Genomic DNA, 57,201 nt, shown 5'->3' with positions numbered 1-57,201 from the left:
TTTGAAGATCGCAATGGCGATAACTTAACTTTGCGCCCTGAAGGTACAGCTGTTTGTGTAAGAGCTGGTATCCAAGAAGGCTTGCTTTACAATCAAGAACAACGCCTTTGGTACATGGGGCCTATGTTCCGTCGTGAACGCCCACAAAAAGGTCGGTACCGCCAATTCCACCAGTTTGGTGCAGAGACGTTTGGTATTGCAACGCCGGATATAGACGCTGAACTGATTATTATGACAGCGCGTTTATGGAAGGCATTTGGCATCAGCGAGCACGTGCGCTTGGAGCTTAACTCGCTTGGCTCTAATGAAGCTCGTGCAGCGTATAAAGATATCTTGATCGCTTACTTAGAACAGCACCAAGATAAGCTAGATGACGATGCTAAACGCCGCATGTATTCAAACCCATTGCGTGTGTTAGACAGTAAAAACCCTGATGTACAAGCGGTAGTAGCTGACGCGCCAAAGCTCTCTAATCACCTTGATGAAGAGTCTCAACAACATTTTTCAAATTTATGTGAACGTTTAGACGCTGCTGGCGTCGAATACCAAGTTAATGAGAATCTTGTTCGTGGTTTAGATTATTATAATCGAACTGTATTTGAATGGGTGACAGATAGTTTGGGTGCACAAGGTACGGTTTGTGCCGGTGGTCGCTATGATGGCCTAGTTGAGCAATTGGGTGGTAAAGGTACACCAGCCGTTGGTTTTGCTATGGGCATGGAAAGATTGGTTTTATTACTTGAAGAGTTAAACAGTGTTGGTGAAATTCGCCGTAATGTAGATGTATACGTCGCTGCAATGGGTGAAGCTGCGAGCATTAAAGCGCCAGCAATTGCTGATCAACTTCGAGACGACATCAAGGGATTACGAGTACAGGTTCACGCCGGTGGTGGTAATTTCAAAAAACAATTGAAACGCGCAGATAACAGTGGTGCCGTGGTTGCATTGATTTTTGGTGAAGATGAAATTGCGAATGGCATGGTAACGATTAAATATTTACGTGAACAAAAAGAACAAATAACTCTGCCAATGGCTGAGGCACAGGCACTATTAGCCGAATTGGCTGGTTAAGAGGTTAGAATGGAAATTTATTCAACAGAAGAACAACAAGCAGAAGCAATAAAACGCTTTTTCAAAGAAAATGGTACACCTCTTATCGCTAGTGCGGTTTTGGGGTTAGGTGGTTTATATGGCTGGAAAGTATACAACCAAAACCAGATTACATCAGCAGAAGCAAGTTCAGAAGCTTACAATCAATTAATTGAAGGCGGCGAAATATTATTAAAAAGCGATGCTTTCTTAACTGAAAATGCAGGTTCTAATTACACTGTGTTAGCAGCCTTCGTCGCAGCTAAAGAGGCTGTAGATGCTGGAGAGTTAGAGCAAGCAGCTAGCAAGCTGACTTTCATTGCTGACAATGTGAAGAGCCCAGAACTAAAAGCGACAGCGCTATTGCGTTTAGCACGTGTTCAGTTAGCTCAATCTAAGCATGATGATGCATTGGCGACATTAGGTAAGTCTATTCCTGCTAGTTTTGCTGCACAAGTTGCTGAAATTAAAGGTGACGTTTACTTGTCTAAAGGTGATCAAGTTAAAGCGCGAGAGCAATATCAAAAAGCGATTGATGCTGATGGTGCAAACAACAACGCACTGTTGCAGATTAAGTTGGATGATTTAGCCGCAGCGTCAAACTAAGGAGTCGCCATGAAGAAGTTGACTATGGCCTCATTGGCGCTTTGTATGGCGTCACTTCTGGGTTGTTCTTCAAGTGATGATGAAGAAGAGCTTGTATTACCTGAAATCGTGAATCAGTTTGATCCACAAACTGTTTGGCAGGAGTCTTTGGGAGATGGAGTTGAACATTACTTCTCTCGTTTGACGCCTACAACACACAACCAGCGACTTTTTGTAGCAGAACGTAAAGGGCGTGTTGCCGCATTTGATGTAGAAAGTGGTGAATTGTTGTGGGAAGTTGATACGCGTGACGAGACATCGTTTTGGCCATGGGCCGATGATGACTCTGCTAAGCTATCAGGCGGAATTTTACAGGCTTTTGGTAAAATCTATATCGGTTCAGAGCATGGTGAAGTGATTGCACTTGATCGTGAAACAGGTGAAACCGTTTGGCGTAAAGCTGTACCTGGTGAAGCTTTATCCACACCTAGCGCAGGTGATGGGTTAATATATGTCAACTTAGGCTCTGGTAAATTATTAGCGCTTCACCCTGACACAGGTGAGCAGCGTTGGAGTTACGACCAAGAAGTTCCAGCATTAACGCTACGTGGTCTTAGTTCACCTACATCTGCCAATGGCGGTGTGCTCGTAGGCGAAGAGAGCGGTAAGTTAACTGTACTCATCGCTGAAAGTGGATTTTCTGCTTGGAGTACCGATATCGCTTTGGCTGAAGGCTCATCTGAATTCGAACGTTTGGTTGATGTAGACACAAAACCGGTTGTATCCGGTGCTTATGTTTACACGATAGCGTATAATGGCAAGCTTGCAGCGCTTGACGTACGTTCAGGCAACGTGGTTTGGGACCGTGAATACAGTAGCTATCGAGATTTGACGATTGAGTTGAATACCATTTACTTGGTAGATAGTGAAGGTGTGCTCTATGCTCTAGATAAAGACTCGGGCACAGAGCGTTGGAGCCAATCGGGTTTACGTGGTTGGTATCTAACTGCGCCTGCAATCGCTGGTGATTATGTTGTGGTTGGTGATCAGGAAGGTAATCTGCACTGGCTAGACAAGAAAACTGGTGCATTGGTCTCACGACAAGAGTTTGATGATTCAGGCTTTTTTGTAGAGCCAATCGTGGTTGATGACAAGCTATTTGTCTACACTCGAGATGGTGAGATAAGTGCGATAAAAGTTCCTTAGTAGTTACTAGGTCAAAAATTTTGTAAGGCTTCGCACTGCGAAGCCTTTTGTTGTTTAAAAAAGAGGTAGTCTATGCTTCCTGTGATCGCTCTGGTAGGGCGGCCGAATGTGGGTAAGTCCACATTATTTAATCGATTAACGCGTACTCGTGACGCACTAGTCGCCGACTTTCCTGGTCTGACACGTGATCGTAAATACGGTCAGGCAGATTACGATGGCTATGAATTCATTGTTGTTGATACTGGTGGTATTGATGGCAGTGAAGAAGGTATTGAAACTGAGATGGCAGAACAATCGCTTCTTGCAATTGAAGAAGCCGATATCGTTTTGTTTTTAGTAGATGCGCGTGCTGGTATGACCGCCGCTGATCAAGCCATTGCTCAGCACTTGCGAAAACAGGAAAAGAAAAGCTTTATTGTTGCCAATAAAACGGATGGCATAGACGCGGATTCTAGCTGTGCAGAATTTTATCAATTGGCACTGGGTGACATTCACCAAATTGCAGCGGCTCATGGGCGTGGTGTTACTCAACTTCTGGAAGCTACATTGGGCCCGATAGTTGCGGAACTCGCTCAGCAAGAAGATGACATTGAACAAAGTGATGAGAGCATTTCGGAGCTTTACCTAGAGGGTGAAGAAGCACCTGAAGAAGGTAAATCAGGTTTTGAAGATAAACCCGTGAAGTTAGCGATAATTGGCCGACCGAATGTAGGTAAATCAACACTTACAAACCGAATTTTAGGTGAGGAGAGGGTGATCGTTTACGATATGCCTGGCACCACCCGAGATTCTATTTACATTCCAATGACGCGCAATGAACGTGAGTATGTCTTGATCGATACTGCCGGTGTACGCAAGCGCAAGAAAGTCAGCGATGTCGTTGAGAAATTCTCAGTCATTAAAACGCTTAAAGCCATTGAAGACGCAAATGTTATATTACTGGTAGTTGATGCCCGTGAAGGTATTTCTGATCAGGACCTTAGCCTGTTAGGCTTTGCGCTTAACTCAGGTCGTTCACTCGTTATTGCAGTGAACAAGTGGGATGGTTTGGACAACTACGTAAAAGAGCGTATTAAATCTGAGTTAGATAGAAGGCTTGGCTTTATCGACTTTGCGCGTTTACATTTTATTTCGGCATTGCATGGAACAGGGGTTGGACACTTATTTGAGTCAGTAGACGAAGCTTATGAGTCTGCAACTAAGCGTGTTAGTACAGCAATGTTAAGACGTATTATGGACATGGCTCAAGCTGATCACCAGCCGCCATTGGTTCGTGGTCGTCGCGTTAAATTGAAATACGCGCACGCAGGTGGTTATAACCCGCCTAGGATTGTTATCCATGGGAATCAGGTTCATGATTTACCCGATAGTTATAAACGTTATTTAATGAACTACTATCGTAAAGCCTTAAACATTATGGGTACACCGATAAAAATTGAGTTCAGAGAAGGCGATAACCCTTATTCAGGGCGAACAAACAAGATGACGTTGTCTCAAAAACGTAAGCTTAGAGCGTTTACCAAAGAGCAAAGAAATAAATCTTCATAATAAAATGGCGCATAATGCGCCATTTTTTATGCCACTTTCATCTCGCCTTTTTTAATTCACCCATGACACTCAATTGACTGAGCTTGAGCTTAATTCTTTACGCTGCTCATTAATTATGCTTTATTAGTATTATTTGCTTAACTTATTGTTGTGATGCATTTTCTTAAAACGGTCATTTATGTAGATGACGTAGAAGAAGTCTTAGATTTTTATTTTCAAGCTTTTGGGCTAAGCGCTCACTCGGTGACAGAAAATGGTGATTATGGAGAGCTCGAAACGGGTACCGTTTTGTTGGCATTTGCAACTCATCCGGTGGCTCAATCGCAGTTTAAACAAACCTATATTCGCTCTCAACCAAAGCAGCCCGCTTTAGGGTTTGAGTTGACTTTAGGTTGTGAGAATGTTTCTAGCAGTTATGATAAAGCTGTAGCGGCTGGGGCAGAGCCATTGTCTGCACCAAGCCAGAAGGGAATACATACACAAGCGTATGTACGCGCCATTGAAGGGACATTAATCGCTTTAGTCAGCGAGTGCGCGAGCTAAACTCACTGGTTCAATTTCAACGCACACATTGTCGTCATTCCAGTTTATTCCGATAAGCGCGTTATCGTCTCTTAGGTCTTCAACCCATTCATCTAGGAAAGAATCTAGATTGATTGAGATCGGTTTGAATTCATCCCATTCGTCTTTGCATTGCTCCAATGCAGCAGACTCGTCAGCCCATAATAATAACACGTCAGATTCTTCGAATTGATTTGATTCAACAATTACAAAGCCGCCGTCTTCTGCTCCAAGGGCCCATACCTGCTCACTTTGCTTTACGATAGTTACAAAGTTGACCACTTCTGATTCTAACTCAAGATCATTCATATTATTTACCAGTTAAAAAATTAGCTGCGAGGATCCGTTTCTTGTGCACTTACTTGCGTCTGCCATTTTTCTATGTGACTTAATAGACCATTAAAGCCAGATAGGTCAGCCAGATTTCTGAATTGGATCCAGTCTAACAGGCAGTATAAACTGATTTGCAAATACTCGCAGTTCAAAAATACATCTGTCGTACATTGCTTATCTAAATAGGACAATGTTTCAGTTATTCTTTCACGCTGCAAATTAAAGAATAATACATCTGCCTGAGTATCTAGCTCTGAACGTTGACCAAGTAATATTTCAACTAATGAATCGTTGCATGCATTGATGGAAGTTAGCAAATTCTCTTGCGCCCAATTTAAATGTGGTAAAGAAAATTTATCTTGTAGATATCGAGCGATAACATTGGAGTCATTTATCACTTGTTCTCCACACACCAAAAATGGAATTTTTCTTGCGGGGTTGTGCTCAATCAACACTTTACGTTCTTCTGGGTCGAATATGTTCAATGTTTTATATTCATAAGACAATTCGTGCAGTGTGCAGTACATACGCAACCTTCTCACGTAAGGAGAGGTATTAGAGCCGTATAAAATCATTGTTATTCCCTTATTCATCAATTGCTAAAAAAGGTAGCATGACAAATAGAATGGTCAAAGTATACGTGAATATAATAAAAGGTTTTGTTAGAGAGGTTTGGAAGCAATGAAAAGGTGCTTGTATATTGGGGCAATGTTAGCGTGCTGCTAGATTGCCCACTGTGAAATTAGTCTCGTCTAGTTGTTACTTCGAGTAAGTGAAAACCAAACTGTGTTTGAACAGGTCCTTGAACTTCGTTTAATGGTGCTGAAAACACCACTTTATCGAATTCAGGTACCATCATACCTGGTCCAAATTCACCAAGTGCGCCACCATCTTGACCAGAAGGACAGTTAGAAAACTCTTTTGCTAGTGCCGTAAAATCTTCTCCGTCATCTATTCTCTTTTTGAGTTCTAAACATTGCGCTTCACTATCCACTAAAATATGTCTTGCACTTGCTAATGTCATGTTCTCTCCATGCTTGCCTCAATTTAGTTCATACCTTATTCTAATGCAAAAGTGCGAAAAACGCATGCTTTTACCTTATTTCGTTTTCAATCGCAGTGGTTAGCTCTTCCGATAATGGTTTTGTTCTGCTACCAAAGCGTTGAATTTCTTTTCTATCCGCAGAAACGAGGTATTTGTAAAAATTCCACTTTGGAGAGCCTGATTTGTCACCTAAATGCTTGAATATGGCGTTGGCATCATCGCCTCTAACATCACTAGTTGAGATCATTGTGAAAGTCACACCGTAGTTCACGAAGCACACTTTAGCGGTGTCTGCTTCATCATTTTCCTCTTGGAAAAAGTCATCAGACGGAAATCCAATAATGACAAGGCCTTTGTCCTTGTACTTTTGATGGAGCTTTTCTAAATCTTCAAATTGCCCAGTGAAACCGCAGTTACTAGCGGTGTTGACTAGTAATAGCGGCTTGTCTTTGAATTGGCACAAATTGATGGTGTCTTTTGAGCGCAGTTTTCTCATTTCTACATTAGTAAAATCGTCGCATTTTGCGAGTGATAAGGGGCTGACCAACGCGATTGCGGCTGCCAAAATTGTTTGTTTTATCATGATGTATTCCATATTTTTAATGTTTATACGTAGATCAAGAAAAATAGTTCAGCCGGAGCCTTTGGTGCGTGTTATACGCTCCTTTATGTTTAGCATTGTGCCGTAATATGAATAGCTTGGTCGACCTTTTTTAGTGCAATAAATTTTTATTAGCTTTGATTTATTTCTACTACACTGGATCTTACTATGGATACAGGACGTTGCTATGTCGAATAAGGTTTTGATCATAGATAGTAATAGTGTTTTAGCGATGCGTATTAAGGTACTATTTGAACTGTTAGGCAGTGAAGTTGAACATATTCACTATGAGTCGTTAGATGCTGATATCGCGTTTTCTAATTTTGATGTAATTGCCATTGCACATGGCATCCCTCAAGAGTATTTCGAGACGCTTGAGCTACTCAGTCAGCACGAAAAGATAATACTCTTAGCCCCTAAACCCGAAAACTCAGAGCACCTGAGTGCATTCAGTCAATTAAACCGTGTGTTATCTAATGCCATAGTTATCTACCCTTTTTTTGGTAACAAAGAAATAACCGGATTGCTGGAAAGGGTGTTAGAGATTGGCGAACAAGCGCAGCTATTACTGCCTAAAGTATTACTGGTTGATCATTTACCCAGTCGATTAAAACAGCTCTCAGTCAGCCTACGAGGCGCTCAGTTGGATGTGAAGACCGCAAGTAGTGGCAAAGAGGTTGGGCAACTGATAAACCACAGCCAATTTGACTTACTTATTTGTGATTTCAATCTAGAGCGGGAAACCGGCTTGGACATATTTGAATTGGTTCGCCAAGTTCAAGTCAATTGTCGCTGCTTACTAATGACGTCACGAGAAAGTCAAGTAGACATGCTCAAGGCTATTCGAGAAGGTGTTGAAGATGTGCTTACCAAGCCTGTTGATGAAAACTCGTTGTTACAGTCTTTGCATAAGCTGTGGCAGACCGAACTATTGAGGCGGCACAATCAAGAGCTTGTCGAAAGGCTACAAGATACCGTTGATGCACTGATAGAACGAGATAGTTTGTTACGGGTGATTTATAAGCATACACCAGATCCAATTATGCTCTTTAACTTAAAGGGGTATGTCATTGAAGCAAATGATGCTTGCCTTAACTTATTTGGCTTGAATGCCGAAGAGTTAGAAGCGCATTCTATTTTTAATCTTTTTGAAAAGCAGTCTGTTGAAGCGTTGCAAAATTGCATTGAAACGAGTTTAATTGCGCGCCACTTTGATTGTGAATTGGTACTGCCGAGAAATAATGGGTTATCTATTCCTTTAATGGGCACGTTTATTGAAATCGATCATCATGGAGAAATAGCCCTCGCCGCTATCTTCAAAAACGTTGCTCACCTAAAACGCAAGCAACAGCTACTAGAAGAAGCTAAGGAAGTATTAGAGGCTGAAGTGCAAGCGAGAACTTATCAGTTACAGTCTGCAAAGGACGCAGCTGAGAGGGCGAACATCAGTAAATCTGAGTTTTTAGCTAATATGTCTCATGAATTACGAACGCCGATGCACTCTATTTTGAGTTTTGCGCGGTTTGGATTAGATAAACTTCAAGCAAAAGAAGCCCCGAAAGAAAAGTTAAATAAGTACCTTTCAAGAATTGAGACTAGTGGTGAGCGTTTGTTAATGCTGCTGAACAATTTACTCGATCTTTCTAAGCTGGACGCAGGCAGATTTCCGTTTAATCCCAGTGATAATAACTTTGTTTTGTTGCTGAAAGAGGGGATAGAGGATGTTTCTGGTTCGGCAATGGAAAAATGTATCACCATTAATTTACACGCGGATGATAAAAGTCTGGCGATATACTGCGACCGAGATCAGATGGTACAGGTTGTACGTAATTTACTTGGTAATGCCTTGAAGTTCAGCCCTGATAATAGTCAAGTACAAGTTTATCTATCTGCGGATGATAGCAAGTTGTACCTAACAATCTGTGATCAAGGAGTCGGAATTCCAAGCGATGAGCTTGAGCATATTTTTGATAAATTTGCCCAAAGTAGTAAAACAAATAGTGGTGCGGGTGGCACTGGGTTAGGGCTTGCGATATGTAAAGAGTTCATTTTGCTGCACAAAGGGTGCATCTATGCACGAAACAGCGATTCTGGAGGAGCTGAGTTTGTTATTGAACTTCCAAGAAGCAAGACTAACTAGCGACAGGTAGGATCAGTGTCTATAACTATTAGTAATAAAACTCAAAAGGATATTTAGCGATGGCATTACAACGAATTTTGGCAGTGGATGACGAACCCTTCAATCTCGAAATCATAGAAGAAATACTTGAAGACCTCGATTTCGACGTGCAAACAGCGACCAGCGGGCATGAGTGTTTAGAAATTGTGGGAGATTTTGACCCACAAGTTGTTCTACTTGATGTTAGTATGCCGCAAATGAGTGGTTATGAGGTTTGTAAGGCCATCAAAGCCGACCCAAAGATGCAGCATATTATCGTAATGTTTGTATCAGCCAGAGGTTCTGTAGAAGAGCGAATGGAGGGATATTCTGTAGGTGCCGAAGATTACATTGTTAAGCCTTTTGGTCATAGTGAACTCAAAGCAAAGTTACTGCATTTGGGGCAAATGTTGTTAGAAAAAGACATCTTAGAGCAGCAAGTTGAAGATGCGACGACCACCGCATTTAGCGCAATGGCTACAAGCAGCGAAATGGGACAAATTGTCAATTTTGTTGAACAGGTTGGTGCGATTCAAGATGTGTCTGAGCTCGCCGATGCCTTGATAAGTTGTTTGGCCAATTTTGGTTTGAGTTGCAATATTGAGATGCGCGTAGACAGCGAAAGGTTGCATTTTGCTTCTACTGGGATGTGCTCGCCAATTGTAATTGAGTTATTTGAAATTCTACATTCCAAAGGGCGGCTTCATGAGTTTACCAGTCGAATTCTCGTTAACTATGAATTGCTCAGCGTACTGATTTTAAATATGCCATCTGAAGACCCTGATAAACACGGCCGCATACGGGACCACATATGCTTTATAGTCAGTGTCACTGAGCAGCAGTTAATGTCAATTTTGACAAAAAACCAACTTATTAGCCAACAGTCTGAACTTAACGGTGCGATAAAGACAATCCATAGTAAGTTTACCGGCTTGTTATCCATGCTTAACAACAATCGCTCTCAAAACGAGGCGATATTTAAGAGATTGCAAGAGCTATTTGAATCTCGGATCCCAACTATGGGTCTCGATGAGGACCAAGAGGTGTTTATTTTTCGTCATATTGACGAGGCTATTCAAAGTTCAGTAGCGAGAGAAGAAGCAATTTCTCAGGTTAAAGAGGCGTTTTCAGAAATCGAAAGCGACCTGTGCTTATTAACGAATAAAGACGCCGCGCATAATTGATCTAAGCGTCACGAGGTAAGCCTTTTTCAATGATACGAATGAGTCTTGCCTTTTTTCGTTCATCTTGCTGTTTTTGTTTTTGCTGTTTAATTGCCCACAGAATGTGCTCTGCGACTAATGGCGTGGCTGATTGCAGCTTTTCTGAGAGCGCGAGTATGATTTTGTCATTAAAGGCTGCATTACCCAAGCCAACGGCAAGGTTTCTTAGCCAGCGTTCGTGCCCAATTCGCCTTATAGGGCTGCCCTCGGTATTTTTTAAAAAGGTACTCTCATCCCACGCGAATAGCTCAAGCATTTCTCTATCTTTAATTGTTTTTCGAGGGTGAAAGTCAGCTTCGTCAGTGAGTTGACCATATCGATTCCAAGGGCAAACGAGTTGACAGTCATCGCAACCGTAAATTCTATTACCGAGTAACGGGCGAAACTCTTCGGGAATCGCGCCTTGTAGCTCAATGGTTAGGTATGAAATACAACGTCTCGCGTCGACGACATAGGGCTCGACAATGGCGCCAGTTGGGCACAAACTGATACAAGCATTACATTTACCACAGCCTTCCTCTACCTTATTGTTGTCTGCGGGCAGAGGGAGGTCAACAAATAGCTCGCCAAGGAAAAACCATGAGCCGGCTTGTTTATGAATAAGTAAGCTGTTTTTCCCTCGCCAACCTAGGCCCGCCTTTTCGGCAATTTGTCGCTCTAAAACTGGCGCTGAGTCAACAAATGGACGAAACCCATATTGACCAACTTCTTGTTCAATACGTTGGCCTAGCTTTTTTAGCCTATTTCTCAATACTTTGTGATAATCACGTCCTAAGGCATAGCGGCTGATATACGCTGTTGTGCTGTTTTTCAGTGCTCTAGCAAAGCTGGCATCAGGCGGTAGGTAGTTCATTTTGACCGACACAATACTTTTTGTACCAGGTACTAGCTCTGCCGGTCTCGCCCGCTTCATACCATGTGCAGCCATATACTCCATTTCACCGTGGTACCCTAAGTCGAGCCACCTTTGAAGTTGATTTTCGTGCTCACTCAAGTCAATATCACTGATACCTACTTCAGCAAAGCCTAATTCTTTGCCCCAATACTTAATTTTTTCTGCAAGTTCAGTATAGTTAATAGTAGGTCTAGCTTTATCCACGGAATGTCTATTTTGCAAGGTCAATACACACATAATTTACCACAAATTGCTTACTGCGCCCAAGAAGTAAAACTCCACGAGGAGCAAGCTGCACTAAATTCTGGCACAACGCTCAGAGAGTTGATGCAGAGAGCGGGCCATGCCTTATATGAATTGGTTCGCAATAAAGCAGTCAAGAATATCCTCATCTTTACTGGCAAAGGTAACAATGCCGGTGACGGATTCATGCTGGCAAATCGCTGCTTACACGCACAAATTAACGTTACTGTTTGCGCTTTATTTGAGCCGACCTTGTTAAAAGGGGATGCAGCAGAGGCATATCAGCTATTTTGTCGCAGTGGTGGAAAAGTCGTTGCGTTGAGATCATGCTCTGAAAAAAAATATGAAGCTATTGTCGATGCTGTGTTTGGGACGGGTTTTCGTGGTGAGTTACCAACCCATGTTAAAGAGGCTTTTTTAGAGTACAACTCATGTAAGGCTTGGAAGTTGGCAGTGGATATTCCAAGTGGCGTCAATGGCACCACGTCGGAAGTTACACAGGGGGCTTTTCACGCTGACACAACATTGACATTCATTGCGCTAAAGCAAGGGATGCTAACTGGTGTTGCACCAAGTTATAGCGGAGAAGTGCTACTTGCTGATCTTGGTATCGCAGATGCCTTTGGTGACTTGTCTCATACAAATTGTTGTTACCCGGGTGGTAAATATCTCCGCTCTCTTCGCCCTCAAAGGGCACCTGATAGCTATAAAAATCAGTGTGGGCATGTGCTACTTGTGGGCGGCGGCAAGGGAATGGCAGGGGCAATTCGACTGGCGGCTGAAGCGTGTTTAAGAACTGGTGCGGGGTTAGTTTCTGTGGCAACTCACCCAGACAATCAGGCCAGTGTTTTGCAAGGGCGATATGAGTTAATGGTGCACGGTGTCTCTGTGGTAGCAGAATTAGAGGCACTGCTAGCTAAAGCAGATGTTGTTGTAATAGGGCCTGGCTTAGGACAAGATGCTTGGGCGCGAAAAATGTTTACAGCTGTGAAAAAGTTTAAAGGGGCTGTGGTGTGTGATGCTGACGGACTCAATTTACTTGCGCAAAGTCATCTTCCTTGGCATCGTGCAATTTTAACGCCACACTTAGGGGAAGCCAAACGCCTTATAGACGATCACACTATTAATACTGAAAAACGCTTTGATTTAGCCGAGATGTTAAGTAAGCAATATGCAGCTTGTATTGTGTTGAAAGGCCCTGGTAGCTTAATTGTGGATGGAAAACGGATAAACATTAACCGCTCAGGCTCGGAAGCTATGGCGAGTGCTGGGATGGGCGATGTATTATCTGGTATAATTGCGGGTTTATTGGCACAAGGCTTGAATAGGTTTGAAGCGGCCACACTTGGTGTGTATATTCATGGTCTTGCAGCTGAACAAGCCGCTCGTGATGGTCAACTAGGACTACTTGCGAGTGATTTATTTGTCCATATTAGAGGTATTATGGGATGAGCCAAAACAGTACTTTACAGCTTTCACTCGCAGATGAAGGCGCGACAATTGCACTCGGTCAGCAATTAGCGTTGGCAATTTGTGAGGGCGCTGTTTTTTACATGCATGGAGACTTGGGTGCAGGTAAAACCACAATGACCAGAGGTTTGGTACAAGGTCTTGGCCATGTTGGTAATGTTAAAAGTCCAACTTACACACTTGTTGAACCATATGAGTTAGCAGCGAAGTCGGTATATCATTTTGATTTATACCGTTTAGGTGACCCTGAAGAATTAGAGTTTATGGGGATTCGAGATTACTTTTCTGCCCAAGCTGTGTGTATAGTAGAGTGGCCTGAAAAGGGACAAGGGTATATTCCAAACCCTGACATAGATGTTTACTTAGCGTATGAAGGAGAGGCGAGAAGTGCATCTCTAGAAGCGCACAGTGAACGAGGAAAGCAAATATTAGCAACTATAAGTAGTTATGCGTAGTGCACAGAGTAAATATCTAAATATAATAATAATGTTAGTGCTGCTGATCTTTGCAGCTGAAACGTTTGCTAGAAATGCCATCAACAATGTGCGTATTAGGCCATCAGCTGAAAGTACGCGTGTGGTATTTGATTTATCTAAAAAACCAGAGTTCAGCTATTTTGTTTTGCAAAAACCACTGAGGTTAGTGGTTGATTTTGAAAACACAAAAAAGCTGCCAAAGCTGCCTGCCATTCCAAAAAGTCACCGGGTAATTAGCAAAATCCGCTACAGTTCGCCCAAGAAGAAAAATAGCACGCGTGTTGTCTTTGAATTAAATAGGCCAACCAAGCCTGTGATCTTTGCACTGGCACCGACAGGCTCTAGTTCAAATAGGTTAGTGGTTGATTTATATGGGCAAAAGAAAGTCATAGCATCAAAAGCGAACAACAAAAAACGTGAATTAAAACGTGATAGAGATATCGTGATTGCGATTGATGCAGGACACGGTGGTCAAGATCCGGGCTCGATAGGTCCGTCTGGAACGTATGAAAAGCATATCACCTTACAAATCGCGAAACGTCTGGCTAAACTTATCAACAAAGAGTCAGGTATGTCAGCAGAGCTTACGCGAGGTGGAGATTACTTTCTCAAGTTAAATACACGAACAGCGAAAGCGAGGAAAAGGCGCGCGGATTTCTTTGTTTCTATCCACGCGGATGCATTTTCAAGCCCGCAGCCAAGAGGTGCATCTGTTTGGACTTTATCCTTACGTAGAGCAAACTCAGAAATAGGTAAATGGCTAGAGAATAAAGAAAAACAATCTCAGTTGCTCGGCGGAGCCGCAGGCGTTATCAAAGACACTGAAAATGAAAAATACTTAGCAAAAGCCCTATTGGATATGTCGATGGACCACTCGATGAAAACGGGTTTTCAGGTCGCTGAAGAGGTGGTTTCTGAGCTGAAAAAGGTTGCTAAGTTACACAAAAAGCGTCCTCAAGCAGCAAATTTTGGTGTTTTGAAGTCACCAGATATTCCGTCTATTTTAGTGGAGACTGGGTTTATTTCTAACCCACAAGAAGAAAGACAACTTAAAACGGCTTACCATCAGCAGCGCTTGGCCAATGCTGTTTTTATATCTATAAAACGGTATTACAAGAAGAACCCACCAGATGATTCTCTTTTTGCTAGGTTAAAAGAAAAGAAGCCGCTTCATCACAAAGTTAAGCGTGGGGAGTCTTTAAGTCTGTTGGCTGTGCGATATGGTACGACTGTATCGGCTCTAAAGAAACTCAATAGGCTTAAGAATAACACGTTATATATAGGTCAAGTATTGACCATACCCAAGGCTTGAATTTATGGCTATAGAGATATTACCAGCTCGTCTGGCTAACCAAATTGCAGCAGGCGAAGTAGTCGAACGGCCTGCCTCTGTGGTTAAAGAGTTGGTTGAAAATAGTATTGATGCTGGCGCAACACGGATCCAAATCGATATAGAGCGTGGTGGTCACAAGCTTATTCGCATTCGTGATAACGGCTATGGCATCGTCAAAGATGAACTCGCTTTAGCACTATCTCGCCATGCTACTAGCAAACTTAAGAACTTGGATGACTTAGAAGCAATTGCTTCTCTAGGGTTTAGAGGCGAAGCCTTGGCGTCGATTAGTTCTGTATCTAGGTTAACTCTGAGTTCAAAACCGAAATCTCAAGATACTGCATGGCAAGCCTGTGCTGAAGGTCGGGATATGGCGGTTCAAGTTCAGCCTACAGCGCATCCTGATGGTACGACGATAGAAGTAAAAGATTTATTTTTTAATACGCCTGCGAGGCGAAAATTTCTCCGTACTGAGAAAACAGAGTTTAGCCATATTGACGAACTTGTTAAGCGTATTGCATTGAGTCGATTTGATGTTGCGATCACCTTGACCCACAATCAAAAAGTGGTTCGTCAATTTCGTGCGCAATCTGACCCTCGAAGTATTGAACGTGTAGCGCATGTCGCCGGACGGGTATTCCAACGTGAAGCGAGCTTTATTGAATCGGGTTATGAGGGCTTAGAGCTTTATGGATGGGTCTTGCCTTTAGGCAGCAACACTCAGCCACAATACACTTATGTAAATGGTCGAATGATGCGTGATAAATTGATACTACACGCAATTCGTCAGGCATTTGAAGAAGCAACAGGAAATCAAGAAACGCCGGGGTTTGTAATTTATTTAAACCTTGACCCGAAGCAGGTAGATGTCAATGTGCACCCTGCAAAGCATGAAGTCAGATTTCACCAAGCGCGGCTTGTACATGATTTTATTGTGCAAGCAATTAAACAAGTTGTAGAACCTAGTAATGCCTCTTTGCTTGAGCAGGCGTTAACACCTGAGCCATTGCACTTTGAGCCAGCTACTCAGTTGGAAGTACCTATTCCAACAGAGCAGCAGACGATTCACCAAGATTACCGAACACCACTGCGCGAAAGCGCTACACAGGTACAAGAACCGGTGAGCTTTGATAGACCACTAGAGCAAAGCACTAATAGAAGTGTCTCTACAAGTCAACCGTCGTATTCAGCAAGTCGCTCTGCTGGGCCTAGTCGAGATTATAGTTCAGCTCCTACTCAGCAAAAGAAGGTTAATGTAAACCAGCTCTATCAAGCGTTTAACCAAGAAAAATTGAATGCCTCTACATTACAACAAGAGCGTCAGCTTGACTCAAATCCGAGCACCGCGTCTGGACTTGAATCGGTTGCCCAAACACAATGGATGGCGCTCCCGCAAGGCGCTATTTTGTTACAAGAGTCGCAGCAGTTACTTTTAACACATAGTCGATATGGTTTAAGGCCGTTATGGCAGGAGCAAATTGAATCTGATGGCACTTTGCTAGGTAAAGCGCTATTACTGCCCGTGAGGGTGAGCCAAAGTTCAGACGAAGCTCAACTATTACAACAGGAAAACTCTTGGCTAACTTTGTTAGGTTTTGAATTACTATTTAAAGACAAGCACGTGATGGTGAAAAAATTACCCGTTAGCCTGTATAGCCTAGATGTTGGACAGTGTATTTCACTGTTGTTAGAGACATGTCAGAGTCTTCAAAGTAATGAGTCTGATTTAAGTTATTGGATAGATTGGCTGTTATCTCATACCCCAGATAGTTACTTTTCGTCCCAGCATTTTGAGATGGTTCGTGAAAAAATGCTAAAAAAACAGAAAAGCAGAGCAGCAATTACTGCAAAAGCAGTTAAAATAGAGCCAAATTATTTTTTAGATTTACTACCGAAAGGTCTCTAGTTTGCAGAATAAACCAGTTATCACCCTGATGGGCCCAACCGCGGCGGGGAAAACCGCTTTGGCTATTGAGCTGTGTAGGCAGTTGAACACTGAAATTATCAGTGTCGATTCAGCGCTTGTATATAATGGGATGGATATAGGTACGGCAAAACCTGATCAGGAAGAATTGACACAAGCCCCGCACCATTTGATCAATTTGATTGATCCCCGAGAGAGTTACTCGGTGGCTGATTTTCGAAAAGATGCGATAGCATGTATTGATCGCCTTCATTCTCAGGGTAAAATCCCTGTACTTGTTGGCGGCACAATGATGTATTTTAAGGGCTTAATAGATGGTTTATCGCCATTGCCCGAAGCTTCTTCTATCGTGAGAGAAGAGCTTGAGCAGCAAGCCGCTCAGATAGGATGGCCGGCGTTACATGCCCAGTTAATGGAAGTAGACCCACAAGCTGCACAAAAAATCAGTGAAAATGATTCACAAAGGATAAATCGCGCACTTGAGGTCTATCGTATAACTGGAAAACCGATGTCATTATTGCAAAAGGAGAAACAGCCTCCATTACCTTACGACTTTTATCAATTTGCTATCGTCCCCAGTGATCGTAAAATACTGCATGAGCGAATTGAGAAAAGATTTAAAATAATGCTAGAACAAGGGTTTAAAAACGAAGTTTTGGCCTTATATAATCGAAAGGATTTACACCCAGACCTGCCTTCTATTCGATGTGTCGGATATAGGCAAATGTGGGATTATTTAGCCGGTGAATATGACTATGATGAAATGGTTTTCAGAGGTATCGCCGCAACCAGACAACTAGCAAAGCGACAGTTGACTTGGCTTCGGAGTTGGCCTGAGGTAACTTGGTTAGAAACCGGAGAGCAAGAAAACTTGCAACGAATTTTAAGTTCGCTAAGCTAATAGTAGTTGAACCAATACTTTGTTGGTATTTATTCAACTAACTCAACATAATAACACCTAGAACGAAGGATAAGAAAATGGCAAAAGGCCAATCGTTACAAGACCCATTTTTGAATGTCTTGCGTCGTGAGCGCATTCCAGTTTCAATTTTTTTAGTTAACGGCATCAAATTACAAGGTAAAATTCAGTCTTTTGACCAATTCGTGATTTTACTAGAAAATACCGTGAATCAAATGGTATACAAACATGCCATCTCAACAGTTGTTCCTGCAAGAGCTGTCAATTTCCAAAACACACAGGGAAATGAAGGTGCAGAACAAAACGAAGATGGTAATTTTTAATAGATATTAGGAGCATATTGCTTGTTTGACCGTTATGAAGCCGGCGAACAGGCAGTCTTAGTGCACATAGAATTTCCTAATGAAGGAGATCGTGAAGATCTGCAAGAATTGGAAATGCTAGTATCTTCTGCTGGTGTTAGTAGTGTGGCGGTTGTGCAAGGCAGCCGTCAGGCACCTCACTCCAAACTGTTTGTCGGAACGGGTAAAGCGGAAGAGATCGCCGAGATTGTCAGAACTTATAAAGCAGACGTCATTATATTTAATCACCAACTCAGTCCTTCTCAAGAACGTAACTTAGAGCGTGTCTGCCGTTGTCGTGTTTTGGACCGAACTACACTTATTTTAGATATATTTGCGCAGCGTGCTCGCACGCATGAAGGTAAATTGCAAGTTGAGCTTGCGCAGTTGAGGCACATTTCAACTCGATTGATAAGAGGTTGGACTCACCTAGAGAGACAAAAAGGTGGGATAGGTTTGCGAGGACCTGGTGAAACTCAACTAGAGACGGACCGTCGTTTACTTAGAGACAGAATTAAGAGTATTCGTAAGCGTTTAGATAAAGTGTCGGTCGTGCGTGAGCAAGGGCGCAGAGCGAGGAGCCGTAATGAGATCCCCACAGTATCATTAGTGGGTTATACCAATGCTGGTAAATCTACGCTTTTCAATCGAATTACAAACTCTGACGTCTATGCCGCTGACCAATTGTTTGCAACACTTGACCCGACATTGCGCAAGCTAGAAATTGAGGATGTTGGCGCAGTAATACTTGCTGATACGGTTGGGTTTATTCGGCACTTGCCGCATGACCTCGTTGCAGCATTCAAAGCAACGCTGACAGAAACAAGAGAAGCAGATCTGCAACTACATGTTGTAGATGTGGCCGATCATAGAAGAAAAGAGAACATAGAACAGGTACAATCGGTTCTTGAAGAGATTGAAGCGGATGAAATTCCGCAACTGCTGGTATATAACAAAATTGATTTAGTAGAAGAGATCCAACCAAAAATCGATAGAGATGATGAAGGCATGCCGATTAGGGTTTGGCTTTCTGCTCAAGCCAATGAAGGTATTGAGTTATTGTCTCAAGCAATATCGGAGTTACTGGCGAAAAAAATGTTTAGTAGTCGTCTGATATTGCCACCGGCTTTTGGCAAATTACGCGGTGCGCTATTTAATCTGAATGCTGTTAATCATGAAAGCTACGACGAGCAAGGTAACTGGCTGTTAGATGTTCGGCTTTCCCAAGTTGATTGGGAACGTCTTAAAAAAGAGCAGGGGCCAGAAATTGAGCAGTTTATCGCTCAAAGTTGAAAAAATTACGAATTCACCCCAATTTTCTATTAGAATGTGGTGAATTTTGATAGATTAAATTTAATTCATTTTATAACAATGGAGTATAGCTATGGCCTGGAACGAACCGGGTAATAATGGCAATGATAACGACCCATGGAAAAACCGTGGTGGGCGAGATCAAGGGCCACCTGATCTGGACGAGGTATTCCGTAAGTTCAACAATAAGTTTGGCGGTATATTTGGTGGTAAGCCAGGTAATAACAAAGGCGGACTTGGCGGTGCAGGAGTCACCTTTATTTTCATTATTGCGCTAATTGTATGGGCGTTGAGTGGTATTTATACCGTAAAAGAGGCCGAACGTGGCATCGTGCTTCAGTTTGGTAAGTTTGACCGAATAGCTGAACCAGGTTTACGCTGGAAAATGACTTTTATTGAACGTGTCATTCCTATCGATATTGAAGCTGTACGTTCTTTATCTGCGTCAGGCTTTATGCTGACCGAAGATGAAAATGTCGTGAGCGTTGAATTTGAAGTTCAGTATCGTGTTGTAGATCCTACTCTGTACCGTTTCAGCGTAACAGATGCCGATCACAGCTTACAACAGGCGCTAGATAGTGCGCTGCGTTATGTTGTTGGTCACTCAAGAATGGACCAAGTTTTAACAAAGGGTCGTGAACAAGTGCGTCAACGTACTTGGGATGAGCTGAACAAAATCATTGAACCTTATAACCTAGGTTTAATAGTAACGGACGTAAACTTTAAAGACTCTAGACCGCCAGCAGAAGTAAAAGATGCATTTGATGATGCAATTGCGGCGCAAGAAGATGAAGAGCGTTTTATTCGTGAAGCAGAAGCATACGCAAGAGAAATTGAGCCTCGTGCACGTGGTCAAGTTACGCGTATGACACAAGAAGCGGAAGCGTATAAAGAGCGCATCATGCTAGAAGCGCAGGGTGAAGTTGCTAGATTTGAAAAGCTACTACCTGAGTATGCAGCAGCAAAAGAAGTTACGCGTGAACGTCTATACATCGAAACAATGGAAGAGATCTTGGGTCGCAGTTCTAAGGTTATTGTGGACGTGAAAGGTGGCAATAACATGATGTACTTACCACTAGATAAGATCATGCAACAATCACAGTCGTCATCAGCAGTTACTCTGCCAAGCAGAAATGACATCGAGCAATTGCGTCAATCACTCGGTCAGTCACGTAATAGTACGGTGAACAGTGGCAATGACAGATTTTCACAAGACCGTTTTAACAGTGGGAGATAATATTGATGAGAAACTTTAGCTTTGTCTTATTGATACTTGGTGGCCTACTGGCTTTTTCTTCGGTATTTGTGGTTACTGAAGGTCAAAAAGCGATTGTAATGCTATTTAGTAAAGTGCAAAAAGACAGCCAAGACAACGCCGTTGTTTATGAGCCTGGTTTGCATTTCAAGGTACCTTTTTTCAGCCAAGTTCGTCATCTTGATGCGCGTATTCAAACGCTAGACGGTGCGCCTGATCGCTTTGTAACAAGTGAGAAAAAAGACCTTATCGTTGACTCGTTCGTCAAATGGCGTGTAAGTGACTTTTCGAACTTCTACCTTCGTGCTCGTGGTGACAAGCAATATGCAGAGACCCTACTTCAACAGAAAGTGAATAACGGCTTGAGAACAAACTTTGGTTCGAGAACCATCAAAGAGATTGTTTCGGGTGAACGTAGTGAGTTGATGCTAGAAGCTTTGGCACAAGCCTCTGAAAGTGCTCAGGAGCTAGGTATCGAAGTGTTGGACGTACGTGTTAAGCAAATTAACCTGCCTAACGAAGTAAGTAACTCTATTTTCCAACGTATGCGCGCTGAGCGTACCGCTGTGGCTAAAGAGCACCGCTCTGAAGGTCAGGAAAAGGCAGAGACTATTCGTGCAGAAGTTGACCGTCGTGTTACGGTTATGTTGGCAGATGCAGAGCGAAATGCACGAACTGTTCGAGGTGAAGGTGATGCAAAAGCTGCGAATATTTACGCCTCAGCATACAACAAAGATCCTGAGTTCTTTGGCTTTATTCGTTCACTAGAAGCTTATAGAAAGACCTTCACAAGTAAGAGCGATGTCATGGTACTTTCGCCAGACAGTGAGTTCTTTGGCTATATGAAGCAAAAGCAAGCTCAGTAACTGAACCTGTATTTGCAACAGATCATTGTTTGATAAGCCCATCATTTGATGGGCTTTTTTGTATTTAATTCAACCGCTTTTGTTAGATATCAATTTGACTGAAGAAAAATCATCCGAAACAGGGTGATTTTCACCTCGCTTTTCTGGTAAAATCTGCGCCTAATTTTTTCTAAGTGATATTGCAATGGGTAAAAACGTCGTTGTATTAGGCACCCAATGGGGTGACGAAGGTAAAGGTAAGGTTGTAGACCTACTGACTGATAAGGCTTCTCTAGTTGTTCGCTACCAAGGTGGACACAATGCTGGGCATACTTTAGTTATCGATGGTGAGAAAACGGTATTACACCTGATTCCATCTGGTATTCTACGTGATAACGTGAAATGCGTAATCGGTAACGGTGTTGTACTGGCTCCTGACGCCTTAATGAAAGAAGTTAAAATGCTTGAAGAGCGTGGCGTGCCAGTCCGTGAGCGCTTATTGATCAGTGAAGCATGCCCATTAATTCTTCCTTACCATGTTGCGCTAGACCAAGCTCGTGAGCTTGCTCGTGGTAACAAAGCTATCGGTACAACTGGACGTGGTATTGGCCCAGCATATGAAGATAAAGTGGCGCGTCGAGGTCTTCGTGTTGGTGACTTATTCAACCCAGAGCAATTCGCAGCTAAGCTGAAGGAAGTTCTTGAATACCACAATTTCTCACTTGAGCACTACTATAAAGTGGAACCAGTAGACTTCCAGAAGACATATGATGACGCAATGGAAATCGCTGAAATTCTTAAGGCAATGGTTGTTGACGTGACTGAGCTGCTTGATCAGACGCGTGAAAAAGGTGAGAACATTCTTTTTGAAGGTGCACAAGGTACATTACTTGATATCGACCATGGTACATACCCGTATGTAACGTCGTCAAACACGACTGCCGGTGGTGTTGCAACAGGTGCTGGTTTTGGTCCATTAAATCTTGATTACGTACTTGGTATCGTAAAAGCGTACACAACACGTGTTGGTTCAGGTCCATTCCCAACAGAATTGTATGATGGCCTAGACAAGCAAGACCCAGTAGGTAAGCACCTTGGAGAGAAAGGCCATGAGTTCGGTGCAACAACAGGCCGTTTACGTCGTACTGGTTGGTTCGATGCAGTTGCAATGCGTCGTGCAGTACAAATCAACAGCATCACAGGTTTCTGCCTAACTAAACTGGACGTTCTAGATGGTATTGAAACTATCAAGATCTGTACTGGTTATCAGTTAGAAGATGGTACAGTGACAAACGTGACGCCGCTTGCTGCTGAAGGTTACGAGAAGGTAACGCCAGTATATGAAGAAGTGCCTGGCTGGAGCGAAAATACGTTTGGTGCAACTTCTGTTCAACAATTACCAGAAGCTGCAATTAACTACATCAAACGCTTAGAAGAAATTACCGGTGTGCCAATCGATATTATTTCAACAGGCCCTGACCGTGTAGAAACAATGATTGTTCGCAACCCATTCGGCGAATAATTAAAGAAAAGCTGCTTCGGCAGCTTTTTTTGTGTCTAAATATACTAATATGAATACATGCTTTAACTTGGTACAATTTTTGTATCTTCTAGTTAGGTCTAATAGTGTTTGCTAAAGTATGATGACGACAAAACTACGAAATATCTTATTTCTCATTAGTGTGGCTTTTTCTTGTATTTCACTGGCTAATGAGCAAATTGAAGCTGTGCCTCTATACACCCAAGATGAGTTGATCACGCTCATTAACAATAATGCCCACCTAAAACGCGTTAAAGACGACGACTGTCAATTAGTTCAAGATATTGAAGCCAGAGCTGAGATTATGGGATTGCCCTCATATCAATTTTTGTATGGCGATATGTTAGCCTACGCAGTATGCGTGGAGAGAGATGTTGAACTAGGATTGTATTACATGCGACAAGCGGCCCAGCAGGGGCTAGCCGCAGCGTTAGAGCAGCTCGGTCGCTACTATGATGTAGGGCGGTTAGTGCAGGCAGACAAGGCGATGGCAATTGTTTACCTACGAGAAGCGGCAGCGCTTGGTAATTTAAATGCCCAACTGCGTTTGGTCGGTTTATTTAATAAAGGTTATGGCAGCCCTCGCGACTATGAAGATGCCTACCGTTGGTTATTTCATGCCGTTGTTGCTGATAAAAAGGTTCATAAAAAAATTGAGCGTTCACTATCACAGCTAGGAGAAAAAATGCCCGCCAGTGTAATTAAACGGGCACGTTTACCAAACTAGGTCATTAGCTACTCAGCTTCTCGCCAATGGATATTTCTTTTATTGCTGGGTCTTTTAGGATAGACATTTTAGGGGGCTGCAATGCCAATATTTTGTCACCTTGTTCGGGCAACTTTTTATCGTCAGATGTAAATGGTCGTACAGAAAGAGGCTCGTCTTCTTTTTTCTGCTCAGAGATTATAAAGAGCGGAATTGCTTCCTTATTCACTTCCAAATATTGTGCCCAACTGAACTCATCAGACAGCTTGGTCGCACTAACTTTCCCCCCTTTTGCCATTAAGCTGCTTAACTTGGCGTAGTTACCTGTTTCACCAAATAGTATTTGTCGCGACAAAAATGTTGCGCTGTCTTTATTGGCCTTGGCATGATTAGTTGATGACTTAAGCGAGTACACACTTTCTTCATCAAGCAAGTGAGAAAAATACTGTACTCCTAGTGCGTTATGGTGCCTATTGGGAGAAAGTGCCAATACGGAGCGCAAGCTTGTCAGTGGAAGGTAACGCTCAGCATGTTCAGATTGAGGGTTGCCGTAATAGCAGGGAAGGCCATCCATTCTCGCCATTTTGCAGTTTTCCCAAGCGGGATCGGAGAGGTAAACATCTATATTTTGTTCTTTCAGGCCGCAGGCAATTGCTCTGGCGACATGGTTTGCACCAATAATGAGTAATGTGCTTGGGCATGGTTGCCTGACGCCCAGCAACCGTGCCAAAGGGGTCGCTGTGAGACTTTGCAATATGACGGTGACGATAATTACCGTAAAAATAAGAGGCACCATTTTTTGTGCATCTGGTGTACCTGATTGAGCCATACTCAACGCAAATACGGAGCCGACAGCTGCCGCAACAATGCCTCGTGGGGCAATCCAAGCAAGCATTAAGCGAGATTTTAGAGGTATGTCACTATTAAATGTCGAAACCGCTATACTCAGAGGTCTTGCGACGAACAGTACAATGGCCAAAAACCAAAATATACCGCTGTCTAGCATCAGTAGCTCTTCAACTTTCAGGCGAGCGGCAAGCAGAATAAATAGACTTGAGATCAATATCATTGATAGATCTTCTTTGAATTCAAGTACCGCATCAATTTCTAAATCATCTTGATTTGCAAGCCAAATACCAAACACAGTAACAGCCAAAAGCCCTGATTCATGGTAGAGGTGATTAGAAACGGTGAAGCTCATTAACACCAGTGCGAGTATGCCGAACTTATGCAATTCAAATGGTAGCCACTCTTTTCGAATAATGTAACTTGTGAACCAGCCAGAGACTAAGCCGACACTTAAGCCAATGCCCAGTGTTGATAACAGCGCCATCAGTGTGTGGCTAAACACACCATCTTTATCTACAAGGCTTACAGCCTCAAAGACTAAAACCGCGAACAGGGCTCCAATCGGGTCGATTACAATCCCCTCCCAGCGTAAGATTCGGTCAATATCCTTTGTTGGCCGCATAGCATTTAACATAGGCGCGATGACTGTTGGACCTGTAACTACCAAAACAGCACCTAACACGGCGGCAACTCGCCAGTCTAACTCTAAAATATATATGGCACACGCTGTAATAATGACAAATGTTGTAAGCATGCCAATCGAACAGAGGTTTCGCACTACTTTACCTATTCCTTTGAGCTCTCGAAAGTGTAGGGTAAGCGAACCTTCAAATAAGATAATTGCTACGGACAATGAAACAACAGGAAACAGCAATTCACCAAGCAATTGATCAGGATCTAAAACGCCAGACACAGGACCAAGCATTAATCCGGTCAGCAACAAAAATAAAATAGCAGGTACTCGCACAACCCAAGCGAGCCACTGAGCAATCACAGAGCACACGGCAATGGCCGCAATAAAAATAGCTGACATAAACTCTCCAGCTTAGTTAGCGTATTGAATATTAGTATAGTGGTAGCCTCGTTATATCATAGTAAATAAGTCAAAAAAGAGAATAAACGCCTAAAAAATAGATAACTTTTCTGAGACATCATCTGTTTGTGTGAGCCACCTTCAAAACGCTGAGATAGCAATATTAACTTTACCCAAAGGCAGGTTCTTGCTTATTATCGAGAAGAGGAAGCTAAAGGAGCTTCTGTCATATTTCAGTAGTGGAATGAGAGGGGTAATAATGACACTGATAAAAGCGCTTACCAAAAATGCCGCAACGGCTGCTAAGCAACTTGCTATTTTGAGTACAGAGCAAAAAAATGCAGTACTTTTAGACATCGCGAATGCTTTACGCGAACAATCTGAAAGTATTTTAAAAGCGAATAAACAAGATTTAGAGGCTGCGACACACAACCAACTTAGCGCGGCGATGATAGATAGGTTAAAACTGACCACAGAGCGCATAAACGAGATGGCGAAGGGGGTTGAGCAGATTGCAAGTTTACCTGATCCTGTTGGCGCTCAGAGAGAGTTAGGACAGCAACCTAGTGGGATCATGGTGCGAAAGGTACGCGTACCTTTAGGCGTGATCTGCATGATTTATGAGGCTCGTCCAAATGTAACCGCGGATGCTGGAGCACTGTGTTTTAAGTCTGGAAACGGTGTCATTTTACGGGGTGGCAAAGAAGCCTTGAATAGCTCAATGGCGATTGCACGGGTGATGCATCAAGTGTTAGATAAGTTTGACTTGCCAGCGGAGTTGATCACTGTTGTACCAGACCCAGATAGGGCGCTGCTTTTAGAGCTTATGCAGCAAAAAAACGATATTGATTTGATTATTCCTCGAGGCGGGGAGGGGTTAATTGAGTTTGTTACGCACAATAGTTCCATTCCAGTGATACAGCACTTTAAAGGCGTATGCCATTTATATGTAGACGTTGAGGCCGATCTCGATATTGCAATGCAACTGTTACTCAATGGGAAAACTCAGCGCACAGGTGTATGTAATGCGCTAGAGGGGTTGATTGTACATCGCGACGTAGCAGATGCTTTTTTGCCAAAGGTAAATACAGCGTTTGATAAAGCAAAGGTACGTGTCAATGCATGTGAACGTGCCGCGGTTTTCTTTGAAAATGCAAATATATTGACTGAAAGCGAATTCGGAGAGGAGTATTTATGCCTTGAGATTGCAGTACGTATTGTTGATGACTTTACCGGGGCACTTGCGCATATTGATCAATTTGGTAGTCATCATACGGAAGTTATCTGCACTCAGAACTCGCAAACGGCAGCCCAATTTCAAATGCGTGTTGATGCGTCGGTTGTAATGGTAAATGCTTCTTCTCGCTTTAGTGACGGTGGCCAACTTGGATTAGGCGCAGAAATAGGGATTGCGACAACAAAGCTTCACGCGTACGGACCAATGGGTCTTGAATCTTTAACGACGGAGAAATATCTAGTCGAAGGTAACGGACAGATTAGAACTTAGAGAATGAAGTAAAAGTGGTGGAGCTAAGCAGGATCGAACTGCTGACCTCCTGCGTGCAAGGCAGGCGCTCTCCCAGCTGAGCTATAGCCCCACATTACTAGGAATATCGCAAAAGAAGTTGGTGGAGCTAAGCAGGATCGAACTGCTGACCTCCTGCGTGCAAGGCAGGCGCTCTCCCAGCTGAGCTATAGCCCCAACTTGTCTTCTGGACGAGGCGCAATTTAAATATTTTTCTCTGTCACGTCAAGTTTTTTTGCTAAAAAATTTTCTTACAAGTGATTTGGGCTTTGATACACTGAGACAAATTTTAAGTTAGGAAGATTATGAAGCGACTATTAATTTTGCTTTTATCTAGTTTTATCGTAGCCTGTACTTCTGTGCCTGAAGAGGCTTTTGAAGTAGAGAAGCAGACCTTACATAAAAGAACAAACGACAAAGGTGAATCTGAATTTGCGTTCATTGTCACAGTGAAAGCAACGCCACGAATGGAGTTGGCAAAAAATAAACCAGTATCAAAAAAAGAACTGAAAGAGTTCGCCGAGTTTAAACGAGTAGAAGAATCGCCAGAGTTAAAGTTGGCACTTGAAGAATCAGCGGTCGAACTTTTGGAGCAAACGCTAAAAGAAGAATCTTATTGTCAGGTTGGTTACAACATAGACAATGTGTATTGGCGTCAGCGCAGTGTTCAGTTAAGAGGGCACTGTTTGTGACGTTCCCTTCTTACACCGTAATTGAACAAAGCTTGAAAGCACTGGATATCACTTATTTAAGTTATGAACACCCACCATTGGCCAATTGCGATGTGGCGACAACCATTGGTTTAGAGCGTGAGGGTGTGGGTCTTAAGAATCTATTTTTAAGAGACAATTATGGGAAACGTCACTTCCTCGTGATTACCTTAGCCCAAAAGCAATTAGATTTGAAAGCACTGTCAAAACAGCAAGGAGTGTCTAGACTCGGGTTTTGTTCTACAGAGCGGTTGGCTAAGTTTTTAAAAGTTAAACCCGGATGTGTCTCTGGGCTGGCAATTGGAAATGATGCAGCGCATCAAGTTGAGTTATGGCTTGATAAAGAGCTAACAGACTGCCCTCTTTGGCAGTGCCACCCCTTTGAAAATGATAAAACTTGGGTACTCCATCTGGATGACTTGCACAAGTTTTGGCATCAAACAGGTCATCAGCCTTATTGGGTCGCGCTACCTACACGATGATTAAGCCAAATTAAATAGCCGCCTAGTGCACATACAAGCAGTAACCCGAGTAAAAACAACCCTAACCCAAACGTTTGATAAATAAGGCCCGGTAAAAAAGACCCAAGTGCACCGCCACTATAATAAAAAGATACATAAGCCCCATTTGTAATACTCGCGTGCGCAGAGCTTATCTCATTTGCTAAAGGGGCTGCACTGGCATGAATAATAAACATGCAAGCGCAAAAGAATGTGAAAGAAACGATAAATACGTTTAAACTTTGCCATTGCATTACTGCCAATGTAGTACTGTAAACACAAAATACCGTACTGAGTACAACCCAATTATTTTTATGTAGCTTGTTCAGAAAGGGCGTACACATAGAAATTAATGCACCCACTAAATATCCACTGTATACCCAACCAATGAGCTTTGGATCCTTCAAGTCGTATTCATTGCTGAGAATAAAAGGCAGATAGTTTAAAAGTGCAGAAAAGCAAAAAAACATACAAAATACGGCGCAGTACAAGCGTAATAAAGGTATTTGCTTAAGTGGGCGCAAATAATCCAACGGAGAAGATGGAGGTGTTGTTTTCGCGTGTACGTCTTGCGTTTGTTTGGGTTTGATCAACATGGCAAATAATATTAACAACGCAGCATTTAACAGATAAAAGCTTTCCCAGTTCCACCATGCTGCAAAGTTTGAGGCGAGTATCCTGCCAAAGTATCCACCGACAATGGTGCTCCCAACATACCAGGTCATGTTTTTTCTTAAGCATTGTCCTTGCCAAGTTTGGCCAATGTAACTTGTCATAGCTGTTAAAGCCGCGGGTAGCAGTAAACCTTCGATAAAGCGCAATAGCAAGAATAGTTCAAAGCGCTGTTGAATAGAAATAAATGCAGAACACAATGCCAACAGCAGCATGGTAATTTTGAGTACTTTTAACTTTGAGTAATTGGTTAGTAGCAACCCATAGCAGATCGGAGCAACTGCTAAAGGTAGCATTGTCACAGTCATTAATAAGCCTGTCTTAGCGGGTGTTATGGCATATTGTTGAGCGAATTGCGCAAGCAGCGGCTGTGGCGCATAGAGCACAAAAAATGTAACCACAGAACAAAGCATTAGATGAAATATCGACATTCTTATTCTTTCAGTAAAATTACCAATTTAATTATCTACTTTTGACGCAATAAATCTATATATGTACTAAAAACTTGTTGTGTATCATAAATTCTTTTATTCAATTTGATAGATTTTATGCCGTGGTTCGATTAAAAAAACAAAAAAGCCATCAAAGAGTATTTAAACTTGCCGTCTCGTTGGTGAAATTGTTTAGAAATTTACTGATTTTGGTATTAAAATGGCAGCAAGTTTAGATTGATGGAGTGGCATAATGGGTTCTCTACAGGATCAGCTCTTAAAAGCAGGTTTGACGACCGAGCACAAAATGAAAGTCGCTAAAACGGAAAAGCGCAAACAACAGAAAAAGAAAAAAAAGAAAGGCGCTACTAGCGACCAAACGGATCTGCAAAAACATATAGAGCAGACAAAACTAGCACAGCTACAAAAAGCTGAAGCGTTAAATAAAGTAAAGCAAGATGATTTGAAAGAGCGTGAGCAGGTTGCTCGTGTTAAGCAAATCTTAGAGCACCACAACCAAGACGAAATTAAGGGCGATAGAACATTTAATTTCACTTATGAAAGCAAAATTAAAGAGCTGGATGTAAACGAAAAAACTCAACAAGCCTTGTCAAAAGGGCGATTGGCAATTTGCGTGCTTGAAGGGCAGTTTTATGTTCTAGAAGATGAACCGGCAAGAAAAATTGCGGAAGTAGACGAAAAGTACATTGTTTTCCATGTTGAAGACAATAATAACCAAGTTGATGAAGATGACCCGTATGCAGGATATGAAGTTCCTGACGATTTGACTTGGTAAATTGATCAGCTCGTTTTTTTATTTGTTAGGTTCGCTTTCTAATCTAGATAAGTAATTGTGTAGAGAAGCATTTGGTCGACTACACTGGATAAATAACCGTCAAATAAGAGAAACGATATGACTAAACTAAAGCAACTCGTAATCGCGTCCGGCATTGCAGCCATTACTTTACTTTCAGGCACAGTTACGGCTGCCGATGGTAAAGCTTTGTATACAGCAAAACTATGTCAAACTTGCCATGGAGCTGAAGGCAAAGCACCTATTATGCCCTTATATCCAAAAGTGAATGGGCAAAGTAAAGAGTATTTACTGGCCCAAATGAAGGACATCAAATCAGGTAAAAGGAGCAACGGCATGTCGGCAGCGATGAAAGCAATGGTTGCCAATGTTTCTGATACTGAATTGACAGCGATAGCTGAGTATCTATCAACAGTAAAATAATCTGTTCGTTTGTTTAAAAAGCCACCGTTTTAGGTGGCTTTTTAGTTGTTAATTAAATAACGTAGAGCGTACTCTGCGTATTGAACTATTTTTTTATGTGATTTAGACTTCTATACATCTAAAATCACCATGGCGGATTTAAGGAGCCAAGATGTTTGAACTGCCTGAATTGAGTTTAAAAGGTAAAGTAAGCGAAGAAGAGTGGCAGTTGCGTGCTGATCTCGCAGCCTGTTATCGCTTGGTTGAGCATTTTCGTTGGGGTGACTTAATATATACACATATGTCTGCGAGATTACCGGGAACAGATCACTACTTAGTAAATGCCTTTGGCCTAAGTTTTGATGAAGTAACTGCGTCGAATCTGGTTAAGGTAGATCTGCAAGGCAATATCCTTGACGATACTCCGTTTGAGATTAACCCTGCTGGATTTACTATCCACAGCGCGATCCATGAAGTGCGCGAAGATGCCCACTGTGTGATCCACTTACACACCAAAGAGACGATTGCTGTGGCTAGTTTAGAAGGTGGCTTGCAGCCGCTAAGCCAGCACAGCATGTTTTCGCTTCCTTCTCTGTCATACCATGGCTATGAAGGACTGGCTGTAAACGATGATGAAAAAGCAAGGCTACAAGCTGATCTGGGCGATACCAATCATATGTTGTTAGTAAACCATGGTGGATTAACTGTTGGACCGACGGTAGGTGATGCATTTATGCGCTTTTATGATTTGCAAAGAGCATGCGAAATTCAAGTTGCCATTTTGGCGACTGGCCAACCTGCAATTCCGGTTCCTCAGCCTATTCAAGATAATATTTATAATCAAGCTAAGGTTGTACACAGTGGAAGTACTGGTGGTCAATTGGCTTGGCCTGCAATGCTCAGAAAAGCGTACCGCTTAGATCCTGGCTTTGCTCAATAGGAGTCAAAATGAAAGTAAATCGCGTCGAAGTATTTGATATTTATTGTCCGGATAGACCTGGTTGGACCCCCGTATTTGTCCGTATCCACACAGATGAAGGCATTTCAGGAGTTGGCGAAGCTGGGCTTGCATATGACTTAGGACACAGTGCAGCAGCGAGCATGATTAAAGAGATGGCTGAAGCATTTCTAATTGGTCATGACCCGTTTCAAACTGAGCTGCTTTGGTCACGTATGTTGCGTGAAAGCTTTTGGGGACTCGGTGGTGGACCTGTTGTCTATGCTGCTATGAGCGCCATTGATACTGCGCTATGGGATATTAAGGGTAAAGCACTTAACCTACCTGTTTACCAACTACTTGGCGGTAAAGTGAATCCAGAATTGCGCACCTATGCCTCTCAGTTACAGTTTGACTGGGACAGTGAGTTCAAAGCGCTTGTGCAGCCACATGAGTACGCTGAAGCGGCACACAAAGCGCTTGCAGAGGGCTATGACGCAGTTAAAGTTGACCCCATCATGTACGATAAAGATGGGAACACTTACTACGACCGTACAAAGCTTATTTCTCGCGCAGAAATGAAGTTATATCGCGAGCGTATGAAGGCTATCCGTGAAGCTGTTGGTGATGAAGTCGATATCATTTTTGAATGTCACAGTTTACCAGGTGCAACTTCCGCAATTCAACTGGCTGAAATTGCTGAAGAATTTGATTGTATGTATTACGAAGAACCGGTTAACTACCTTAACCACTCATTACATGCAAAAGTTGCGAACAAAACGGCTGTGCCAATTGCCGGTGGTGAGCGACTATACAACCGCTGGGACGTACGCCCGTATTTTGAAGATCAAAGCATTGATGTATTGCAACCGGATATTGGTCTATGTGGTGGGTTTACAGAAACGAAAAAAGTTTGTGATTACGCGGACATTTTTGATATTAGAATACAAGCTCACGTTTGTGGCGGCCCAGTTGCAACAGCAGCGTCATTGCACCTTGAAAGTGCGATTCCAAACTTTTTGATTCACGAGCATCATACTTACGCAATTAAAAAGTGGAATAGAGAGCTGTGTTTGCAAGATCCGCAGCCGCAAAACGGTATCTTTAAAGTTTCAGAAGAGCCTGGTATTGGCATTGAGCTAAACGATGAAGTTGTAATGCGTTCACAACGCGTTGAAATTAAGTAGTCTTTAATCGAGTTCAATAAAAAACCCAGGCTTTGCCTGGGTTTTTTATTTCAAAAGTCGCTATTAAACTTATTTTAGTAATGATTCAGTCAATACTGGGCGAATTTCTTTTACAATCGCCTGACAAAGCTTTGGAGCACCACACACAATGTTACCACTGTTGTTGTAGTTAGCGCCGCCAGCAAAGTCCATAAGCATGCCGCCGGCTTCTTTCACAAGTAGTTCGCCAGCTGCTGTGTCCCATGGTTTTAGACCAATCTCGTAGAAACCATCAATACGGCCAGCTGCTACGTATGCCATATCTAATGCAGCAGAGCCTGCACGGCGAATATCAGCTGTATGGATGAATAGTGCTTTAAATGCTTCTGTGTATGCATCTAAGTGATGCTTTTGCTTGAATGGGAAGCCTGTTGCTAACACGCTACCAGCAAGTTCGTTGCTTTTAGTAACGCGAATCCGCTTGCTGTTTAGCTGCGCGCCTTGACCGCGTGAAGCCGTGAAAAGTTCACTGCGAATTGGATCGTAAATTACTGCCTGCTCAACGCGGCCTTTAACTTTTAATGCGATAGAGACCGCGAAATGAGGAATGCCCTTGATGAAGTTAGTTGTGCCATCAAGCGGGTCAATAACCCAAAGGTAATCATTGTCTTTGCCATCAGTATGGCCTAGCTCTTCTCCAACGATTGCGTGGTCAGGGTAAGATTTTAGTATAGTTTCACGGATCACACGTTCAGATTCTGTGTCTACACTTGTTACGAAGTCGTTAGTACCCTTTTGGGCTGCTTCAACTTGAGACAAATCTTCACATGCACGTAAGATCACTTTACCCGCGTTACGCGCAGCGCGTACCGCAATGTTTAACATTGGATGCATAGCATTACCTTTGAATTGTAAAAGAACTAAATTTTTTGAGCCGGCGTATTCTAGCGATTTTTTAGATAAAGTAAATAACTTTTAGTGAATAATTGTGGTGTTTTTTTATACAGGTGTGGTGATGGTATCGTTCTATGCCCCTATGTTAAACTAGGCCATTATTTTTTGTCTGAGATAAACAAGCATGGCATTACAAGATATTAGAATTGTACTTGTGAACACTTCACACTCTGGAAATATTGGTTCGGTTGCACGCGCAATGAAAACAATGGGCTTTTCACAGCTCTATTTAGTTGACCCTGCGTGTGAGGTCGATAGTCATGCCAGCGCGTTGGCAGCAGGCGCGACGGATGTACTTGGTAGTGCAGTAACCGTTGATAAATTAGAAGATGCCATTGCTGACTGTAGTTTAGTTATTGGCACCAGTGCTCGTTCTCGTACTTTGTCATGGCCAATGGTAGATCCAAGAGAATGTGCACAGAAGCTAGTGGCTGAGTCTGCATCTGGACCTGTTGCGCTAGTATTCGGTCGAGAGAATAGTGGATTAACTAATGAGGAGTTGCAGTTGTGTAACTATCATGTCTGTATCCCTGCAAATCCTGAGTATAGCTCTCTGAATTTAGCCATGGCAGTTCAGACGTTGACATATGAAACGCGTATGACCTTTTTAGATACGCAAGATGCGCAGCCTGAAGAAGACGATACCAAATACCCAACATCAGAGCAGATGGAGCTTTTCTACGAGCACTTGGAGTCGACGCTTAATGAGACTGGGTTTATTGTCAAGCTGCACCCAGGCATGGTTATGACTAAGCTAAAGCGTTTGTTTAATCGCGCAAGGCCAGAAGACCAAGAATTGAACATCCTCAGAGGTATTCTTAGTTCTGTAAACAAATCTACCAAACAGAACGATAAAGATTAATTAGTTTCATCACAGTAATACTTGACTAAATTACTCGGGTAATTACAATGTACGTAATACCTGATTAAATTAGTCAGGTATTACGTAAAGTAAGTGCTGAGTAAGTAGTAACTTATTTAATAAGCAATAGATGTCGTTAATACTTGACTATCTTAGTCAGGTAATTACAATTTGCGACTTTGATAAATTTACCTAGAGGCGCGTATGAAACTGACTTCAAAAGGCAGGTATGCAGTGACAGCAATGCTGGATGTTGCTTTGCACGCCAACATCGGTCCTGTGCCTCTGGCTGATATTTCTGAAAGACAAGAAATATCTCTATCATATCTTGAACAATTATTCGCACGATTACGTAAGCATGGACTGGTAAGCTCAGTCAGAGGCCCAGGTGGTGGTTATTTATTGGGTCGCGACGCACATACAATCTCCGTCGGAGATGTGATTAATGCTGTAGATGAATCAGTAGACGCAACTCGCTGTCATGGCGAAGGGGGCGGGTGTCAAAGCGGCATGCGTTGCTTGACTCACACTCTGTGGTCAGATCTCAGCGTGCGAATTGAAGAGTTTTTAAATAGTATTTCCCTTGCCGAGCTAGTCGCCAACTCTGATGTGCAATCAGTTGCATCACGTCAGGACAGAAGCGTTAGCGATGCGATGAAGCAATTAGATAATATTCAAGTGAGTTGCCAACTTTAAATTGGCGTCAAGCGGAGAAAGAAATGAAATTACCGATATATTTAGATTATGCTGCAACCACGCCGGTTGATCAGCGTGTTGCTGACGAAATGATGCAATGCCTGACAATGGATGGTAATTTTGGTAATCCTGCGTCCCGTTCACACCGTTTTGGTTGGCAGGCCGAAGAGTTAATTGACCAAGCGCGTAATGATATCGCTGATTTAATAAATGCTGATCCTCGCGAAATTGTATTTACATCAGGCGCAACAGAATCAAACAACCTAGCAATTAAAGGTGCTGCTAACTTTTATCAAAAGAAGGGTAAGCACATCATCACGGTTAAAACCGAGCACAAAGCAGTTATTGATACATGTCGTGAGCTGGAGCGTCAAGGTTTCGAAGTGACTTATATGGACGTTGAAGAAAACGGACTGTTGGATCTGAAAAAGCTTGAAAATGAGATCCGCGAAGAGACTATCTTAATTAGTATTATGCACGTAAATAACGAACTAGGTGTTATTCAAGATATCGCGACAATCGGTGAAATGTGCCGTGAGCGTAAGATCATGTTTCACGTAGATGGTGCGCAAAGTGCGGGTAAAGTTGCAATTGATATGAAGCAGTTAAAAGTCGATTTCATGTCTTTCTCTGGTCACAAAGCGTATGGCCCTAAAGGGATTGGTGCACTTTATGTTCGCCGCAAGCCACGTGCTCGCCTTGAAGCGCAAATGCACGGTGGTGGCCATGAACGTGGTATGCGTTCAGGTACATTGGCAACACATCAAATCGTCGGCATGGGATCAGCTTTCCGCGTTGCTAAACAAGATTTTGATAAAGATCATGCGCATATCAGCGCATTACGTCAGCGCCTAATTGACGGCATCATGGATATGGAAGAAGTGTACTTCAACGGTACAGTTGACCAGTCTGTGCCTGGCATTGTAAACATCAGCTTCAACTATGTTGAAGGTGAGTCACTGCTTATGGCCGTTAAGGATATTGCTGTATCTTCAGGTTCTGCATGTACTTCTGCGAGCCTTGAACCTTCATATGTATTACGTGCTTTGGGTCGCAACGACGAATTGGCACACAGCTCGATTCGTTTCAGCATCGGGCGTTTTACGACTGAAGAAGAAATTGACTACACCATTAAGCTAATCAAAGACTCCATCGGCCGTTTGAGAGCAATGTCTCCTCTTTGGGAAATGTTTAAAGATGGCATCGATTTAGATTCAGTTGAGTGGGCACACCATTAAGCAAGTCAGCTTATATTGACACTGTAGCAGGTATATAAGCGGTTAGTGAGGAAAGAGTTATGGCATATAGTGATAAAGTAATTGACCACGTGGAAAACCCGCGTAATGTCGGGACGTTAGATAAGAACGATCCAAATGTAGCAACTGGTATGGTTGGTGCGCCAGCGTGTGGTGACGTGATGAAGCTGCAAATTAAAGTTTCTGATGAGGGCGTTATCGAAGATGCGAAGTTTAAAACGTACGGTTGTGGTAGTGCAATTGCATCATCTTCTTTGGTAACTGAGTGGGTTAAAGGTAAAACATTAGACCAAGCTGCTGAAATTAAAAATACAGATATTACAGCTGAACTTGAACTACCTCCTGTTAAGATCCACTGTTCAATCCTTGCTGAAGACGCTATCCAAGCAGCGATTGCAGATTACAAAAGTAAACAGACGAAGTAAGAGATAGATTATGGCAGTGACATTAACTGAAGCAGCGGCAAATCGTGTATATACATTCCTGAAAAATAGAGGAAAGGGCATAGGCTTGCGTGTAGGTATTAAAACTACGGGTTGCTCAGGTCTTGCATATGTTCTCGAGTTCGTTGATGAACTTGCAGAAGGTGATGAAGTGTTCGAAGAAATGGGCGTTAAAATCATCGTTGATGCAAAAAGTTTGGTTTATATCGACGGTACAGAATTAGACTACACCAAAGAAGGTCTTAATGAAGGGTTTAAATTTACAAACCCAAATCAGAAAGATGAATGTGGTTGTGGTGAAAGTTTTACTGTTTAGCCAGCGATAATGAGTTTGAGCTAAAGCCCTGCCTTGGTAGGGCTTTGCTGTATTAGGTCCGTATGCGATATTTTGAATTATTTAATTTGCCTGCAATCTATGACGTTGATTTAAAGCAATTGAACCAACGTTACTTAGAACTGCAAAGAGCAGTACACCCTGACAAATATGCTGGCAAAAGCGAGCGCGAAAAGTTGCTAGCCGTGCAAAAAACCTCAGAGATTAATGACGCTCTTGCAGTGCTCAAACACCCGGTGAAACGAGCAGAGTATATGTTGAGCGAGCGGGGAGTTGATATACGTGCAGAGCAACAAACATTGCAAGATCCGACTTTTTTGATGCAGCAAATGGAGCTTCGAGAAGCACTCGAAGATATACAGCACAGCTCAGATCCTGAGTCTGAAATAGAAGCGTTTGAGGCACAAATCAAATTGCTAGACCAGCAATACAGTGCCAAACTTGCAAACCAATTGGTAGATGAAGATACATCCGTATTGGAAGTCGCTGCGGATAATGTTCGCAAGTTAAAATTTATTTATAAGTTACGTGAAGAGTTATCTCGTATTGAAGATAATCTTCTCGATTAATTTAGCGTCACTACTTAAGTTAAAAGAGTACTATGGCATTATTGCAAATTGCTGAGCCGGGGCAGAGCGCGGCACCACATGAACATAAACTCGCAATAGGCATCGACCTAGGCACCACAAACTCGTTGGTTGCGACGGTGCAAAGCGGTGAAGCAAGAGTCCTGCTTGATCTTAATGGTGACGCGATGCTACCGTCTGTTGTTCGCTACCATGCTGAATCGGTTACAGTGGGTAAAGACGCTCAATCAGCAGCCGTTGAAGATCCAATCAATACGCTTATTTCTGTAAAGCGCTTTTTAGGCAAATCAATTTCAGAAGTTGAAGATAGATATCAGCAGTTGCCTTATGAGTTTACAGAGCATCAAGGTGCTTTGGCGATTGATACCATTGCGGGCCCTATTAATCCAATACAAGCTTCAGCTGAAATTTTAAAATCACTCTATCAACGTGCAACAGACAGCTTCGGTGGCGAAGAGATCGTCGGCAGCGTAATCACGGTTCCTGCATATTTTGATGATGCGCAAAGACAAAGTACTAAAGATGCTGCAGAACTTGCAGGTCTAAAAGTATTGCGTCTATTAAATGAACCTACAGCTGCGGCTGTTGCTTATGGTCTGGACTCAGGTCAAGAAGGTGTTATTGCAGTATATGACCTTGGTGGTGGGACATTTGATATTTCAATCTTGCGTCTTAACCAAGGTGTATTTGAAGTACTGGCAACTGGTGGTGATTCAAGTCTAGGTGGTGATGATTTTGATGCTTTATTGGTTGAACACTTTAAAGCAGAATTAAACTTAAGCGATTTGACGCCTCATGAATTGCGCTTATTGATTCAAAAGGCAAAGGCGTGTAAAGAAGCGCTTAGCAGCTATGAAAAAGTAAACGTTAAATTACCACTACGTGATGAAGAGCATGTGGTTACGGTTACACAAGCGCAATTTGCCGAGCTAGTAGCGCCACTGGTTAAACAAACTTTGAGAGCATGTCGCCGTGCTTTAAAAGACGCTGAAGTAACGAAAAAAGAAGTCCTTGAAGCGGTTATGGTTGGTGGTTCTACTCGTATGCCTGTGATCCGAGAGGCTGTGGGTGAGTTTTTTGATAAAAAACCGCTGACGTCAATTGACCCAGATCGCGTTGTAGCAATAGGTGCTGCTATTCAAGCTGATATATTAGCTGGTAACAAACCTGACTCTGACATGCTTCTATTGGATGTGTTGCCGCTGTCTTTGGGTCTTGAAACAATGGGTGGTTTGGTAGAGAAAATCATACCTCGTAATACCACTATCCCTGTTGCTCGGGCACAAGAGTTCACAACATTCAAAGATGGTCAAACAGCCATGTCATTGCACGTAGTGCAAGGCGAACGAGAGCTGGTAGATGATTGTCGTTCTTTGGCTAAATTTAGCTTGAAAGGCATTCCAGCGATGTCAGCTGGTGCAGCACACATTCGTGTGACTTTTAAAGTGGATGCAGATGGTTTATTGAGCGTATCTGCAATGGAAAAATCAACAGGCGTTCAGGCTGAAATTCAAGTGAAGCCTTCATTTGGATTAAGTGATGATCAAGTAGCGCAAATGCTGAAAGATTCTATGAGTTTTGCAAAAGAAGATATGCAAGCGCGTATGTTGAAAGAGCAACAAGTGGAAGCGCTTAGAGTATTAGAAGCATTAGAGGCTTCCTTAGAAACTGAATCTCATTTACTCAATGAAGGTGAACTACAAGCATTGCGTTCTGCAATGGCTATGTTAGATGACAAACGATTAAACGCATCTGAGCCTGAAGAAATAAAGCAAGCTATTGAAGTGGTGGATGATGCAAGTAGTGAATTCGCGTCGCGCCGCATGGATGTATCAATTAAACAGGCACTGCAAGGTCAGTCAGTAGACGAGGTTTAAAATGCCACAAATTATCTTTTTACCCCATGAAGAGCTTTGTCCTGAGGGCGCTGCAATCGAAGCGAAATCTGGTGATACAGTACTAGATGTAGCTTTGAAAAATGGTATCAGTATTCCTCATGCATGTGAAAAATCATGCGCATGTACCACTTGCCATGTTGTTATCCGCGAGGGTTTCGACTCAATGGAAGAAAGTGATGAGTTAGAGGACGATATGCTTGATAAAGCTTGGGGTTTAGAGCCTGAGTCTCGTTTAGGGTGTCAAGCTGTGATAAACGATGAAGACTTGGTTGTAGAAATACCCAAATACAATCTAAATATCGTGAATGAAGAGCACTAATAAAACGTTATTTAAAACAAAAGGCTGTAGTTAACCACTACGGCCTTTTTTGTTTGGAGCACATTCATGTCTAAAAAAATAAAAACCGCGTACTCTATTATAAATGGGCAGCCCTATGAAGGCACTGCGATGCTTGAGGTTCAAAATCCGGTAGATGAGTCTTTGGTCGCCAGAGTCAGTGAGGTGGATACACACGCGGCTGAGGAAGCGCTCAATTGTGCAAATAATTGTTTCATTGAGCTTAAAGGCACAACTGCTCAAGCGCGAGGAGGCGTTCTTTATCGCTGGTACGAGCTGATTTTGCAGAATAAGACGCGACTCGCTGAGTTAGTGACGCAGGAGCAGGGGAAGCCTCTTGAGGAAGCATTAGCTGAAGTAGCGTATGCTGCAGGCTATGTTAAATGGTTCGCTCAAGAAGCCGAAAGAGCTTATGGCTCAGTGATTCCCGCGCACACTACGTTTCACCAGATAAGATCTATTAAGCAGGGTGTTGGTGTCGTAGTAGGTATAACGCCATGGAATTTTCCTCTGGCAATGATAACCCGAAAGGTCGCGCCTGCCTATGCAGCTGGCTGTAGCTTTATCTTGAAACCGTCAGAGCTTACGCCTTTAAGCGCGATTGAGCTAGCTAAACTAGCCCTTGATGCAGGGTTCGAACCCGGTGCCTTTCAAGTATTAGTTGTATCAAAGCCTCAAGATTTGGTGAAGCAACTAAATAGTCATCCGGCGGTATGTAAACTGACTTTTACCGGTTCTACAGCTGTTGGTAAGTTATTGCTAGAGCAAACCGCACAGTCTGTAATGCGCACATCCTTGGAGCTTGGCGGGAATGCCCCGTTTATTGTATTTGAAGATGCCAACTTGGAAGCGGCGCTAGAGGGATTAATGATCGCTAAATTTCGCAACGCAGGACAAACTTGCATTGCAGCCAATCGGGTTTTTTTACACAGGGCCATCAAGCATCAGTTTATTGAGATGCTAAAAACCCGATTAGCAGCATTAACCATCGGAAATGGTAGTAACGATGATGTAGATCTGGGTCCCTTAATAAACAGTGTTGCTAAGCAAAAGGCATTAAATTTGGTGCTTGATGCAAGCCAACACGGTGCAAGTGTTGTATATCAAGGTGATAGCATGCAAGGGAATTACATGTCACCAGTGATCCTTGAAAATGTGGATCAAAGTATGGCTATTTATAATACGGAAATATTTGCACCGATTGTAAGTGTAATTGAGTTTGAGACCGAAGAGCAGGCTATTCAGTTGGCTAATCAAGTTGAAGTTGGACTCGCAGCATACATTTATTCCACCAACAGTGAACGATCGCATCGTGTGTCTATGGGGCTCGACTTTGCGATGATTGGTTTAAATGAAGGGGCAATATCAAATCCTGCTGCGCCATTTGGCGGAATGAAGCAGTCGGGGCTTGGCAGAGAGGGAGGTGCTCAAGGGATTGACGAATACCTAGAAGTAAAATATTTATGCCAACGCTTTAATTAACCTAATTATCAGACAGTTTCGACCAATTTTATTTCACAATAAAATTGCAAAAATTGTATTTGGAACAATGCAATTTTTGCAATTACTTTAAATTTATGAAAAAGCTAGGTAGACTCCTTGAACTTAAAATAAATTGCTAGTGAATTTATAATGACAGATGCAGTATTACCTTCACTGGTTGTATTAGCCGGTGGTTTAGGGACACGTTTTGGTGGTGGGAAGCAAATTGCTGAACTGCCAAAAATAGGTAAGACAATCATGGAACTCAGCATTATAGACGCGTATAACGCTGGCGTAAGGCACGTTGTATTGGTGATAAATACGTCTGTGAGGGAGGTGGTTGAGTCTAGGGTTTTACCGAGATTACCACCAGATTTACAGATAGATTTAGCTGAGCAGTCAATTGAAGCGATACCCAACAGGTTTGCTACTTTTGTGGCAAATCGCAAGAAGCCTTGGGGGACTGGGCACGCGTTACTATGTGCCAAACCGTTTGTATCAGGCAATGCAATCGTCATAACTGCTGACGACTACTATGGGCCGCATGCATATTTGCAGCTCGTTGAGCATTTTTGTTCAGCAGACCATGATACTAGCAATATGGCTATAGTAGCCTATCCTTTATCTCAAACGATGTCTGAAGTGGGCGGTGTAAACAGAGGTGTTTGTCGACTTGATAATAACATCCTTGTATCGGTTCAAGAGTATACAGATATCAAACACGCTGAAAGTGGCTTTACAGGGATAAATGATAAACAATTAAAATCGATAAATGAAAGTGCGCTAGCATCAATGACCTGCTGGGGAATAACTCCGCCTTTGTTTGCACATTTAGAGTATCAATTAGAGCGCTTTTTAGAATCCCATGACAGCGATGTCAAAAAAGAGTATTATCTACCCGATTGCATTCAGCACATGATTAATTTAGAGCAAACTATCGTTCGTGTTTATCGATCACGAGATAGATGGTTTGGTGTTACCTATAAAGAAGAAATAGACAGTGTCGCAGGAAAAATACATGAACTACGTCACGGATGAATTAGCCGTAAGTTTAACTACTACACCCATTTACAAGGTAAGTATGGAGTATCGTTCGAACGCTGAACATTTAGCTGGGCAGTACGGCCTGTCAGGCGAAGAGATCTCGATGAAACCGATTGGAAGTGGGCACATTAACACTACCATGCTTTTGACTGGCGGCAATAGAGCGCTCGTCGTCCAAAAGTTGAATACAACAGTATTTCCTCAGCCAGAGCATTTGGTAGATAACGCACGCTTAATAGAGATGCACCTAGCATCTAAAGCACAGTCTGGCTTATATGGCTTAGGGATCATAAAACACGTTGCGGCCACTTCTGGTAACTTCTTAGTGGAATATCAGGGGGAAGTATGGCGTGCACTGGAGTTTATTGGTAATAGTTACAGTGAAGACGTAGTTGATTGTGCTGTTAAGGCTCAAACTGCTGCTGGCGCATTTGGAGAATTTGCAAATGCGTTAAATGATTTTGACGCTACGAAACTCAATACAGTCATTCCTGACTTTCATAATTTGGGCATGCGTATTGAAAAACTAAAAGACCTTATACAGAGTGACCCTCTAGGGCGTGGCGAAACTTGTGCTGACGATATCGCGTTTTGCGAATCTCAGTTTGGGCTTGCTCAGGAAGTGAAATCTGTGGAAGCGACTTTGCCTCTGCGTGTATGTCATAATGATACAAAAATAAATAATATGCTATTTAACTCGGAAACTAACGAGGCTAAAGCTGTTATTGATCTTGATACGTGCATGTCTGGCTACTGGTTATATGACTTCGGTGATATGGTGCGAACGTTTTGTTCTCCAGAACAAGAAGATTCAACGAACCTTAGCAATGTAGTTGTTCGCATCAACATTTTTGAAGCTATTGTAAAAGGCTATATATCAGCGGTAGCTGACAAACTTACTGAAGCTGAAAAGCGCAGCTTTATCCTAGGTGCCAAAGTGATGCCATTAATGATAGGCATTCGCTTTTTGACAGATTATTTAGACGGTGATAATTATTTTGCCGTGAAGCACGATACACATAATCTAGAACGAGCAAGAAACCAATTTGCTCTATACAAAGACATTGCAAATAAAGAGGCGCAATTAAGCGCAATCATAAACTCATAAAAAAAGCGCGAAAGCGCTTTTTTTATGAGTTTATCGCATCCTTTTGCTTATGAAATCTGTATCAGTTAGCGTTACTACGAACTGTATTATCATTGGGCGAACTTCGCTTTAGGGGCACGACACCATTTTGAATTTTAAGTCAAAAACAAAAATTACTAATAAATATAGGCTTTATTTTAGGATCGAAGATGACTCGAATAAATAGACGACACTTTTTAAAAGCTGCCGGCGCAGCCGCAGCTGCTGGTATGGTATCAGGCTGTGCGCAGCCCCAACATTTAACGAATCAATCATCGCGTAAGCAAGGAAAATCAGTCATCGGTCTGGTAGTCCCTAAAATGGATGTAGTCAGAGTTGCCTATATTGGTGTCGGGCAGCGAGGCTATGGACATGTAAAGCGTATGAGTTACATTGAGGGGACTGAAATAGTCGCCATTTGTGATACTCATAGCGAAGTTTTGGAACGTTCTGCAAAGTTTCTTACTGATAATGGAAAAAGCAAACCAGCACTATATGGAAACAGTGAATTTGCATATAAAGACATGCTGACTCGTGAAGATATTGATATTGTGATTATTTCTACACCATGGAAGTGGCATGCACCTATGGCAATCGATACCATGAATAGTGGTAAACACGCCTTTGTTGAAGTTCCGCTTGCGTTGACTGTTGAAGAAATGTGGCAAATTGTTGATACCGCTGAGCGTACCCAAAGAAACTGCATGATGATGGAAAATGTAAACTATGGGCGCGATGAATTAATGGTGCTGAATATGGTTCGCCAGGGCGTATTTGGAGAGCTGTTACATGGAGAAGCTGCCTATATTCATGAGTTGCGTTGGCAAATGAAGGAGATTGAGCATAAAACCGGCTCATGGCGAACTGAGTGGCATACTCGTCGTGATGGTAACCTGTATCCTACCCATGGTTTAGGGCCTGTATCTCACTATATGAATATCAACCGAGGTGACCGGTTTGACTACCTAACTTCAATGAGTTCGCCAGCGCTTGGACGTGTCGCTTACGCTCGTAGAGAGTTTGATGCCGAGCATCAACGCAATGCGCTAAAGTACATTTGCGGGGACATGAACACAACGATGATCAAAACCGTGAAAGGGCGCTCCATTGTTGTCCAACATGATACTACGACACCAAGACCATACTCTCGTCACAATCTAATCCAAGGTACTAATGGTGTATTCGCAGGGTTCCCCAATCGAATAGCGCTAGAAAGCGGTGGCAGGGGCTCATTCCACGATTGGGATGAGGATATGAGCTATTGGTACAAAAAGTATGATCATCCACTTTGGGTTAAAATGGGTAAAGAGGCCGAGCGAAATGGCGGCCATGGTGGAATGGACTTTTTAATGTTCTGGCGCATGATTTACTGTTTAAGAAATGGCGAGCCACTAGACCAAGATGTTTATGATGGCGCCGCATGGTCTGTGATATCTCCGTTATCAGCGCAGTCAGTAGCCAACCGAAGTGAGTCGCTAGAGATCCCTGACTTTACAAGAGGGGACTGGCTATCAGCAGAGCCGCTGGGAATTGTTGAGTCTTAGAAAAAAGCGCCTGTTAGGCGCTTTTTTTATGTTTTAATAAGTACGCATCAACTAGTGTAAGGATAAAAAATGCTAAGAAACTTGTGTCTGCTCACGCTCCTTTTATTCCTCTCTGCTTGTAATATTACCCCTGAAAGTGAAAGAGTTTTTACGTTATCTGAAATTGCAAAACGGTATGTAAAAACATATCAAGAGAGGGAAGACTTTGACGAGTTCCTGTCATATTACGACGAAAATGTTGTTTTGGAAGATATGCTCTATGGCATTAGGGTAAATAATAAGCGCGCATTTGGTGAGTTCTTTAACTGGGCTGCTGGGGATTTTAAGATCTTGAACAATGAGCCGACTTTTGTGCTCACACAACAAGTAATAGATGAACAACAAAGAACCATTGTGCTATACGGCTCATTTAACCCTTTTGTTTACAATACTATCCAGTTTGGGCCTTGGCGCTTTACGACGTTATTAAAGATCAATGAAGATGGGCTCATCTATTACCAGCAGGACTGGATAAACTACTTCCCAAGAAGCTTTATAAACGATGCAAACAATTTAAATATAAAACCCTAAACTAAGTTCTTTTGCCCAATAGGGTAATTAACATGTACACTGCTGAGAATTTAGAATGGTTAATAGATTTTGGAGCATTGAATGCAGCTTTCTGTAGAAATCAGTAAGTATCCACTTCATTCTGATTACATACCTTTTATAAAATCGTTTATCGATAGGGTAAATCAGCATGGCGAGTTACAAGTAATAACGAATACTATGTCCACACAAATCTTTGGCGAATACGATGTCGTGATGGGGGTACTGCAAAAAGAAATGAAAGCATCCTACGAGCAATTCGGAAAGAGTGTTTTTGTTTGTAAGTTTATATCTGGCGACTTATCTCCTGAGGTTTAATGGAACTGATATACGAAACGCTTGCAGGGTTTACTGCGATGTCTGGGTGGGAATATTTAGCCGTTGTACTCTCAATGCTTTATTTATTGCTCGCTATTAAAGAAAACATATGGTGTTGGCCAGCTGCGTTCGTTAGCACATTCATTTATACCATAATGTACTGGAATGGCGCGTTGCTCATGGAGTCATTCTTGCATTTCTACTACTTGGCAATGGCCTTTGTAGGGTGGTGGATGTGGCGCTCTGGCAAAAAGAATGAGGAGTCACAAATAGTATCTTGGTCATTGCATCGCCACGTGCTAATTATCGTAGTGACCGCCTGTGCTGCTGTAACTATGGGATACCTTACGGATACCTATACACATGCAGATCTGCCTTACTTAGATAGTTTGACGACCTGTTTTGCTATTGTAACAACTTACTTAGTGGCCAAGAAGGTATTGGAGAATTGGCTTTACTGGATACTAATAGATGCAACCTCAATGTACCTTTATTACCTGAAGGGTTATTATCCAACGCTGGCGCTCTATGTTTTTTACACAATTATGGCCTGTTGGGGTTACAAAAAGTGGTATGAACAATATACCAAAAAAGAAGGCAAGCGCCTTGCTGAACTCTGAGTTAGCGCATGTGCAAGCCATTTTGCAAGAGCTATACCCAAATCATCAAGTAAGCAGTATTAAAAAACTTGAAAAGGGCTTGAGTAATCATAATTTCTACTTTGAACTTGATGGTACTAAACGCATAATCAAGTTTTTTGCTGACTCAGTTCCTCATGAGGCTCTGCAAGCTCAAAAGCAGCTTGCAGAGCAAGGTCGTGCGCAGTCTGTCTTACATATTGATGCACAAGCAAAAATAGCGGTTCTCGAATATTTAACAGCATCATCGTATGATGTAGAGGTGTCAGAAACGCTTGTAAAGACATTGGTCGCAATTCACCACTGTAACGTGCTCGATAAAACTAAGCTGGAGTTGGCGTATAGTCTCTCTGAAGCTGCGGTTTTTTTAAATCTTGATGATTTGGCTGACAAGTTAAATCAGCAATTGTCTCAATGGCCGAATGATACCCGTTACTGCCATAATGATTTAGTAAAGGACAATGTACTGCAAACATGCAATGGCATTTACTTTATCGATTTTGAATATGCTCAATACAACGATCTATATTTTGACTTGGCCGCTCTATGTTGCTCTTTTGAGCTAACTAAAAAACAACAGAAAACCTTGTTAGATACTTATTATGTTATCTGTAAATCGCCTCTTCCAAACTATGCGGAAAAAAAGCTTGAAGCGTACATTGGATGCTACTTAATTTTGAGTATTGCTTGGTACCAGAAAAAGCAGCTTGAAGAGCCTTGTGAGCCTTTAGAGCGTTTGCTGATTAAGTGGCTGGAAGAAAACTAGTAAGTTTTGCCTCGCAAGTAAGTACAAGCGAGGCGATACAGAACTTAAATACCACCTAGCCTTTTCGCTAGTTCTTTATATTTTTCGACGTCATCCTTGTCAAAGATCGGTTGGCCATTTTCGTCATGGTCTTTTGCAATCAATAAGTTCTCTCTTGCAAGCCGTCTTACACGCTCCACTTTTACACTTAAAAACTCTGCAACTTGCTCAGTGGTCATGGGGGTCATAATACAAATCCTCTAGATGATGTTAGGTAGCCTAGCTACTAAAATCGATTTACGTTTATTATTGTTAAGCTCTAAGCATAGCTAAATATATGAGGCTTAGTCCAATTGAATATGATTTTTAGAAATTAGTTTAAATTATAGGCATACAGTTGTAGCTGGGCTGGTATTTCGTTAAAGATATGATTATTATGTTGTTGCCTTTAATACTGTGCTCTCGTGGTGAAATGGATATCACGTGGCTCTCCGGAAGCTAAGTTACAGGTTCGATCCCTGTCGAGAGCGCCAGTACTCATATCTAGAACATTTAAATCAGAATCTGTTTTTCACGGTAAAATGCCACTGAACTGAATCAACCCTATCAGGTTTATTAATGGGTGCAGCTAAGTCCAGATGTAGAACAAGCCCAGAATTTGCGCGACTGGGTGCCATTCTTAAACCAAACCCAATATTTTTATAGTACTTGCTGTTTTCGATAAAGAGCGCTTTGCCGTCAACGCGACCTATATCAAAGTAGGCTGCCCCCCCGACCTTAAAGAGTTGTAAAAGGTCGTATTCCCAGTAATACCGTTTCTCTAAGTTGAGTACAATACGCTTTTCCCCTTGCAGGTATCTTGCGGGGAAGCCTCTTAAGCCAGTTTCACCTCCTAAAGTGAGCTGCTTATCTTCTGTCAGGTGTTTACCATACGCTACGTTTAACTGAGCATACCAAGATTCAATGTCATGTGTATTTAGGTAGTACTCTAAATTGAGCTCAGTGATAAAGTTCTCGCTTTCGCCCTTTTTGACATTCCAATTACCATCAACTGAAAAACGAAATCGCATCAAGCTTTGTTCAGAGCTGAAATGAGCTTTGCTAATGGATGCGTTCCAAATCCATCGAGTGTCATCATTCGTAATAGAGTCACTTGAATAGCCTAGCAATGTATTAATGTTCCATCCAAGATTTAGATCTTCAGTTCGGTATATAGAATCAAAGTTTTTAACTTTGATAAATGCATCTTGAAACCATTGGGTTTGTACATAGGGGTAACTGAGGGAGCGGTTTTCAGCAATAGGCAAGTGCGTCTCTGCAATTTGGTAAAATGATTGTTCCTCATCTCGATAGCCAACTATGAATCTGCGCGTCCAACTATTTTCAAGCTGCTTAGCCATTCCTAAGTAAGCTTGGGACAACTCTGTCTCTTGTAGAAATTCAGAGACTGTTTCCCCATTTTCATAAAGCGGTTCTATACGTTTATTTGCAAAGTTAAGTGCGCCATAACTGTAAGGAGTTTTGGTTGAGAAAAAAGGGTAGTCGACACCAATATAGTGTCTTTCACCATCGTCATTGTCAGAATATTCTAATCGACCTTGGTATCGTGTTGAAAGTATATTGGGGTCATCGTAGACAAAAAGGTAACCACTTCTATCCGTATCGTCGATATGTGTTAGGGAAAGGCGTTTTCCATGACCAAAAAGATTGCTTTCACGAAAGCCTATACGGCTTGAGTTTTCGCCACCACTTCGACTAAAGCTAATATCAGGTAGTAAAGTCCAAAGGTCTCTTGTAACCACTGTTACTGCGATATTACCATCACAATCTGCCTCCGCAAATACTCTAGCATCATACAAGTAAGGCTGTTTACGAAGTAAACGCTCGGATTCTATCAATAATTTAGGGTCATATTTACTGCGTTCTTTAAAGAGTAGGATACTTTTAATAACGTCTGGTTTAGTTGTGACATGGGCACGATTAGCGAACCTGAATAAGGCATTGTCTTCTTCAGGCAAAGAGGTATCAAAAACATTAAGTTGATGGAGGATGATCGAGGAGATTGTGACATTTTCTAATTGTGGCAAAACATGTTCTGAGCTTAACTCACGGGTAAAGCTGCCATCGTTTACATCTACTTGACGGTCATTACCACAACTGTTAAGCCATTTAGCGTGATCTTTAGCCCATGCTGTTGAGGGACTACCAAAAAGAGGTGTTGTTAAAAATACTAAAAAACAAATTCTTGATAGCACCATATGTATGCCCAATACCGTTTATTCTTATTAGTATGGCTTAATTTAGGCACACATGCTTGGGTAAGTCTATATTATTGTTGTAAATTTAAACAAAGAGTGGTGTGTAAAAATGACATGAGTGTAGATGCATCAATGCCTTCAGGCGATATCCAAATGCTTTCACTGTAATACTCATAGTTCATTGCAAAAGGCTGTTGGTCAAATTCGAATCGCCATTGATGCCGATCGGCTCCCTGATTAAACTCAATGATTTTCAATTTATCCATTGTCAGGAATACCTCTCCCCACAGTTGAAAGTCATCACTGTCAGGGAGTATGCTAGGGCGAATTAGAAGTACATCTTGTTCTTCTAAATAAGTAATCTTAGTCATAGTTTTCCTAGTTATTCTGCAGCTAGATAATTGCGGATTAATTGCATGAAAGGCGCACCATATTTGGAAAGCTTGGTAAAGCCAACCCCAGAAACCTTTAAAAACTCGCTGTCGTTAGTTGGCGTTTGCTGTGCCATTTCCGCCAAGGTCTTGTCATTAAATACGACATATGGAGGTACATCATCTTGGTCAGCGAGCTCTTTTCGCAAACTGCGTAATTTTGCAAATAGTTTTCTATCATAATTGAACTGTGCCAGTTTATCTTGATAAACGTGACTGGCTTGTAGGCGGGGCTCTGCCAAGTTCAATACATAGTCGCCCTTCAGTACAGCGCGAGCAGCTTCCGTCAACCGTAATGTTGCACCTTGAGTAATGTCTTGAGCTAATAAGCCGTGGTGTATCAATTGGCGCAGTACGCTGAGCCAATATTCATTACTGTGTTCTTTTCCGATTCCGTATGTACTTAACTCATGGTGCTGATTGTCTCTGATCCGCGCTGTATTTGCACCGCGCAGCAAATCTACGATATATCCTAAGCCAAAGCGTTGTTGTGCTCTATACACACAGGATAAGGCTTGCTGTGCGACCAGTGTAGCGTCAAAGCTTTTCGGAGGATTAAGGCAGATGTCACAGTTACCGCAAGGCTCTCTTTGATATTCACTAAAATAATTAAGTAGTATCTGTCTACGGCAGGTTTGTGCTTCTGCAAAGTTTGCCATTGCATTAAACCTTTGTTGTTCTACTTTTCTTCGTTGCTCATCGGGGATATCTTCAAAAAAACGTCTAACCCGGCCAATATCAGCAGGATCAAAATACATAATAGCTTCTGCTGCTAAGCCGTCACGGCCTGCACGACCTGTTTCTTGGTAATAAGCTTCGATACTTTTTGGAATATCATAATGTAAAACAAATCTCACATTGGGTTTGTTTATCCCCATTCCAAAGGCTACGGTTGCGACAACAATTTGAACATCGTCTCGGGCAAAGGCATTTTGTACAAATTGCCTTTGCTCATTTTCCATCCCAGCATGATAAGCAGCAGCGTTAAACCCGCCATCGGCAAGCTTTTCTGCAATTTCATCCACTCGTCTTCGACTGGAGCAATATATAATGCCACTCTGTCCTTTTTGTGTTTTTAGATAACGCATCAGTTGCGAGAGCGGTTTAAACTTTTCTTCGATGGTATAGCGGATGTTTGGTCGATCAAAACTACCTGTGTGTACAAATGGTTCTACTAGGCCAAGCTGAGCCACAATATCTGTACGAGTAGCCATATCTGCGGTTGCCGTTAGTGCCATGGTTGGAACATGTGAAAATGCTTGCTTCAATTCATTTAAACGGCAGTAGTGGGGGCGGAAATCATGCCCCCAGTGAGAAACACAGTGTGCCTCATCAATCGCAAATAATGATAAATTTAAATTACTTAGTCTATCAATAAAGTCTCTTTGTAGTACTTTTTCTGGCGCAACATAAAGAAGCTTAATTTCACCATTGTGCAAACGTTGATAAATGCTTTGCTGTTGTTGCCAATCAATACTATTGTTAACAAACTCAGCTGAAATGCCCTGGGCTTGAAGCTGTGAGACTTGATCTTGCATTAAAGAGATGAGAGGTGAAATTACGATAGTGACACCGGGCAGCATGAGAGCCGGTACTTGATAGCACAGTGACTTACCACCACCTGTGGGTAACAGAACTAAACTATCACGTCCGCTAAGACATGCTTGAATAGTATCTAGTTGGCCAGTTCTAAAGCTTGTGTAGCCAAAATATTCTTTAAGTACAGATTGGGGTGTCAATGATTCTAGAGTCGCGCGTGTTTCCATTGCGCGCATTTTAGAGTGTTTTGGTGAAATTGTCTTCTTTTTAATATGCGTATTATTTCGACCACCTGAGCAAGTCAGCTGTTAGCAGTTAATTTTGTCTTTAAGGCATCTAAAAAAACAAAATTAAAAGTACAATAAACGCCATATATTGGCATGTTGGCGATACACGCTGTAAATTAATTGAAGTCCTTTATTATTGTGTTTAATGCACTGCCGTGGTGGTGCTTTATTTATTCTGTATAATGCTGCCTTCTTCACGATTGGGTGATAAATAGGGGAGTGAAATGACAGCCGATGCTAATGTAAGACAGGGCTATATATATGCGACATTAGCCTTCATAATGTGGGGGCTCGCGCCCATTTACTTTAAGTCTATAGCACAGGTTGATGCGCTAGAGATACTGGTGCATAGAGTAATTTGGTCCGTTGTGTTTATCTTCATCGTTATTTCATTGCGCAATAATTGGGACAAGGTTCGTAAGGTCCTTGGCAATGCTAAAGTAATGATGATGTTGGTGGTTACCGCTTTGCTTCTAGGGTTTAATTGGGGCTTATTTATATGGGCTGTCAATAATGGCTATATGCTAGACGCCAGTCTGGGCTATTACATTAACCCTTTGTTGAATGTATTTTTGGGCATGCTGTTTTTATCGGAAAAGTTACGCCCCGGACAAAAAATAGCGGTTTTGTTGGCATCAACAGGGGTAATTATTCAGTTAATTAGCTTTGGTTCATTTCCATACATTGCCATGTCATTGGCGTGTTCGTTTGCGATTTATGGTTTGCTTAGGAAAAAAATGGCAGTGGAGTCGTTACCAGGAATATTCATTGAATCTTTGATTCTTCTGCCGTTAGCATTGGGGTATTGGTATATGCTTGAGCCCAGTTCGACTAGCAATATGCTTGATAACGCCTTAAACCTAAACCTTTTGCTGATTGTTGCTGGGATTGTCACAACACTACCACTGCTCAGTTTCACTGCGGCAGCAAAAAGATTACCCTATTCTACACTTGGGTTTTTCCAGTATATTGGACCAAGTTTAATGTTTGCTCTGGCTGTCATGTTTTATGGTGAAGAGTTTGATATTGAGCGTGCTGTTACATTTGTATTTATTTGGGGAGCTTTGCTTCTTTTCAGCGTAGACTCTTTACGAGCAAGCAAAGCTAAAAGCCCGACATTATCGCAGAATTAAGCAAAAAAATTGGCCTCTTAAGCGCAATGATGGCAATTAAGAGGCTATCTGATTCCTACCAGACTCTTTTGCTGTATATAGGTTCTCATCAGCAATTTTAATGAGCGGGTCGATACTTTCAATAACTTTGTCTACAACGCCGATAGAAACTGTAAATGGGATATGATAGGGGGTGAGGGAACTGCTATTTTTTTCTAAAAAGAGCCTAAATTGCTCAAGCTGCGCCATATTTTGTTCACCACTTGCGGAACGAAATAGCACAGCAAACTCTTCACCACCAAGTCTTGCATACAGATCATGTTGAAAGAACTTTTCAAAACATTCCCCAATTGACTGTAACACTTTATCTCCGGCATCATGCCCGTGCTGATCATTAATCTTTTTGAAAAAGTCGATATCAATCATTGCCAACATACTGCTTTGGTTTTGCCGACAGTTCAGAGTGAGTTGCTTGCTTGCGTGTTCAAAAAAATATCGGCGATTAGGCAATTGTGTTAAGTAGTCGGTGTTTGCCTGCCGTCTGATGGTTGCGATATTTTCAAGCATGTCGACGTTTTGACTAAGACGACAGTAAAACTCTTCAGGGTTAAAGGGTTTTCTTAAATAGTCATTTGCACCACTTTTCAAAAAACGAGCAGAAAGATAGGCATTATTCGTACCTGATATACCAATGATGGCCTTATCATCATTACTGTACAGGCGGCGGATCTCCGCACACAATTCTTCTCCACGCATTCTTGGCATTTCATTGTCAGTAATAATGACGTCAATATCAGGGTTTTGATTCAAAGTTTCTAATGCTTCGATACCATCACCCGCAACATACACATGGTACTTGTGTCTTTGCAGCAATGAGCTAATGTGCCTTCGTGTGGCGGCGGAGTCGTCTACTACAAGTACTTTAACTTGCTCGTTACGAGGCAGCCGTTGAAGCTGCTTTTTTAAATACTGGTAGGCTTGCTTGTTTTCTTTTGTGATGTAGTCAATCACAGGATATTTGTCTACAGTATCTCGTGTGCTGGACTCTAAATTACCAGTCATAACTATCGTAGGAATATTGGCCTTTACAGTATAAGGAATGGCCTCTCCATTCGTTGCATCTGGCAATACGAAATCGACTACGGCGCAAAAATAATTATGATCATTAATTAGTCTCTTTGCACTCTCTAAAGTCGTCGCTACGTCAACATCGTAGCCTACCGAACTCGCGATGTGTTTTTGGACTTTTGCAATAGTCGGAGTGTCTTCAATGATTAGCACTTTTCTTAACACACGCACAACCTTAACAGCCTTTTATACTTCAGTTTTAACTGAAAGCGACAAAAAAGCAATGAAGAATATAAGATTCATACGGGGAGCATTATTAGAATCCTTTTGTACCCCCGTATTCACGGTCATACCTATAATGTTCGTGGTTAATTAATTTGATATTTCAGCAACTGGCTGCTCTTCATTAATTTGGGGGCTTTCGTAGTGAGGGGGGGACTTAACCTGACTACTCAGAGTGTAGATTTTATGTTTACGAGTTGTCAGCGAGAGGTATTTGTACCAGATTTTCTCCATTCTATTTTCTGGCGGTCGCTTGTTTTTCACCATTTCAACGAACTTTTGCTGATAAGTATTTACAGGTAATAGCTTTTCCTCATGCAAACTTTTTAGCAGATATCCATGTTGTTGTAATAACTCTGACTCCAATAAAGTAAAGTGGCCACTTCTCGAAAGTCCCTGTGGAAAATTCAAATCATCGTAAAATGATTTGGATGCAGTAAAAGCTTCTTTTAGTTCCGCTATATTCATATCCATGATGTTTTCCTCGCATCGTTTGCAACGAGTATGGACTATTATTTTGGCTTTTTTAAACGAGATTTTTTAATCAAAAGGTGGGGTAATGGACAAGGAACTATTAAAAACTTTTGTCGAAGTTTCAAAGACTCGCCATTTTGGCCGTGCTGCGGAAAATCTATATATAACCCAATCGGCGGTGAGCTTTAGAATTCGACAATTAGAACAACATTTGGGTGTGAGTTTATTTACACGACAAAGGAACAATATTCAGTTAACTGCGCCTGGTGAGAGGTTATTACCACATGCGCAAATGTTGCTTACAGGAATGCAGCGGGCGAGATTGGATGTTGCTCTGGCTAATAATATGCGTCAGCAGTTGTCTTTAGCAGGCACACCGAATATCTGGGATGCTTATTTGCAATTTGGTATAAACCAGATTGTTTCGTCTATGCTCGGTGTATCTTTGGTTGCTGAAGTTAAAACTCAGCAAGAAAGTACAAGACTGCTTCTCGAGCAGACTTTAGATGTAGCTGTTTTGTTTGACCCACCTAAAGTTGATGAATTAATCGTTAGACAAGTTAAAAACTTGTCTATAATTCCAGTCAGTACCTTTAACACAACGAATAAGGATGATTTTTTTGGCACACAGTATGTGTATGTTGATTGGGGAACCGCGTTTTCATTGTGGCATGCTCGGCAATTTGATGGCGCTGCGCCTCCCTATTTTCGTACAAGTACTGGGCGTATTGCGTTGGAGCTAATTTTGCAGTGTGGCGGGTCTGCTTACTTACCTAAAATGCTTGCAACTGATCTAATCGAGCAGCAAAAGCTGTTTCATGTTGGTTCAGTGGAGCACAATTTTAGAGAAGTATATGTAGCCTATCATAGAGGGAATGATCAGCTAGAGCACATAGAAACCATAGTAAACCTATTGGCCTCTATCATAGACTGATTTAAATATAGTTGTTTTTAATAAGATTACCCATTTATGACACAATGCTGAAATTTCAGTTTCAATTAAATTTCATTTTTATTTTACGTGTAATATTTCTGTCACTTATAGCTGGCAGACTGCGCCTGTCTAATAAATTACGTGTTGCGATATTGAGGAAATACACATGAAACTAACCAAATCAGCATTATTACTCTCTATTCTTAGTGGTCTATCTTTGAATGCTCATGCCGATGTTGATGTATATGGTAAAGCAAACCTGTCTGTGCAATCTTCTGATGAAGGTGACGGCTCTTTTACTGAAGTGAAAAGCAATGCTTCACGTTTCGGTTTCAAAGGTTCTGAAAAGCTAGATTCAGGACTTGAAGTAATTTACAAATTAGAGTTCCAAGTCGACGTGTCAGATGCGGACTCAAAAGGTGATGATGACAACATTACTGCTCGTAATCAGTATGTTGGCTTAAAAGGCAAGTATGGTGAGGTTGTGATTGGTCGTAACGATACTGCTTTCAAACAGTCACAAGGTAAAATCGACCTGTTTAACGATTTAGAAGCTGATATTAAGAACATCTTTAAGGGTGAAAACCGTTTAGGTGATTCAATTTCATTCAAGTCAGCAAGTTACAATGGATTTAAAGTACTTGGTACTTTTATTGCTGAAGATGCAACTGATGGTGAAAATGGCTATTCAGGTGCAGTTACATATGGTGACGCGAAGCTTAAAAAGTCAAAATTCTATGTATCACTAGCTGGCGATAGCGAAGTAAAAGGCTATGATGCGTTTCGTGTAACAGGTCAGTTTAAAGCGACTGATGATTTGAAATTGGGCGCAATGTACCAGAAACAAGAAAAAGTAGATGGTACAGGCACAGCTGATGGCTTCATGCTTAATGCTGCTTATAGCTTTGGTGCAAATACAGTTAAACTTCAGTACCAAATGATTGACTTTGATGCAGCAGCTTCAAAAGATGTTGATGGCATCAGCATAGGTATCGACCATAAACTAGCTAAAGCGGCTAAGTTGTATGCATTCTACTCATCTGTTGATGAAGACAATGGAACAGAGGAAGATTACCTAGGTCTTGGTATTGAATACAAGTTCTAAAAAAGTTCTTCTATATAAGAAGCAGATCAACAAAAGCCCTCTAATTTAAGAGGGCTTTTGTGCTTTTAGTCTGTTTATTATGCATAAATTAGAGTTTTTGTTTGTTATTTGGGCTGTTGGAGAGTTTTTTTAATTTTCTTCTAAAAAACGCTTGCGCCAATCTCAAATCTCCCTATAATGCGCTCCCACTGACACGGCGGGATGCAACGAAAA

At 42.0% G+C, this 57,201-nt stretch carries 58 protein-coding genes and 3 tRNA genes (1 of these 61 only partly in view); 45 read left to right on the top strand and 16 right to left on the bottom strand.

The annotated features are described in order from the left end of the window. The 5 genes from hisS to N482_RS22650 form a co-directional block, all read left to right on the top strand. A protein-coding gene (gene hisS / locus N482_RS22670) for a histidine--tRNA ligase (RefSeq protein ID WP_063379210.1) crosses the window boundary here: on the top strand, positions 1-1,071 show its 3' portion. 207 nt of this gene lie to the left of the window's left edge; only the last 1,071 of its 1,278 coding nucleotides appear in the window; its start codon lies off the left edge, out of view; its stop codon occupies positions 1,069-1,071. Between the two features lie 9 nt (positions 1,072-1,080). Then, positions 1,081-1,695: a YfgM family protein gene (locus tag N482_RS22665; protein WP_063379209.1), complete on the top strand. Its 615-nt coding sequence runs from the start codon at positions 1,081-1,083 to the stop codon at positions 1,693-1,695. Between the two features lie 9 nt (positions 1,696-1,704). After that, entirely contained in the window at positions 1,705-2,880 is a 1,176-nt protein-coding gene (bamB, locus tag N482_RS22660) for an outer membrane protein assembly factor BamB (RefSeq protein WP_063379208.1), read from the top strand. A 72-nt stretch (positions 2,881-2,952) separates the two neighbouring features. Then, positions 2,953-4,428 (top strand): ribosome biogenesis GTPase Der, encoded by a 1,476-nt coding sequence (der, locus tag N482_RS22655; protein WP_063379207.1) that lies wholly within the window; start codon positions 2,953-2,955, stop codon positions 4,426-4,428. 153 nt (positions 4,429-4,581) lie between these two features. Continuing rightward, the gene (locus N482_RS22650) at positions 4,582-4,971 is read left to right on the top strand and encodes a VOC family protein (protein WP_063358809.1); all 390 of its coding nucleotides are present in this window, start codon (positions 4,582-4,584) and stop codon (positions 4,969-4,971) included. Here the strand turns inward: N482_RS22650 and N482_RS22645 are convergent. From N482_RS22645 to N482_RS22630, 4 genes are all read right to left on the bottom strand, one after another. Beyond that, positions 4,948-5,298: a DUF2750 domain-containing protein gene (locus N482_RS22645; protein ID WP_063379206.1), complete on the bottom strand. Its 351-nt coding sequence runs from the start codon at positions 5,296-5,298 to the stop codon at positions 4,948-4,950. The genes N482_RS22650 and N482_RS22645 overlap by 24 nt on opposite strands. A 20-nt stretch (positions 5,299-5,318) precedes the next feature. Further along, entirely contained in the window at positions 5,319-5,897 is a 579-nt protein-coding gene (locus N482_RS22640) for a glutathione S-transferase family protein (protein WP_063379205.1), read from the bottom strand. A gap of 167 nt (positions 5,898-6,064) precedes the next feature. Continuing rightward, positions 6,065-6,346: a peptidylprolyl isomerase gene (locus N482_RS22635; RefSeq protein ID WP_063379204.1), complete on the bottom strand. Its 282-nt coding sequence runs from the start codon at positions 6,344-6,346 to the stop codon at positions 6,065-6,067. Positions 6,347-6,416: 70 nt separating this feature from the next. After that, complete coding sequence (locus N482_RS22630) at positions 6,417-6,950, bottom strand: glutathione peroxidase (protein WP_081228193.1); 534 nt, start codon at positions 6,948-6,950, stop codon at positions 6,417-6,419. A 205-nt stretch (positions 6,951-7,155) separates the two neighbouring features. On the opposite strand from N482_RS22630, the gene N482_RS22625 reads away from it, so the two are divergent. Continuing rightward, positions 7,156-9,108 (top strand): ATP-binding protein, encoded by a 1,953-nt coding sequence (locus N482_RS22625; protein WP_063379202.1) that lies wholly within the window; start codon positions 7,156-7,158, stop codon positions 9,106-9,108. 59 nt (positions 9,109-9,167) lie between these two features. Then, complete coding sequence (locus N482_RS22620; RefSeq protein WP_063379201.1) at positions 9,168-10,310, top strand: response regulator; 1,143 nt, start codon at positions 9,168-9,170, stop codon at positions 10,308-10,310. Position 10,311: 1 nt separating this feature from the next. On the opposite strand, the gene queG is transcribed toward N482_RS22620, so the two are convergent. Beyond that, positions 10,312-11,448: a tRNA epoxyqueuosine(34) reductase QueG gene (queG, locus tag N482_RS22615; RefSeq protein WP_419555062.1), complete on the bottom strand. Its 1,137-nt coding sequence runs from the start codon at positions 11,446-11,448 to the stop codon at positions 10,312-10,314. 3 nt (positions 11,449-11,451) lie between these two features. Here queG and N482_RS22610 point away from each other — a divergent pair, with 3 nt between their 5' ends. From N482_RS22610 to N482_RS22560, 11 genes are all read left to right on the top strand, one after another. Further along, complete coding sequence (locus N482_RS22610) at positions 11,452-12,939, top strand: bifunctional ADP-dependent NAD(P)H-hydrate dehydratase/NAD(P)H-hydrate epimerase (RefSeq protein WP_063379200.1); 1,488 nt, start codon at positions 11,452-11,454, stop codon at positions 12,937-12,939. Further along, positions 12,936-13,412: a tRNA (adenosine(37)-N6)-threonylcarbamoyltransferase complex ATPase subunit type 1 TsaE gene (tsaE, locus tag N482_RS22605; RefSeq protein WP_063379199.1), complete on the top strand. Its 477-nt coding sequence runs from the start codon at positions 12,936-12,938 to the stop codon at positions 13,410-13,412. The genes N482_RS22610 and tsaE overlap by 4 nt, the downstream gene beginning before the upstream one ends. A 31-nt stretch (positions 13,413-13,443) precedes the next feature. Then, entirely contained in the window at positions 13,444-14,745 is a 1,302-nt protein-coding gene (locus N482_RS22600; RefSeq protein WP_231100916.1) for an N-acetylmuramoyl-L-alanine amidase, read from the top strand. A 4-nt stretch (positions 14,746-14,749) separates the two neighbouring features. Beyond that, positions 14,750-16,672, top strand: coding sequence for a DNA mismatch repair endonuclease MutL (mutL, locus tag N482_RS22595; protein WP_063379197.1), 1,923 nt, complete (start codon positions 14,750-14,752; stop codon positions 16,670-16,672). A gap of 28 nt (positions 16,673-16,700) precedes the next feature. Continuing rightward, a complete protein-coding gene (gene miaA / locus N482_RS22590; RefSeq protein ID WP_063379265.1) occupies positions 16,701-17,591 on the top strand; it encodes a tRNA (adenosine(37)-N6)-dimethylallyltransferase MiaA in 891 nt (296 codons plus the stop codon). 77 nt (positions 17,592-17,668) lie between these two features. Beyond that, a complete protein-coding gene (gene hfq / locus N482_RS22585) occupies positions 17,669-17,932 on the top strand; it encodes an RNA chaperone Hfq (RefSeq protein ID WP_039611821.1) in 264 nt (87 codons plus the stop codon). 21 nt (positions 17,933-17,953) lie between these two features. After that, entirely contained in the window at positions 17,954-19,243 is a 1,290-nt protein-coding gene (gene hflX / locus N482_RS22580; protein ID WP_063379196.1) for a ribosome rescue GTPase HflX, read from the top strand. Between the two features lie 91 nt (positions 19,244-19,334). Further along, positions 19,335-20,498: an FtsH protease activity modulator HflK gene (gene hflK / locus N482_RS22575; RefSeq protein WP_063379195.1), complete on the top strand. Its 1,164-nt coding sequence runs from the start codon at positions 19,335-19,337 to the stop codon at positions 20,496-20,498. Between the two features lie 5 nt (positions 20,499-20,503). Beyond that, positions 20,504-21,382 carry a protease modulator HflC gene (gene hflC, locus N482_RS22570; RefSeq protein WP_063379194.1) on the top strand — a complete coding sequence of 293 codons (879 nt, stop codon included), beginning with the start codon at positions 20,504-20,506 and terminating at the stop codon, positions 21,380-21,382. Positions 21,383-21,566: 184 nt separating this feature from the next. Continuing rightward, positions 21,567-22,883, top strand: a complete 1,317-nt coding sequence (locus N482_RS22565) for an adenylosuccinate synthase (RefSeq protein ID WP_063379193.1) — start codon at positions 21,567-21,569, stop codon at positions 22,881-22,883. A gap of 118 nt (positions 22,884-23,001) precedes the next feature. Then, the gene (locus N482_RS22560) at positions 23,002-23,628 is read left to right on the top strand and encodes a tetratricopeptide repeat protein (protein WP_155730684.1); all 627 of its coding nucleotides are present in this window, start codon (positions 23,002-23,004) and stop codon (positions 23,626-23,628) included. 4 nt (positions 23,629-23,632) lie between these two features. On the opposite strand, the gene N482_RS22555 is transcribed toward N482_RS22560, so the two are convergent. Beyond that, positions 23,633-25,489 carry a cation:proton antiporter gene (locus N482_RS22555; protein ID WP_063379192.1) on the bottom strand — a complete coding sequence of 619 codons (1,857 nt, stop codon included), beginning with the start codon at positions 25,487-25,489 and terminating at the stop codon, positions 23,633-23,635. A 259-nt stretch (positions 25,490-25,748) separates the two neighbouring features. Here N482_RS22555 and N482_RS22550 point away from each other — a divergent pair, with 259 nt between their 5' ends. Continuing rightward, complete coding sequence (locus N482_RS22550; protein ID WP_063379191.1) at positions 25,749-26,996, top strand: glutamate-5-semialdehyde dehydrogenase; 1,248 nt, start codon at positions 25,749-25,751, stop codon at positions 26,994-26,996. Between the two features lie 15 nt (positions 26,997-27,011). Here the strand turns inward: N482_RS22550 and N482_RS22545 are convergent. Continuing rightward, positions 27,012-27,087 (bottom strand) — tRNA-Ala (locus N482_RS22545). 28 nt (positions 27,088-27,115) lie between these two features. Next, positions 27,116-27,191, bottom strand: a tRNA-Ala gene (locus N482_RS22540). Positions 27,192-27,319: 128 nt separating this feature from the next. On the opposite strand from N482_RS22540, the gene N482_RS22535 reads away from it, so the two are divergent. After that, positions 27,320-27,706, top strand: a complete 387-nt coding sequence (locus N482_RS22535; protein WP_063379190.1) for a hypothetical protein — start codon at positions 27,320-27,322, stop codon at positions 27,704-27,706. After that, positions 27,703-28,206 carry a prolyl-tRNA synthetase associated domain-containing protein gene (locus N482_RS22530; RefSeq protein WP_063379189.1) on the top strand — a complete coding sequence of 168 codons (504 nt, stop codon included), beginning with the start codon at positions 27,703-27,705 and terminating at the stop codon, positions 28,204-28,206. Before N482_RS22535 ends, N482_RS22530 begins: the two co-directional genes overlap by 4 nt. Here the strand turns inward: N482_RS22530 and N482_RS22525 are convergent. Then, complete coding sequence (locus tag N482_RS22525) at positions 28,179-29,327, bottom strand: MFS transporter (protein WP_063379188.1); 1,149 nt, start codon at positions 29,325-29,327, stop codon at positions 28,179-28,181. The genes N482_RS22530 and N482_RS22525 overlap by 28 nt on opposite strands. A 253-nt stretch (positions 29,328-29,580) precedes the next feature. On the opposite strand from N482_RS22525, the gene N482_RS22520 reads away from it, so the two are divergent. The 4 genes from N482_RS22520 to N482_RS22505 all read left to right on the top strand — a co-directional run bounded on the left by N482_RS22520 (position 29,581) and on the right by N482_RS22505 (position 32,667). Next, complete coding sequence (locus tag N482_RS22520; protein WP_063379187.1) at positions 29,581-30,123, top strand: DUF2058 domain-containing protein; 543 nt, start codon at positions 29,581-29,583, stop codon at positions 30,121-30,123. A 117-nt stretch (positions 30,124-30,240) separates the two neighbouring features. After that, complete coding sequence (locus tag N482_RS22515) at positions 30,241-30,564, top strand: c-type cytochrome (protein WP_063379186.1); 324 nt, start codon at positions 30,241-30,243, stop codon at positions 30,562-30,564. A gap of 151 nt (positions 30,565-30,715) precedes the next feature. Then, positions 30,716-31,483 (top strand): class II aldolase/adducin family protein, encoded by a 768-nt coding sequence (locus N482_RS22510; RefSeq protein ID WP_063379185.1) that lies wholly within the window; start codon positions 30,716-30,718, stop codon positions 31,481-31,483. A gap of 8 nt (positions 31,484-31,491) precedes the next feature. Further along, positions 31,492-32,667, top strand: a complete 1,176-nt coding sequence (locus N482_RS22505) for a mandelate racemase/muconate lactonizing enzyme family protein (protein WP_063379184.1) — start codon at positions 31,492-31,494, stop codon at positions 32,665-32,667. 69 nt (positions 32,668-32,736) lie between these two features. Here N482_RS22505 and suhB read toward each other — a convergent pair whose 3' ends face one another. Further along, complete coding sequence (suhB, locus tag N482_RS22500; RefSeq protein WP_063379183.1) at positions 32,737-33,540, bottom strand: inositol-1-monophosphatase; 804 nt, start codon at positions 33,538-33,540, stop codon at positions 32,737-32,739. A gap of 184 nt (positions 33,541-33,724) precedes the next feature. Here suhB and trmJ point away from each other — a divergent pair, with 184 nt between their 5' ends. The 16 genes from trmJ to N482_RS22420 all read left to right on the top strand — a co-directional run bounded on the left by trmJ (position 33,725) and on the right by N482_RS22420 (position 47,519). Then, entirely contained in the window at positions 33,725-34,462 is a 738-nt protein-coding gene (gene trmJ, locus N482_RS22495) for a tRNA (cytosine(32)/uridine(32)-2'-O)-methyltransferase TrmJ (RefSeq protein ID WP_063379182.1), read from the top strand. 204 nt (positions 34,463-34,666) lie between these two features. Beyond that, positions 34,667-35,158, top strand: a complete 492-nt coding sequence (iscR, locus tag N482_RS22490; protein ID WP_063374549.1) for a Fe-S cluster assembly transcriptional regulator IscR — start codon at positions 34,667-34,669, stop codon at positions 35,156-35,158. A 23-nt stretch (positions 35,159-35,181) separates the two neighbouring features. Further along, complete coding sequence (locus tag N482_RS22485) at positions 35,182-36,396, top strand: IscS subfamily cysteine desulfurase (protein WP_063379181.1); 1,215 nt, start codon at positions 35,182-35,184, stop codon at positions 36,394-36,396. Between the two features lie 59 nt (positions 36,397-36,455). Beyond that, positions 36,456-36,839, top strand: a complete 384-nt coding sequence (iscU, locus tag N482_RS22480; RefSeq protein ID WP_063374547.1) for a Fe-S cluster assembly scaffold IscU — start codon at positions 36,456-36,458, stop codon at positions 36,837-36,839. Between the two features lie 10 nt (positions 36,840-36,849). Continuing rightward, positions 36,850-37,173, top strand: coding sequence for an iron-sulfur cluster assembly protein IscA (iscA, locus tag N482_RS22475; RefSeq protein WP_063379180.1), 324 nt, complete (start codon positions 36,850-36,852; stop codon positions 37,171-37,173). Between the two features lie 62 nt (positions 37,174-37,235). Then, positions 37,236-37,760 carry a co-chaperone HscB gene (hscB, locus tag N482_RS22470; protein ID WP_063379179.1) on the top strand — a complete coding sequence of 175 codons (525 nt, stop codon included), beginning with the start codon at positions 37,236-37,238 and terminating at the stop codon, positions 37,758-37,760. A gap of 32 nt (positions 37,761-37,792) precedes the next feature. Next, positions 37,793-39,655: a Fe-S protein assembly chaperone HscA gene (gene hscA / locus N482_RS22465; protein ID WP_063379178.1), complete on the top strand. Its 1,863-nt coding sequence runs from the start codon at positions 37,793-37,795 to the stop codon at positions 39,653-39,655. 1 nt (position 39,656) lies between these two features. Next, entirely contained in the window at positions 39,657-39,995 is a 339-nt protein-coding gene (gene fdx, locus N482_RS22460; RefSeq protein WP_063374543.1) for an ISC system 2Fe-2S type ferredoxin, read from the top strand. A 66-nt stretch (positions 39,996-40,061) separates the two neighbouring features. Next, entirely contained in the window at positions 40,062-41,495 is a 1,434-nt protein-coding gene (locus N482_RS22455; protein WP_063379177.1) for an NAD-dependent succinate-semialdehyde dehydrogenase, read from the top strand. A 150-nt stretch (positions 41,496-41,645) separates the two neighbouring features. Continuing rightward, positions 41,646-42,533, top strand: a complete 888-nt coding sequence (locus N482_RS22450; protein ID WP_063379176.1) for an NTP transferase domain-containing protein — start codon at positions 41,646-41,648, stop codon at positions 42,531-42,533. Positions 42,534-42,576: 43 nt separating this feature from the next. Continuing rightward, a complete protein-coding gene (locus tag N482_RS22445; protein WP_063379263.1) occupies positions 42,577-43,647 on the top strand; it encodes a phosphotransferase enzyme family protein in 1,071 nt (356 codons plus the stop codon). A gap of 188 nt (positions 43,648-43,835) precedes the next feature. Beyond that, complete coding sequence (locus tag N482_RS22440) at positions 43,836-45,209, top strand: Gfo/Idh/MocA family protein (RefSeq protein WP_063379175.1); 1,374 nt, start codon at positions 43,836-43,838, stop codon at positions 45,207-45,209. Between the two features lie 69 nt (positions 45,210-45,278). After that, a complete protein-coding gene (locus N482_RS22435) occupies positions 45,279-45,779 on the top strand; it encodes a hypothetical protein (RefSeq protein WP_063379174.1) in 501 nt (166 codons plus the stop codon). An 81-nt stretch (positions 45,780-45,860) separates the two neighbouring features. Next, positions 45,861-46,115: a YkoF family thiamine/hydroxymethylpyrimidine-binding protein gene (locus tag N482_RS22430; protein WP_063379173.1), complete on the top strand. Its 255-nt coding sequence runs from the start codon at positions 45,861-45,863 to the stop codon at positions 46,113-46,115. After that, positions 46,115-46,735, top strand: a complete 621-nt coding sequence (gene pnuC, locus N482_RS22425; RefSeq protein ID WP_063379172.1) for a nicotinamide riboside transporter PnuC — start codon at positions 46,115-46,117, stop codon at positions 46,733-46,735. The genes N482_RS22430 and pnuC overlap by 1 nt, the downstream gene beginning before the upstream one ends. Further along, complete coding sequence (locus N482_RS22420; protein ID WP_196763641.1) at positions 46,689-47,519, top strand: phosphotransferase; 831 nt, start codon at positions 46,689-46,691, stop codon at positions 47,517-47,519. Before pnuC ends, N482_RS22420 begins: the two co-directional genes overlap by 47 nt. A gap of 44 nt (positions 47,520-47,563) precedes the next feature. Here the strand turns inward: N482_RS22420 and N482_RS22415 are convergent, their stop codons facing one another. Beyond that, positions 47,564-47,746: a helix-turn-helix domain-containing protein gene (locus N482_RS22415; protein ID WP_063358849.1), complete on the bottom strand. Its 183-nt coding sequence runs from the start codon at positions 47,744-47,746 to the stop codon at positions 47,564-47,566. A 210-nt stretch (positions 47,747-47,956) separates the two neighbouring features. Between N482_RS22415 and N482_RS22410 the strand changes: the two genes are divergently transcribed. Next, positions 47,957-48,031 (top strand) — tRNA-Arg (locus N482_RS22410). Positions 48,032-48,055: 24 nt separating this feature from the next. Here the strand turns inward: N482_RS22410 and N482_RS22405 are convergent. The 3 genes from N482_RS22405 to recQ form a co-directional block, all read right to left on the bottom strand. Next, positions 48,056-49,756, bottom strand: coding sequence for a ShlB/FhaC/HecB family hemolysin secretion/activation protein (locus N482_RS22405; protein ID WP_063379170.1), 1,701 nt, complete (start codon positions 49,754-49,756; stop codon positions 48,056-48,058). A gap of 71 nt (positions 49,757-49,827) precedes the next feature. Beyond that, positions 49,828-50,127 (bottom strand): DUF3630 family protein, encoded by a 300-nt coding sequence (locus N482_RS22400; protein ID WP_063379169.1) that lies wholly within the window; start codon positions 50,125-50,127, stop codon positions 49,828-49,830. 11 nt (positions 50,128-50,138) lie between these two features. Continuing rightward, positions 50,139-51,953, bottom strand: coding sequence for a DNA helicase RecQ (recQ, locus tag N482_RS22395; protein WP_231100915.1), 1,815 nt, complete (start codon positions 51,951-51,953; stop codon positions 50,139-50,141). A gap of 284 nt (positions 51,954-52,237) precedes the next feature. Here recQ and rarD point away from each other — a divergent pair, with 284 nt between their 5' ends. After that, positions 52,238-53,146, top strand: a complete 909-nt coding sequence (rarD, locus tag N482_RS22390) for an EamA family transporter RarD (RefSeq protein WP_063379167.1) — start codon at positions 52,238-52,240, stop codon at positions 53,144-53,146. 36 nt (positions 53,147-53,182) lie between these two features. Here rarD and N482_RS22385 read toward each other — a convergent pair whose 3' ends face one another. Next, positions 53,183-54,418 (bottom strand): response regulator, encoded by a 1,236-nt coding sequence (locus N482_RS22385; RefSeq protein WP_063379166.1) that lies wholly within the window; start codon positions 54,416-54,418, stop codon positions 53,183-53,185. A gap of 147 nt (positions 54,419-54,565) precedes the next feature. Further along, entirely contained in the window at positions 54,566-54,949 is a 384-nt protein-coding gene (gene maoP, locus N482_RS22380) for a DUF413 domain-containing protein (protein WP_063379165.1), read from the bottom strand. An 85-nt stretch (positions 54,950-55,034) separates the two neighbouring features. On the opposite strand from maoP, the gene N482_RS22375 reads away from it, so the two are divergent. Together N482_RS22375 and N482_RS22370 are read left to right on the top strand one after the other, a co-directional pair. Beyond that, positions 55,035-55,883, top strand: coding sequence for a LysR family transcriptional regulator (locus N482_RS22375; RefSeq protein ID WP_063379164.1), 849 nt, complete (start codon positions 55,035-55,037; stop codon positions 55,881-55,883). A 166-nt stretch (positions 55,884-56,049) separates the two neighbouring features. Next, positions 56,050-56,988 (top strand): porin, encoded by a 939-nt coding sequence (locus N482_RS22370; protein ID WP_063379163.1) that lies wholly within the window; start codon positions 56,050-56,052, stop codon positions 56,986-56,988. Positions 56,989-57,201 lie beyond the last annotated feature (213 nt).

The organism is Pseudoalteromonas luteoviolacea NCIMB 1942 (genome assembly GCF_001625595.1).
GTDB classification, from domain to species: domain Bacteria; phylum Pseudomonadota; class Gammaproteobacteria; order Enterobacterales; family Alteromonadaceae; genus Pseudoalteromonas; species Pseudoalteromonas luteoviolacea_A.
Note: the sequence above shows the minus strand (reverse complement) of the source record. Positions and strands in the feature narration are given on the sequence as shown.

What these genes read in the sequence shown, in the direction of transcription:
- N482_RS22610 (WP_063379200.1), top strand. Translation starts at nt 11,452, where the DNA reads ATGTCTATTTTGCAAGGTCAATACACACATAATTTACCACAAATTGCT.
- N482_RS22560 (WP_155730684.1), top strand. Translation starts at nt 23,002, where the DNA reads ATGATGACGACAAAACTACGAAATATCTTATTTCTCATTAGTGTGGCT.
- tsaE (WP_063379199.1), top strand. Translation starts at nt 12,936, where the DNA reads ATGAGCCAAAACAGTACTTTACAGCTTTCACTCGCAGATGAAGGCGCG.
- fdx (WP_063374543.1), top strand. Translation starts at nt 39,657, where the DNA reads ATGCCACAAATTATCTTTTTACCCCATGAAGAGCTTTGTCCTGAGGGC.
- miaA (WP_063379265.1), top strand. Translation starts at nt 16,701, where the DNA reads ATGGGCCCAACCGCGGCGGGGAAAACCGCTTTGGCTATTGAGCTGTGT.
- N482_RS22600 (WP_231100916.1), top strand. Translation starts at nt 13,444, where the DNA reads ATGTTAGTGCTGCTGATCTTTGCAGCTGAAACGTTTGCTAGAAATGCC.
- N482_RS22565 (WP_063379193.1), top strand. Translation starts at nt 21,567, where the DNA reads ATGGGTAAAAACGTCGTTGTATTAGGCACCCAATGGGGTGACGAAGGT.
- hscA (WP_063379178.1), top strand. Translation starts at nt 37,793, where the DNA reads ATGGCATTATTGCAAATTGCTGAGCCGGGGCAGAGCGCGGCACCACAT.
- maoP (WP_063379165.1), bottom strand. Translation starts at nt 54,949, where the DNA reads ATGGATATGAATATAGCGGAACTAAAAGAAGCTTTTACTGCATCCAAA.
- N482_RS22405 (WP_063379170.1), bottom strand. Translation starts at nt 49,756, where the DNA reads ATGGTGCTATCAAGAATTTGTTTTTTAGTATTTTTAACAACACCTCTT.
- N482_RS22485 (WP_063379181.1), top strand. Translation starts at nt 35,182, where the DNA reads ATGAAATTACCGATATATTTAGATTATGCTGCAACCACGCCGGTTGAT.
- N482_RS22450 (WP_063379176.1), top strand. Translation starts at nt 41,646, where the DNA reads ATGACAGATGCAGTATTACCTTCACTGGTTGTATTAGCCGGTGGTTTA.
- recQ (WP_231100915.1), bottom strand. Translation starts at nt 51,953, where the DNA reads ATGGAAACACGCGCGACTCTAGAATCATTGACACCCCAATCTGTACTT.
- N482_RS22650 (WP_063358809.1), top strand. Translation starts at nt 4,582, where the DNA reads ATGCATTTTCTTAAAACGGTCATTTATGTAGATGACGTAGAAGAAGTC.
- N482_RS22370 (WP_063379163.1), top strand. Translation starts at nt 56,050, where the DNA reads ATGAAACTAACCAAATCAGCATTATTACTCTCTATTCTTAGTGGTCTA.
- N482_RS22635 (WP_063379204.1), bottom strand. Translation starts at nt 6,346, where the DNA reads ATGACATTAGCAAGTGCAAGACATATTTTAGTGGATAGTGAAGCGCAA.
- hfq (WP_039611821.1), top strand. Translation starts at nt 17,669, where the DNA reads ATGGCAAAAGGCCAATCGTTACAAGACCCATTTTTGAATGTCTTGCGT.
- N482_RS22645 (WP_063379206.1), bottom strand. Translation starts at nt 5,298, where the DNA reads ATGAATGATCTTGAGTTAGAATCAGAAGTGGTCAACTTTGTAACTATC.
- hflC (WP_063379194.1), top strand. Translation starts at nt 20,504, where the DNA reads ATGAGAAACTTTAGCTTTGTCTTATTGATACTTGGTGGCCTACTGGCT.
- N482_RS22620 (WP_063379201.1), top strand. Translation starts at nt 9,168, where the DNA reads ATGGCATTACAACGAATTTTGGCAGTGGATGACGAACCCTTCAATCTC.
- N482_RS22535 (WP_063379190.1), top strand. Translation starts at nt 27,320, where the DNA reads ATGAAGCGACTATTAATTTTGCTTTTATCTAGTTTTATCGTAGCCTGT.
- trmJ (WP_063379182.1), top strand. Translation starts at nt 33,725, where the DNA reads ATGGCATTACAAGATATTAGAATTGTACTTGTGAACACTTCACACTCT.
- N482_RS22375 (WP_063379164.1), top strand. Translation starts at nt 55,035, where the DNA reads ATGGACAAGGAACTATTAAAAACTTTTGTCGAAGTTTCAAAGACTCGC.
- N482_RS22415 (WP_063358849.1), bottom strand. Translation starts at nt 47,746, where the DNA reads ATGACCCCCATGACCACTGAGCAAGTTGCAGAGTTTTTAAGTGTAAAA.
- N482_RS22455 (WP_063379177.1), top strand. Translation starts at nt 40,062, where the DNA reads ATGTCTAAAAAAATAAAAACCGCGTACTCTATTATAAATGGGCAGCCC.
- N482_RS22640 (WP_063379205.1), bottom strand. Translation starts at nt 5,897, where the DNA reads ATGATTTTATACGGCTCTAATACCTCTCCTTACGTGAGAAGGTTGCGT.
- iscR (WP_063374549.1), top strand. Translation starts at nt 34,667, where the DNA reads ATGAAACTGACTTCAAAAGGCAGGTATGCAGTGACAGCAATGCTGGAT.
- N482_RS22625 (WP_063379202.1), top strand. Translation starts at nt 7,156, where the DNA reads ATGTCGAATAAGGTTTTGATCATAGATAGTAATAGTGTTTTAGCGATG.
- N482_RS22445 (WP_063379263.1), top strand. Translation starts at nt 42,577, where the DNA reads ATGGAGTATCGTTCGAACGCTGAACATTTAGCTGGGCAGTACGGCCTG.
- hflK (WP_063379195.1), top strand. Translation starts at nt 19,335, where the DNA reads ATGGCCTGGAACGAACCGGGTAATAATGGCAATGATAACGACCCATGG.
- N482_RS22520 (WP_063379187.1), top strand. Translation starts at nt 29,581, where the DNA reads ATGGGTTCTCTACAGGATCAGCTCTTAAAAGCAGGTTTGACGACCGAG.
- N482_RS22435 (WP_063379174.1), top strand. Translation starts at nt 45,279, where the DNA reads ATGCTAAGAAACTTGTGTCTGCTCACGCTCCTTTTATTCCTCTCTGCT.
- N482_RS22430 (WP_063379173.1), top strand. Translation starts at nt 45,861, where the DNA reads ATGCAGCTTTCTGTAGAAATCAGTAAGTATCCACTTCATTCTGATTAC.
- N482_RS22555 (WP_063379192.1), bottom strand. Translation starts at nt 25,489, where the DNA reads ATGTCAGCTATTTTTATTGCGGCCATTGCCGTGTGCTCTGTGATTGCT.
- hscB (WP_063379179.1), top strand. Translation starts at nt 37,236, where the DNA reads ATGCGATATTTTGAATTATTTAATTTGCCTGCAATCTATGACGTTGAT.
- N482_RS22440 (WP_063379175.1), top strand. Translation starts at nt 43,836, where the DNA reads ATGACTCGAATAAATAGACGACACTTTTTAAAAGCTGCCGGCGCAGCC.
- N482_RS22515 (WP_063379186.1), top strand. Translation starts at nt 30,241, where the DNA reads ATGACTAAACTAAAGCAACTCGTAATCGCGTCCGGCATTGCAGCCATT.
- mutL (WP_063379197.1), top strand. Translation starts at nt 14,750, where the DNA reads ATGGCTATAGAGATATTACCAGCTCGTCTGGCTAACCAAATTGCAGCA.
- N482_RS22665 (WP_063379209.1), top strand. Translation starts at nt 1,081, where the DNA reads ATGGAAATTTATTCAACAGAAGAACAACAAGCAGAAGCAATAAAACGC.
- N482_RS22525 (WP_063379188.1), bottom strand. Translation starts at nt 29,327, where the DNA reads ATGTCGATATTTCATCTAATGCTTTGTTCTGTGGTTACATTTTTTGTG.
- N482_RS22420 (WP_196763641.1), top strand. Translation starts at nt 46,689, where the DNA reads ATGAACAATATACCAAAAAAGAAGGCAAGCGCCTTGCTGAACTCTGAG.
- N482_RS22630 (WP_081228193.1), bottom strand. Translation starts at nt 6,950, where the DNA reads ATGATAAAACAAACAATTTTGGCAGCCGCAATCGCGTTGGTCAGCCCC.
- N482_RS22400 (WP_063379169.1), bottom strand. Translation starts at nt 50,127, where the DNA reads ATGACTAAGATTACTTATTTAGAAGAACAAGATGTACTTCTAATTCGC.
- der (WP_063379207.1), top strand. Translation starts at nt 2,953, where the DNA reads ATGCTTCCTGTGATCGCTCTGGTAGGGCGGCCGAATGTGGGTAAGTCC.
- N482_RS22505 (WP_063379184.1), top strand. Translation starts at nt 31,492, where the DNA reads ATGAAAGTAAATCGCGTCGAAGTATTTGATATTTATTGTCCGGATAGA.
- bamB (WP_063379208.1), top strand. Translation starts at nt 1,705, where the DNA reads ATGAAGAAGTTGACTATGGCCTCATTGGCGCTTTGTATGGCGTCACTT.
- pnuC (WP_063379172.1), top strand. Translation starts at nt 46,115, where the DNA reads ATGGAACTGATATACGAAACGCTTGCAGGGTTTACTGCGATGTCTGGG.
- N482_RS22550 (WP_063379191.1), top strand. Translation starts at nt 25,749, where the DNA reads ATGACACTGATAAAAGCGCTTACCAAAAATGCCGCAACGGCTGCTAAG.
- iscU (WP_063374547.1), top strand. Translation starts at nt 36,456, where the DNA reads ATGGCATATAGTGATAAAGTAATTGACCACGTGGAAAACCCGCGTAAT.
- rarD (WP_063379167.1), top strand. Translation starts at nt 52,238, where the DNA reads ATGACAGCCGATGCTAATGTAAGACAGGGCTATATATATGCGACATTA.
- iscA (WP_063379180.1), top strand. Translation starts at nt 36,850, where the DNA reads ATGGCAGTGACATTAACTGAAGCAGCGGCAAATCGTGTATATACATTC.
- N482_RS22510 (WP_063379185.1), top strand. Translation starts at nt 30,716, where the DNA reads ATGTTTGAACTGCCTGAATTGAGTTTAAAAGGTAAAGTAAGCGAAGAA.
- suhB (WP_063379183.1), bottom strand. Translation starts at nt 33,540, where the DNA reads ATGCATCCAATGTTAAACATTGCGGTACGCGCTGCGCGTAACGCGGGT.